Here is a 57671-nt window from a genome sequence, read left to right on the forward strand (position 1 = left end):
ATCCTCCGCTAACGGCTAAAAAAGCATTGAATGGATTGAAGGAGGCTGCAAAGGGGGGGGGGGAGTCGCTCACGACATATTCAATTGGGGCGCAAAGGAGGGCCGACAAGACGAAATGTAATTTATTAGGGCTTAAACCTCGCTCAAATGGCATGGTGAAAAGCTCTTTTATCATAAGGTCCATCTTAGACTTCTCTATGATGTGACGCGTTTTTTTTGAGTAAGCTTGAAAGTATCTCTCCATCGTAACATGTGTTTTTACTTTCCACTTGCCTTCGCCAAAAAACCTTAAAGCCAGTTTTATCAAGACCTAGGTGCTGTATTAAGGCTCTTTTTGTTCTAAATAAGGCTTCTACTTACTTTCCTTTTAATGTCAGCTGTGACAGTCTACACGGCGATTTTGAGCCAGATTGTTTGGTCTTTATGAATAAAGTACACAACGAAATCATGGGTATCTTAGAAGTTGGTCTTCCACCAAGAGTCAAAATGCTTTCTGAAGCGTTGCGCGACTTCTACGATGTAGAACCTCTGTGTACTAGCCAGTTTATTGTGAAATAAGAGAATATTATGATTATCGAATTTGAAGAAAAACTACTTGAAGTAATTGATGCTCGCATTGAAAACGCATCAGACGACGAACTGTTTGCGGGTGGTTACTTACGTGGTCATATTTCTCTTTCAGTGGCTTCATGTGAAGAAGAAGGCATTGAAGATTTAGCAGAAGTGAAAGCGCGCATTGAGAAGAGCCTAGATGATGCTCGCTCTGAACTAACACCTGCAGATCGCACCATTGTGAATGACCTTTGGGTTGAGCTGCAAAACCAAGCTTAATCGCGGGTCATTTATCATTGTCTGCTCAGTCCCTTCCTTTCCATTTTGCTGAGCAGTGAATAGTTTGAGACTCATTCGAAATTTTTGAATGAGTTTGTTCAATCCTTGTGATGGTGCCATTTTCTGACTACGTTATTCTAATCTCACTTAACGAGATTACAGAGAGGGTTACATCATGAAAGTTATCGCATTCGGCGCAAGCACAAGCTCTACCTCTATCAACAAAACACTAGCAACTTACGCAGCTAACTTGATTGAAGGTGCTGACGTAAAAGTTCTCGATATCAATGATTACAACGTTCCTATGTTCAGCGAAGACACTGAAAAAGAGATTGGCCAAGCTGAAGGTGCACAAGCATTTTTGCGTGACCTAGCAGAAGCAGACGCATTCGTTATCTCTTTCGCAGAACACAACGGACATTACCCAGCAGCGTTTAAAAACCTATTTGATTGGGCGACACGCATTGAGCGTTCAGTATTTGGCGAAAAGCCTGCGGTTTACCTAGCGACTTCTCCTGGCCCAGGTGGCGCACAAACAGTACTTGGTGCAGCGACAGGTTCAGCACCATACTTTGGTGGTAACGTAAAAGCGTCGCTTTCAGTACCAAGTTTCTACGATAACTTTGATTTGGAATCTGGTTCAATCAGTAACGAAGAGATCGCTCAACAGATTAAAGAAGCGGTAGCTAATCTGTAAGTACAAGTCAGTTTACGGTTACACAATTAACGAAAAGCCCGAGTGACTTAATGTCGCTCGGGCCTTTTTAGCTGTGAATTTTAGAAATTGAGTCATTTCAGATGTTCAGAATAGCTGAACTAGGAACTACTGGCTCGATTTAGAATGCTTGTCTGCAGTCCATCCTGCCGTTAGTGCTTTGCCTTTACGCAGTCTTCGTACCCACATTCTGCTTGGGTGAATCGCTTCAAGTACATCAACCGGTAGAGGCAACGGGTCACCGCAAAGTTGTGACGCCAAAACTTCAGCCAACAATGGCGCAGAGCTCAAGCCGCGTGAGCCTAACCCGATAAAACAATAGAGGTTCGGGAAGCTTACTAACGTTTGAACATCATCAACAGAGTGACGTTGTGGGTTAAAGTTGTGGAGGTTTTGGTACTGCTCTTTGATTGCTTCAAAATCGCCAACGTTTCCGATAAACGGCAAGTGATCGCGACTTACGCTTCGGATGCCTTGGCGTGCTAAATTGCCGCTGATGTCGACATCTTTTGTCCAGGCTTGATCCGGCAACGAGCCATGTAAACGCTTGCCATTCTGTTGTTGCACTTCGCTATCAAACTCTTGGTCAATATTGGTCTTGTCGTAGTTGGCACCAATACAGTGGTGGCCATTTTTCGGGTTCTGTGGCGTCAGGTAGCCGTCAAAACATAACACGGTTTTTAGCTTGCTGAGATTTTCTGTGGTTGGAATGTGGCTTACTTGGCCTTTAACTGGCGTTAGTGGTACGGGCTGAGTTTGTTCAAACTGAGTGAATTTGTGCCCGTTAGCAATAACCACTTGGTCGTGCTTGGTTTGAATCTCACCTTGAGGTGTCTCAATCGTCAGCAACCATTGTTGTTCAGCATTTAACCACTCCAGTTGAGTGACTTGATGTTGATAGTGTGGGCTTACTTGGTTTGTTTCTTCCAACTTGCCAATCAAACCTTGAGTAAGCTGAAGAGGGCTTAACCAACCACCCAGTGGGAAGTAAACACTCTCTTTATCAACCGGTAAGCCAATCTTTTCGTTCGCTTGTTCAGGCGTTAAGCGCTGAATCAAGTCTGTGTGGAAATTGCCTTCCAACATACGGTTGAGCTTTTTGGTTGAACCTTCATCCCACATCAAGATATTCACGCCACACCAGTTGTGATCGAAGTTTACTGATTGTGCTGCTTGATTAATAAATTGGCGGGCAAACAATAAGCCCGGACCAAATATTCTTGAAACATTCGATGTCGCTTCGCTGAGTAGCGGATAAATGGCACCTTGATTGTTGCCAGAGGCATTTCCCGCGGCTTGTTGGTGTTCACAATAAAGGGTGATGTCTTTACCGCGTCGGCTTAACGTTTTTGCAAGCGCAGCACTGGCAACACCACCACCGATAATGGCGATATCTTGTGAATCACTGTGTTGAGCTAGGCCATACCAAGGTTTAATGTTGGTGTGGGCGTGCTTCTCATCAAGTCGGCCGGCAATCATTTCCCGCTTAGTACCAAAGCCTTTAACTTTTTTCATTGCAAAACCAGCTTCGATTAAACCGCGGCGAACAAAACCGGCAGCGGTAAACGTTGCACAGCTGCAATCTTGTTTTGCCAGTTTGGCCATGCCGTTGAATAGGTTTTGATTCCACATTTCTGGGTTCTTACTTGGCGCAAAGCCATCTAAGAACCAAGCGTCAACCAAACCTTCCTGCGGGGTCGGCACGTTTGGCATACAATCTTTAATGTCACCAAACCATAAATCGAGTGTGATCGCGCCATCGCCCAACACAATGCGGTGACATTCCGGCAGAGCAATCGGATAGTGTTCTTGGAGTTGCGTCGCATACTGGGCTAATTCAGGCCAAGATTGGTGCGCTTTGATCAAATCATCTTTATTTAAAGGATATTTTTCAAAACTGATGAAATGTAACTCTTTGGTCATCGCTTGTGGGTTATCTTTAAGAAAAGCATCAAACCATTGCCAGACTGCGAGAAAGTTTAAACCTGTACCAAAACCGGTTTCAGCAATTACAAAACGGCGTTGTTGATGTTCAACCCAACGCTCTGGAAGGTGGTTTTGTTTTAAAAAGACGTAGCGAGTTTCTTCTAAACCGTTAACATTAGAGAAGTAAACGTCGTCAAATTGGTCTGAAACTGGCGTGCCAGACTCATTCCATTCCAGTTCTGCATTAGTAATTGAAGTCATAAAATCTATCATTTTGTGATTTGAAGCGATATGTTGGTAGGGATTGTACGAATTTCTAGGAAAGCTGACCACTTTTGTTAGGCTTCTTAGTTATCATCTAGCTGAATTTAGAATTATAGGAATGTCACATGAAACGAGTCGTAATCACCGGTATGGGTATTGTTTCAAGTATCGGTAACAACGTCGAAGAAGTTTTAGCATCACTGAAAGAGGGTAAATCAGGTATTACCGCTTCAGAGCAGTTCAAGGAAAATGGCTTGCGCTCTCAAGTTTGGGGTAACCTGAAAATGAACCCTGCTGACCATATCGATCGCAAAAAAATGCGCTTTATGGGTGATGCAGCGGCATTCGCTTATCTTTCAATGGAGCAAGCAATTGCTGACTCTGGTTTAACTGAAGATCAAGTATCTAATGACCGCACAGGTATCGTTGCGGGTTCAGGTGGTGCTTCATCTCTAAACCAAGTTAACGCTGTAGACATCATCCGTGAAAAAGGCGTTAAGCGCGTTGGTCCATACATGGTTCCACGTACAATGGCTTCTACGGTTTCTGCTTGTCTTGCTACACCATTCAAAATCCGTGGCGTGAACTACTCTATGAGTTCTGCATGTGCGACATCTGCACACTGTATTGGCCACGCAATGGAGCTTATCCAACTGGGTAAACAAGACGTTGTATTCGCTGGTGGCGGTGAAGAACTGGATTGGTCTCTGACTATGATGTTCGACGCAATGGGCGCACTTTCTACTAAGTACAACGACACGCCAGAATTGGCTTCTCGTACCTACGATGCAGACCGTGACGGTTTCGTTATCTCTGGTGGCGGCGGCATGCTAGTTATCGAAGAACTTGAGCACGCGGTTGCTCGTGGCGCAAAAATCTACGGCGAGATCGTGGGTTACGGCGCAACTTCAGATGGCTACGACATGGTTGCTCCTTCTGGTGAAGGCGCGGTTCGTTGTATGAAGATGGCAATGCAAAACGTTGATGGCGTTGACTACGTGAACACTCACGGTACTTCAACTCCTGTTGGTGACGTTAAAGAACTTGGCGCAATCCAAGAAGTCTTTGGCGGCAACAGCCCAGCAATCTCAGCAACTAAAGCGATGACAGGTCACGCTCTAGGTGCGGCTGGTGTACACGAAGCAATTTACTCAACACTAATGCTTGATAACGGCTTTATCGCACCAAGCATTAACGTTGCAAACCTAGACGAAGCAGGCGCAGGCCTAGACATCGTAACGGAAGCTCGTGAACAAGAGCTAACAACGGTTATGTCTAACAGCTTTGGTTTCGGTGGTACGAACGCAACGCTAGTAATCAAAAAATACCAAGGCTAATTGAGGCCAAGGTTAAATTAATAAAAGGTTACTCGTTAATGGGTGACGTGAGTGCAGATTCAACACGCACAGGCCACTCAGTAATCATGACCATCAGAACATGGCTTTTAAATCAAGATTTAAAAGTTGAAAGGTTTCCAGAGCTTGATCAGTGCTGACTTTGGTTAGTACTGGTTGAACAGACGCAAGACTCTGTCTCCTGGAGAGCGAGATAGGATCCTTTTGTTCTGGATGTTTGCCCGATTGTTTATTCAATCGGGCATTTTTCGTTTTAGTCTTCTGACTTTTTCTTTTTGATTTTAGGTATTGGCTCTTATTTCTGTTCTTGTTTGTGCAGACTAGGCGATTCAGCCCTTTATTTATAATGTATTCCAATTGCGACTCGACACCGTGTGTGGAATTTTGCACAATCATTTCAATTCACATTTAAGGTCGACAGACCTCAACGAAAGTACCTTCCCAATGAAAATCTTAATCGATGAAAATATGCCTTATGCTGAAGCGCTTTTTAGCCAGCTAGGTGAAGTGACAATGAAGTCCGGTCGAACGCTAACCGCTGACGATCTTGTTGACGTAGATGCTCTGATGATTCGCTCGGTGACTAAGGTCAATGAAGCGCTGATCAGCAAAGCGAACAAGCTTAAGTTTGTTGGAACCGCAACGGCTGGTATGGATCACGTTGACCAAGAATTGATGAAAAAGCGTGGCATTTTCTTCACCGCAGCCCCGGGCTGTAACAAGGTGGGTGTGGCTGAGTACGCGTTCAGCGCGATGATGGTTCTTGCACAGCAGCAAGGCTTCTCTGTTTTCGATAAAACGGTCGGTATTATCGGCTGTGGTCAAGTGGGCAGTTATTTAGCGAAGTGCCTTGAAGGCATTGGCATTAAAGTATTGCTGAACGATCCTCTAAAACAACAAGAGGGTGATACTCGCGAGTTTACGGAATTAGAGACACTGCTTGAGCAGTCAGACGTCATCACTCTGCATACGCCAATCACTAAGACGGGTGAGTTCCCAACGCATCACTTGATTAATGAGCAAGTACTGGAAAATTTACGTGCTGATCAAATTCTGATTAATGCGGCTCGTGGCCCTGTTGTTGATAACGAAGCGTTAAAAGCCCGCTTGCAAAAAGCCGATGGTTTCACTGCCGTTCTTGACGTGTTTGAGTTTGAACCAGAAGTAGATTTTGAGCTGCTTCCACTGCTTGCTTTTGCAACTCCTCACGTCGCGGGCTATGGTTTAGAGGGTAAAGCACGTGGTACCACGATGATCTTCAACAGTTATTGTGAGTTTTTAGGTACTGAACAGCGTGCTTATGCAAGCGATCTCCTTCCGACAGCGCCAGTGCCTCAAATGAAATTAGATAGAGCTTGGGATGAAGCAACACTGCACAATTTGACTCAGTTGATCTATGATGTGCGCAAAGACGACGCCTTATTCCGTCGCAATATCTCTACGCCGGGTTCTTTTGACAAGATGCGTAAAGAATATTGGGACCGTAGAGAGTACAGTGCAGTCGAGTTAACGGGCGACGAATCTTGTAATTTAACGCCGTTATCTAAACTCGGTTTTATGGTAAAGCCAACTTTATAAAAGAGAGAAACAATGAGCCAAGAATTTAATATTGCTATTTTAGGTGCGACTGGTGCGGTTGGTGAAACCATTCTTGAAGTACTTAAAGAGCGTAAATTCCCTGTCGGTGAAATGCACTTACTAGCAAGTGAACGTAGTGAAGGCAAAACTTCCCGTTTTAACGGCAAAACAATACAAGTACAAAATGTAGAAGACTTCGATTGGTCTCAAGTACATATTGCGTTTTTCTCTGCAGGTAGCGAGCTTTCAGAACGTTGGGCTCCAATCGCCGCTGACGAAGGTGTGGTTGTTATCGATAACACATCACGTTTCCGTTACGAATACGATGTTCCTCTGGTTGTGCCAGAAGTGAACCCTGAAGCGATTGCTGAGTTCCGTAACCGCAACATCATCGCGAACCCTAACTGCTCTACTATTCAGATGGTAGTGGCACTTAAGCCAATTCACGATGAAGTGGGTCTTGAGCGTATTAACGTTTCAACTTACCAATCTGTGTCTGGTGCAGGTAAGCCGGGTATCGATGAGCTAGCAGGTCAAACGGCTAAGCTTCTTAACGGCATGCCAGCTGACAAGTCAGCGTTCTCACAGCAGATCGCGTTCAACTGTATTCCTCAAATCGATGAATTTACAGAGAACGGCTACACACGTGAAGAAATGAAGATGGTTTGGGAAACTCAGAAGATCTTTGCTGACTCTTCAATCACGGTGAACCCGACTTGTGTTCGTGTTCCTGTGTTCTATGGTCACGCTGAATCTCTACACATTGAAACTCGCGCGCCAATCGGTGCTGAGCAAGTTATTCAGCTTCTAGAGAACACGGAAGGCGTTGAAGTTTTCCAAGCTCTAGATTTTCCAACTCAGGTTGGTGATGCTGGTGGTAAAGACCACGTAATGGTTGGTCGTATTCGTAACGACATCAGCCATCACAGCGGCGTGAACATGTGGGTAGTCGCTGATAACGTACGTAAAGGCGCAGCAACGAACGCAGTTCAAATCGCAGAATTGCTTATTCGCGATTACTTCTAAGCTTCATTGCTTTGATTATCAAGCCTCACTCTTTAGTGGGGCTTTTTTAATCGATTGAAAATATTGTTAGTCAAATTGTGTGAAATTGCTGCGAATATTGTTGCTGCAACACATTTTTTGTTTTCATCTCTATAGTTTTACGTCATTTATCCGATATATTTAATAGATCATCACTTTTCCGAATTTAAGCACCTAGCTGAGCCTTTTATGTTTCAAATTTTCAAGCCGTGGTTAATACCTTTTGCCTTTATCATTGCGACTCAGATTTCCGTTGTTCGTGCAGATTCCATTCGAGTTGTAGGGCCTGATGGTCAGATACAATCAGCGCCTACGTTTTCAGAACCTCTTCAAAGAGCGCAATCGAATAGCGCTGAACCTTCTCGTTTCTATGGCCCAACTCGTGGCTCAGAAACGCTATGGTCTATCGCGTCAAAGTTACGCCCTGATAGCTCCGTTTCAGTCCAACAAACTCTGTTGGCGATTTATCGTTTAAACCCACAAGCGTTTGAAAACCAGAATATCCATAGCCTGCTGCCTGCCAGCAACTTACGTGTGCCTTCTTTAGAGCAAACTCGTGCAAGCTCAACGCAGCAAGCCATCAATATTATGAACTCGCATCTCGCGAAGCTTGATAAGCCAACAACAAAAACGGTTGCCGCCAAACCAAAAAGCACTCAAGCACCAAGTCGAACTGATGTAACACCTAAGAATGTGCAATCCACAGCCAAGGTTAGCGAACCTAAAGTTGTCGATAAATCGATAATTGGTAATAAAGAGCTCGTTAGTAATAAGCCGATAACGGGCGCCAAGGAAATGAACCACCTTGAGAAGCAGCTAGAGCTTTCTGAAACTGAGCTGTTATCTTTAGAAGAGAAAAACCACCAACTTCGTTTGATGCTATCGAATGTTCAGTCGGAAGTAGATGGATTAAAAACCGAACTCAGTGATGAAGACCGCATACGTAGCGAAGTTGAAAAGTTACTCGCGGAAGAGAAAAGAAAGAATGCTGAAATCGAAAAAATGGCGCCAAGTGCCATGGATCAGCTGTTATCTAATGGTTGGCTAGTTGCCGCACTTGCGATTATTCCCGGCTTGTTACTTGGTCTGATCATTGTGATGCTGTTAGGTCGTCGTTCTAAAAATGATGAGCAGCAACAAACGACTCAAGAACAGCCTATTCAGCCTCAACCGAGCAGTGTCGCGCCAATCACCTTAGGTGATGAAATAGACGACCTTGATAATGAACTGTCTCTCGATGATGAATTGTTTGGTACCGAGGATGACGCGAATAAGTTGTTCGACGACCAAGCACTAGCAGAGGAAGACGATGTCTTTGCAGGCTTAGATGAATCGGATCTTGATTTCAACTTAGACGGTGAAGACGATGACCCATTTGCGAGCATCGGAGAAAACGGCGACTTAGACACGAACTTTGATGATCTTGATTTAGACAGCAGCAATGGCATCAGCGTTAATGGCGAAGATAAAGCTCTTGGCCTTGAAGAGATGGAGCGTGCATTAGACGAAACGGTTGAAAGCGCGCTGGATTCCGATGAAGGCGATTTCGATCTTTCTGATGATAATCCAATGTCTGCCGATGATATTGAAGCGTTACTCGCTCAAGAGTCAGCGACAGAAGACTTAGGTTCGAATGAATTAGACCAATCATTATTGGATGATTTGTTTGCGCTTGATGACGAAGATGACGATAGCTTTGATATTGATGCCTTGATATCTGAAGAACAAAACGATTCGGCTCCAGCTATCGGTACGTCAGTGACGGATGACTTTGACATTGATGCGCTTATCTCAGAACAGCAGAGCGAAGCTGCCCCTGCTGATTTGAGCAACGACGAATTTGATATCGATGCTCTTATCTCGGAACAACAAGCCCCTCAACCTTCGGCTCCTAGCGTAGAAGATGATATTGACGATATCTTTGCTCAAGTTGCGGCGCAAAATGAACAAGGTAATGACCCGTTTAACCTTGATAACGATGGTGAGATTAGCTCAAGCCTGAATAGCGGCTTAGCGTCTGATGATGACATCGAAAATATTTTGGCTCAGTTTGATCAGCCATTAGAAAATGAAGATGAATCCGCTCTATCTGATCAACCTCAGAGCGAGCCAGCTTCAGAAGAACCATCACTTGATATTCCTAATCTTGATCTGCTTGATGAGCAACTTGAAGGGGACGACGTTGATTTAAGCAATTCTACCGATCTGCTTGACGAGATGCTGGACAGTGAATCAGACAAAGAGTCTGAAGATGAGCCGCTTGGTTTCGATGCTCTATCTGAGCTGGAAGAGCTTTCAGGTTTGTCGACGGATGATGAGTTGAATATCAGTGAAGACAGCACGGAAACCTTGGATGAATTGATTGGGGATCCTGATGATGACTTCGAACTTGACGCTGAGAGTACTGACTTACTAGATGACTTCCTTGATAGTGAATTGTCAGATAATACGCTTTCAACGGATGAAACCGAGACACAAAAATCGGAATCTTTAGACCCGTTTGATGACTTACTGACAAGCGGTATTGAAGACGAACTTGAATCTGAAGAACAAGCGTTTGATAAAGAGTTAGACGCTGCCTTAGATTTAGACAAAACCAGCGATGAACTTAATTCTGATGCTGAGCTTACTGAGTTAACGCCTGAACCTTCTGAAGTTGAGCTAGAACAAGCTAATGAAGAGTTGTTAGATTCGGAGCTGACGCAAGACAGTGCTGATGTTAAATCAGAAAAAGATGAAGACTTTAATCGCGATGACTTTATCGATGATCTATTTGGTGTTGCACCTGCAACGGATGCGCTACTTGATGATTCACTAGAAACAACAGACGAAGCGTTGATTGATGAGTTGATGTCTTCTGATAGCGACGCATTAACATCGGTTGAAGAGCCAGCTTCAAGTTCTGAAGGTCTTGTTTTAGAAGATGAATTTGATTCTCCTTCAGAACCGACTCAAGCCTCTGCAGATGAAGCAATTCCATCACCTGAAGTACTTTCACCAGCTGAAGTAATGTCACCTGATGACGTCGATGAACTGGATATTGATTCACTGCTATCTGATAACTCAATGTCTGACGTTGAGATGCCATCAGATGAAGCTCTAGAACCCGCTTCAAGAGTACAACATGAAGTTTCGCCATCATCTTTAAATGATATTTCCGAAGACGATGAAGAGACGGTTGAAGATTGGTTAGCGGAAGCTATCGATGATGTAGAGTCTCCAGCAAACATTGACTCTGATTTTGACTTCGAACCTAAAATTCAAGGTAGCGATCAACTCGACGATGTTGTTGAATCCTTGCCAGAGCCAGAGCCAGAGCCAGAGCCAGAGCCAGAGCCAGAGCCAGAGCCAGAGCCAGCTCGTGCAGCGCATATGCCTGAAATCATTCCAAATGAATTCGGTGTGCCAGAAGACGATGATTGGCTGATTGAAGAAGACACGGCTAAACAAGAAACATTGGCACAAGCTGATGAAGTAGCGGAAGAGCCTGTGGTTCCTGTTGTCGAGTCTCTGTTAGATGCTGAATCGCAAGTTGAAGCTGCACCACAAGCTGAAGTGGCAGAACAAGTTGAAGAGGTAGGGCAAGAAGGCGAAGAAGAATTTTCGTTTGATGACTTTGAGCTTCCTGAGTTTAACGAAGAAGACGCTTTGGCAGACGTTGATGCCGAAGTAACACCAGAACCGGTAGCACCTGCTGTTGAGCCTCTTTTAGATGCTGAATCTCAATTAAACGCTGAGCCGCAAGTTGAAGCTGCCTCGCATGCTGAAGTGGCGGAACAAGTTGAAGAGGTTGAGCAAGAAGACGAAGAAGAATTTTCGTTTGATGACTTTGAGCTTCCTGAGTTTGACGAGGAAGACGCATTAGCTGAGGCTGATACACAAGCTGCGTTAGAGCCAACACCAACGTCTGTAGACGCTCCTGATAGCCTTGAGCCTGAAGTCAGCCCGTTAGCCCCTGAAGCAAGTGCTGTTGCTCCTGAGCTTAAAGCTGAAGAGCCGACAGTGGAATCAGAAGAGTTCTCTTTCGACGATTTCGAACTTCCAGAGTTTGGTGAAGACGATGCGTTAGCGGAAGTGGTTAGTGAACCTGATGAAGCTCAGTTAGAGCAAGACCTATCTGATGGTACTGAGAAGTTCGAATTCGATGATCTTGACCTGCCAGAATACGATGAAGAGAGTGCCAAAGCGGACTCAGTTTTAGACGATATTGAACAAAGCAGTGCAGAACCGGTAGCGGAAGACCAAGGCGTAGAGCTGGATGTGCTTGATCTGCCAGAATACGGTGAAGATGAAGCTATCTCTGATGCGTTTGCTGAGAAGCCAACACCATTAACGTCTTTCAGCCCGCAAGGTGAAGAGCAAGACGCGCTGTATGACTTGTTCTCAAACCCGCAAAGCTTCAGTCATGCTGATGATTTCTCGGATACAGACGCTTTCTCGGACGCAGACGATTTATCAGATGCGAAAGAGCCTGAACTGGCGGCTTTCGGACAATCAGATGAGTTACCGGGTTCGGTTTCAGAATTAGCGCCTACAGAATCAAACTCAGCACCGACAGCAGTGCAAGACGAACCTCTAGAAGGGTTTGATGATTTTGATGAAACAGCGCTGGCTGAGTTACTTTCAGAAGATGTTCAAGACTCTGTCGACAACATGTTCGATAAACCATTGGATGCAACGTCGATTGATAGCGCAGGGCTTGATATTGATGCGATGCTTGAAGTCGGTGGTGAAGATTGGAAAGGTTTTAATTTAGCGCCAGAGCAACAATCGAGCATGCACAATGATGTGCCTGATGATCAACAAGAGATTTGGGCGTCAGCTGAGCAACAAGCTGAACCTAAAATCAAAGAAGAGAATTGGGCTCAGCAAGATAACCTAACGGAACCAGGTAGCAGTCGTGATAAGCAATACATGACGATTGATGAACTGATGGCTCAAGTGGAACAAGAGGGCGAAGACGCGATTAATCCAGATGACGAAGAGCTGAAGCTGGATGTTGGCCTTAACGAGTTCCCAGATGTAATCGGTGACATTGGTAATTATGATGTCGACAGCAATGCAGAAGCCGCGGGCAAGCTTGATTTAGCTAAAATCTATATCGAGATGAGTGACTCACAAGGAGCGATAAAGCTCTTAGAGGAAGCGATAGTCGACGGCAGTGATGATATTCGTCGTGAGGCTAAGAACCTTATCGATACGATTAACGGCCGATAAATTAAACGATACGTAAAGGGTGGCATTGGCTACCCTTTATTTTTTGTAGACCTTTCTTTTAATATTGAAGATTTGACCCCATCCGATTTGGGGTAGAACTGATTTCCGTATATACTTCTCGCCCATTTTCAAAGAGAACAAGAACATGAAAATTGCTTTAGGTATTGAATACAACGGTACCCACTACTTTGGTTGGCAGCGCCAACGAGACGTGAAAAGTGTCCAAGAAGAATTGGAAAAGGCTCTTTCTGTTGTCGCGAATCACCCTGTAGAAGTTATGTGCGCAGGCCGAACGGATGCCGGTGTTCACGGTACGGGACAAGTCGTTCACTTTGAAACTAATGTCGATCGTAAAATGGTGGCATGGACTATGGGCGCTAATGCCAACATGCCGAAAGATATTGCTGTTCGTTGGGCGACAGAAGTGAATGAAGATTTTCATGCTCGCTTTTCTGCTACCGCTCGTCGTTACCGCTACATTATCTTTAACCATGCACTGCGCCCAGGCATTCTTAACTCAGGAGTGAGCCACTATCATGGTCACCTTGATGAGAAAAAAATGCATGAAGCGGGTCAGTACTTGTTAGGCGAGAACGACTTCACTTCATTCAGAGCGACACATTGTCAATCTCGTAGCCCATGGCGAAATATGATTCACTTAAATGTGACTCGTCACGGACACTACATCGTGATTGATATTAAAGCGAATGCGTTTGTTCACCACATGGTGAGGAATATTACTGGCAGCTTAATTGCGGTAGGTAAAGGTGAGCAGAAACCAGAATGGATCCAGTGGCTTTTAGAGGCTAAAGATCGAAAAGTAGCAGGCGCGACCGCAAAAGCGGAAGGTTTGTATCTGGTTGATGTTGATTATCCTGAACATTTTGAGCTACCACGAGAACCCATTGGTCCTCTATTCTTACCGGATAATTTGAACTAAATGTGAGACTTAGGTTCAAAAATTATTACGGTTTCGTGCGTAAAATAGCGTGAGAAAATAGGTACAACCAGTTTTTTATCTACAGTCGCTGTTTTATGTGCTTTAATTCTCACGCATAATTCCCAAATTTATTTCTTTCGCAATCAAGCGGAGGAATCGAAACAAAAAGGTCTTCCATGAGTTGGCTTGAAAAGATTTTAGAAAAAAGCAACATCGTTACATCTCGTAAAGCGTCTATCCCTGAGGGTGTTTGGACTAAATGTACTTCTTGTGAGCAGGTTCTCTACCATGCTGAACTTGAGCGTAACCTAGAAGTATGTCCAAAATGTGATCATCACATGCGCATGAAAGCTCGTCGTCGTCTGGATACATTCCTAGACAAAGGTGAGCGTGTTGAACTAGGTGCTGATCTTGAGCCACAAGACAAACTGAAGTTTAAAGATTCTAAGCGTTACAAAGAACGTATCTCTACTGCTCAGAAAAACAGTGGTGAGACAGATGCATTAGTTGCAATGAAAGGCGAACTGCTTGGTTTACCTATCGTAGCGTGTGCTTTTGAATTCTCATTCATGGGCGGTTCAATGGGTTCTGTTGTTGGTGCTCGTTTTGTGAAAGCGGTAGATGCTGCTATCGAGAACAACTGTGGTTTAGTTTGTTTTTCTGCAAGTGGTGGTGCACGTATGCAAGAGGCGCTTATGTCTCTAATGCAAATGGCAAAAACCAGTGCAGCGCTAGAGCGTTTATCTGCGAAAGGCCTACCGTTTGTTTCAGTCATGACTGATCCAACAATGGGTGGTGTTTCTGCAAGTTTGGCAATGCTTGGCGATATCAACATTGGTGAGCCAAAAGCACTGATCGGTTTCGCTGGACGTCGTGTAATTGAACAAACAGTACGTGAAGACCTTCCTGAAGGTTTCCAACGTAGTGAGTTCCTACTTGACCACGGTGCTATCGACATGATTGTTGACCGTCGTGAGATGCGTCAGCGCGTTGCAAGCCTTGTTGCTAAAATGACCAACCAGCCTTCACCATTAGTAGTTTCTGTGAACGATTCACCGAATGAAGCTACTTATGAAGTACCAGAAGCGCCAGAAAAAGGGTAAAGTACCTTCTAACAAACCTACTTAATCATGGTTATGAGTTAGATGAGTCAACAACCTATTCCTCAAGCCACATCCTCTTTGGAGATGTGGCTTGATTATTTATCAAACATCCACACAAGCGCTATTGACCTTGGGTTAGACCGAGTTCAGGCCGTCGCCTCTAAGGCAAACCTCACCAAACCTGCTAAACACGTGATTACCGTTGCCGGAACTAATGGCAAAGGCTCAACATGTGCCCTAATGGAAGCAATTCTATTGGACGCTGGTTACTCCGTTGGTGTCTACAGTTCTCCTCACTTAATTCGCTATAACGAACGCGTTCGTATTAACGGCCAAGATCTGTCTGATGAAAAGATGGTTCAATCTTTCGACTTCATTGAGAAAGAGCGTGGTGAAATCAGCCTGAGCTTCTTCGAATACGGCACTTTAGCGGCGTTACGTGCGTTTCAAACCGAAGCGGTTGATGTTGTGTTGTTAGAAGTGGGCCTAGGCGGGCGTTTAGACGCGACGAACATTGTTGAGCATGATGTGTCTGTGATCACCAGTTTGGCTGTCGACCACGTTGATTGGCTAGGTGATGACATTAATGTGATTGGTTTTGAGAAAGCGGGTATCTATCGCAGTGGTAAGCCAGCTATCTGTGGTCAACCTAAGCCGCCAGCAACGGTTGCTGCACATGCCGATGACATTAACGCTGAATTTTACCAAGTGGGTATTCAATATACCTACGAAGTGAATGGCGATAGTTGGAATTGGAACAGCGGTGCATTTCGACTGGACGCATTGCCTATTCCTAGCTTACCGCTACCGAACGCGGCAACCGCATTAATGGCGCTAGGGACTTCAGATCTTAGCATTAGCGATGTGAACGTCGTTAACGGTTTGAACAACGCACAGCTTCCAGGGCGTATGCAACAAATTAGCGACCAACCCGTAATAGTGTTAGATGTGGCGCACAACCCACATTCTGCTGAGTATTTTGCACAACAAGTTACTCAAAAGTATGCCGGAAAAAATTTACACGTTGTAGTCGCCATGCTTCATGACAAAGATATTCCCGCGACATTGGAAGTATTAGCACCAGTTGCAACTCATTGGTACCCAGCTTCACTGCAAGGCCCTCGTGCGGCAACCGCTGCCGAGTTATGTGAAAGCTTGCCTGAAGGCCTAGAGCAGCATACAAACCCTGTAACGGCGTTTGAGGCAGCTTTAGCTTCTGTTAAAGGTGATGATGTTGTGTTGGTGGTTGGTTCTTTCCATACTGTTGGTGAAGTCTTGGAGCATTGGCAGAAAAAAGGAAACTAAATGGCAAGTAAATTCCAAAGCCGATTAGTCGGCACCATCATTTTAGTGGCGATTGGCGTTATCGTATTGCCAGATGTACTTGATGGTAAGAAGCTCCACTATAAAGAGGAGTTTGCAAGCATTCCGATTAAGCCTGAGCTTGATAGTAATGTAGAGGTGTTTGAGGTTCTTGAACCTGTGGAAGATCAGATTGCATTACCGGACTCTCCGGTTGAGCAAGTGATTGAAAGTGGTGATTCAGAAACCCAAACTGCGTCGGCTTCAAATAATAAAGAAGCAGATAAAGTGAAAGTGGTGGTTAAACCGGTACCTGAAAAAAATGAATACCAAGACAGTGCTTGGCTCATTCAATTGATGGCTTTGAAGAATGCTGACAATGCAAAAAGCATGGTTAAGGATTTACAAAAGCGCGGTTACCAAGCCCACACGAAGCAAGAAAAAACTTTTACGCGAGTAATTATTGGTCCCGATGTCTCTAAATCCAAACTTGAGCGACAAATTAAGGAATTAGAAAAAATTACGGGTTCAAAAGGCCAATTGCTCAAATTTAAACCGTTAAATCCATAAGAAAACGTTTGCGTCAGCATTTTTTCTGTTAAAATGCGCGCCAACTTAAGATGAAGAATTCATGAATTGGTTAGATTTTGTCATTTTAGGCGTGATCGGCTTCTCTGCCGTGATCAGTTTAGTTCGCGGTTTCGCTAAAGAAGCGTTATCACTTGTTATTTGGTTTGGAGCATTTTTTATTGCTAGCCAGTACTACGCTAAATTAGCCATGTACTTCACCAATATTGAAGATGAGATGTTTCGAAACGGAACTGCGATAGCAGCATTATTTGTTGCAACGTTAGTTGTTGGTGCCTTAGTTAACTATGTCATCGGCCAGCTAGTTCAAAAAACAGGTTTATCCGGTACTGATAGAGTACTAGGTATTGTCTTTGGTGCACTGCGGGGTGTACTAATTGTTTCAGCAATACTTTTCTTTGTTGATACGTTTACTAGTTTTAATAAAAGTGAATGGTGGGATAATTCTCAACTCGTTCCACATTTTAAAATGGTAATTGAGCCTTTTTTTGAACATATCGAAGCGACATCAAGTTTCTTATCTTCTGGCGCGCTTTAGCGCCAGTTAATGTCGAAAATCGAGGATTAGGACATGTGTGGTATTGTTGGAATCGTGGGTTCAACACCTGTAAACCAGTCTATTTATGACGCTTTAACGGTATTGCAGCATCGTGGCCAAGATGCCGCTGGTATTTGTACCATAGAAAGCAATCGTTTCCGTCTGCGTAAGGCGAACGGTTTAGTTAAAGATGTTTTTGAAGCAAAACACATGCAGCGCCTCCAAGGTAACGTTGGTATTGGTCATGTTCGTTATCCTACAGCGGGAAGTTCGAGTGCTTCTGAAGCGCAACCTTTCTACGTAAACTCTCCTTTTGGCATCACGTTGGCGCACAACGGTAACCTAACGAATGCAAGTGAAGTTCGTGAGAAGTTGTTCGAAAAAGACCGCCGTCATGTCAACACAACGTCTGATTCTGAAGTTCTACTGAACGTATTGGCTCATGAGATCGATACGGTTAAAGGTAATGTGACTTCAGAAGATGTGTTCCGCGCAGTTGCAAACGTGCACCGTACTATTCGTGGTGCTTATGCAGTGACAGCGATGATCATCGGCCACGGCATGATCGCATTCCGTGACCCACATGGTATTCGTCCACTGTGTCTTGGTAAGCGTGAAATTAACGGTAAAACAGAGTACATGGTTGCGTCTGAATCAGTAGCGTTAGATGCTGTTGGTTTTGATTTTATGCGCGATGTTGCTCCTGGTGAAGCTATCTACGCAACATTCGATGGTGAGCTTTTCACTAAACAATGCGCAGACAACCCACAACTAAACCCATGTATTTTTGAGTTTGTTTACTTTGCTCGTCCTGATTCATTCATCGATAAAATTTCGGTTTACAGCGCACGCGTTGAGATGGGTGAGATGTTAGGTAAGCGTATTAAAGAAGAGTACGCTGACCTAGACATTGACGTGGTTATTCCAATTCCTGAAACATCAAATGATATCGCGCTACGCATTGCTCAAGCGATTGATAAGCCATATCGTCAAGGTTTCGTGAAAAACCGTTACGTTGGCCGCACGTTTATCATGCCTGGTCAGCAGCAACGTAAGAAGTCGGTTCGCCGTAAACTCAACGCGATTCGTTCTGAGTTTAAAGGTAAGAACGTTCTATTGGTTGATGACTCGATTGTTCGTGGTACAACATCAGAGCAGATCATTGAGATGGCTCGTGATTCTGGTGCAAGCAAAGTGTTCATGGTTTCTGCTGCTCCTGAGGTTCGCTTCCCGAATGTTTACGGCATCGATATGCCAAGCGCGACTGAGCTTATTGCTCATGGCCGTGATAACGAAACGATTTGTAAGCAGATTGGCGCAGACGCTTTGATCTTCCAAACGCTACCAGACTTAATCTCTGCTGTAGGTATGGGTAATCAAGACATCTCTCGTTTTGATACTTCTGTATTCAACGGTGAGTATGTAACAGGCGATATCGACCAAGCGTACTTAGATTTCCTAGATTCTTTACGTAATGACGATTCGAAGGTTGAGCGTGAGATTCAACAAGATCTTGCTAACCTAGAGTTACATAACGAAGGCGCTTAGCGTACTCATAAAACATGAGTAATAAAAACCAGAGCATCGGCTCTGGTTTTTTTGTTTGCGGGGAAGGGGATTGAATCTTAGTGAATGTGGTATGCGATCACAAAATCGATAAACAATCTAACCTTCTCTGGCAGGTGGTCTTTGTGGTTATAAAGCATGTAAATATCACGAGGGTTAGCACTCCAGTCTTCTAAGACTTGCACTAAGCTGCCATCTTCAATGTACTCACGGATCATGACATCAGGCATTAGGGTGATACCTAGGCCCTCTGAACAGGCTTGTCTCACGACATTAAGCGCATTTGCATTGAAACGACCTTTCTCGCTATTAACAACTGTCTCGTCATTCGAATTACTCAGCTGCCACTTAATCAGCGGGTAACCTTTGAGTAAAGAATGATTCGCCAGTTCTTCAGCGTGGCTTGGAGCTGGGTTCTTCGCTAAATAGTCAGGGCTCGCGATCAGAATGTCTTTGACTTCACTGATCTTTCTGGCGATCAAGCTTGAATCACGCTGCGGGCCAACTCTGAAAATGACATCCCACTCTGTTGGGTCGAGCTGATCAGCTTGGTTATTCATCATTAACTCAATATTGATATCAGGGTATTGAGTCATGAATTCGCTGAACATCGGCATCATCATGCGCTTGGTCAGGTTAGAGGGGGCGGTAATGCGAATCTTCCCTGAAGCACCCTTACACACGTCAGTGAGTTCTTCTGCAGTAGAAGACAGACGTTGTAATAACGGTGAGCATTCATTGAAAAAACGTTCGCCAGCCTCTGTTAAAGAGAGTTTACGCGCGTGTCTATTGAGAAGCCTTAGGTTTAAAGAGTCTTCTAGGGCTTGGATGCGTCGTGTAATGGTCGCAACCGGAATCATAGTCTTGCGCGATGTTGCGGTGTAGCTCCCATTTTCAACGACGAGTCGAAAGAGGTTTAAATCATCTAATTTCATAAATCCAGACACATTTGTTTACAATCTCATCTAATTTATACGTAATATTGAGATCAATGTTTGCGTTAAGTCAACTCGTTGCACTATTTACCAGTATTCCAACCCTTGTCACGAATTACCAGTAAAGAGTGCACATTTGTGTATTTAGCATTTTATTACTAAGTTTTATATTAGTTCTTAAAACAGATAACAATAATAATTCGACTTAGTTTTGTGAGGTTAGAGATTATGTACAAAACTCACAGTCAGCCAGTAATGACCTCGGCTCAGGAAGTTCCCAACCAGAAATGCGTTATGTTGGTTGATGATGATCCTATTTTTCGCCGTATAACCAGCGCCTATTTAGACAAGATTGGTTATAACGTGGTTGAGGCTGAAAATGGACTGGACGCTCTGCAAAAGCTTAGAGACTCAGCGCCAGATTTAATTGTGTGTGACTTATCAATGCCGATTTTGGACGGCATAGAGCTGGTAGAAGAGCTCAGCTTGGAGTACCCGTCATTGCCTATGATCGTTGTGTCTGGCACCGATGATATGTCTGATGTCGCAAAAGCACTGCGTTTTGGTATCAAAGACTTTTTAGCGAAACCTCTAGAGGATCACGGTCACTTAGGAAGTGCAATTGCGAATACATTGACAGATTCGTTCGATAACATTTCAGACCAACGAGATTTTTCAAGCCAATGGTTTTGTGTCGATGATGGGGGAGAGATCCCAGAAGACCAAGAGTTGCATTGGCATCTAAACTACCTGCAAGAGAACCCGAGTGCTGCAAGAGACTTATTGCACGCGCTGCTTCCAGAGAAAGACACACGACAAGGCTCATGGCGTTGTAGCTATCGATTGTTACAGTCGACAGAAATGATGCCGCTTGTTTTTGATTACGCGTGGATGATGAACGGACAGTTTGCTTTTTACCTCGTCGACTCGGCTTCTTCCGATAATGGCAGCTCAGCCAGTACCCTGTTGGTGAGAGCGCTATTCCATGATTACATACGCAATAGAAAAGATTTTAACGTTGATCTCAAAGATATTGCTGAGATTCTAGAGAAAGGCATTCAATGCTCCAAATGTGCAACACCGGTTAACGCTTTGTTCGGTGTCGCTGATCTCGCTGAAGGTACTATTTCTATTTTGCCTGCGGGCTTAGACGGGCAGTGGTCAAATGGTGAGTTGAATCAACACATTGCTGCTGGTGAACGTTTGGGAGAAAATTGTAAGAAGAACTTCATTACTCGTGACTTGCCCATTCAACAGGGCTGTCAGCTGACATTAAGCCTACTGGGTTCTGCGAGTTTCAGCTTAGATATCCACCAAGGGTCAACCGATTAACCCTATTTTTCCTCGGTTTTTGTGAATAATTGATTAAGGTATAGTTGCGCAAATGGTGTGGCTATGCCTTTTTTGTTAAATGTCGATTTAGCAAAAAGGGTTTGGTTCGCCAGATACTTACCTTTACTAACAAAAATAAGAAGCAATCATGGCAGATAACAAAGACTTTAAAGACCCGTTTAATGTATTCTATTTTCTCGGTTTTTTAGCCGCATTTTTAATGATTCCATTGCTACCAGCAACACTAACGTTGATTCGTGTATTCAATGGCTACGCAACATTCTAGTTAAGTTATTTTAGTCAACCTATGATAGCTAACTCAAGGAGGCCACAATTAGCGTTCGAGTTCTAAGCCTGAATATTGCTGGTGGCCTTTGTATATTCCTCGCGGTTTTAGGTATTGTTTTACCTGTTCTGCCCACAACACCTTTTCTCCTTCTTGCTAGCGCATGCTTCATGCGAAGTAACCCTAAAGTTCACAAATGGATGCATGAGCATAAAACACTCGGCCCGCTACTGAACAATTGGTATCAACATGGTGCTGTGACCAAACAAGTTAAAACGCGTGGCGTATTCTTTATCTTGTTGAGTTTTGCGTTATCGATCTACTTTGCCCCGATCATTTGGGTCAAGGCCTTCCTAATTTGTGTACTTGTTATTCTTCTCACATGGTTTATGCGACTTCCAACCCATGAGTTGGTTGCTGACAGCAAAGAAAATCACTACCATTAAGCCAGTGTGCCTGCTTCAATAGCGGGCGTTTATTATTTCAGCAATCAGAGTTATGACTCTCGTTGCAATGAATACCAATCGTACCTTTCCTTAATCCAGTGCATTAACGTGTTCGACTCGTTAATGAGAGTTTGGAAAGCGGCCTAATGAAGTGCATAAGATTATGAACACAGAAAAAATCGCTCTGATCAAAGCAAGCATCAAAACCATTCCTGATTACCCAAAAGCGGGTATCTTATTCCGTGACGTGACAAGCTTGATGGAAGATCCAGCCGCGTACAAAGCGACGATCGAACTGTTAGCGGAAACTTATAAGGACATGGGCTTTACTAAGATCGTGGGTACTGAAGCTCGTGGTTTCTTGTTTGGTGCACCTTTAGCTCTAGAGCTAGGTGTTGGCTTTGTTCCTGTTCGTAAGCCGGGCAAGTTACCTCGTGAAGTCGTGGCACAATCTTATGAACTTGAGTACGGCACGGATACGTTAGAAATCCATACGGATGCTATCGTTGAAGGCGACAAAGTCCTTATGGTTGATGACTTATTAGCAACTGGCGGTACGATTGAAGCAACAACTAAGTTGATCCGTCAACTTGGCGGTGTTGTAGAGCACGCTGCATTCGTTATTAACCTTCCAGAAATCGGTGGTGAAAAACGCTTACAAGGTTTAGATCTTGAAGTGTTTAGCATCTGCGAATTCGACGGTCACTAATCCTTTCGGAATTATTCATGAGCTATCTTGCGTTAGCGCGAAAATGGCGACCAACCAAATTCAAAGAAGTGGTTGGTCAAGCCCATGTTTTAACAGCATTAGAGAATGCACTTAGCCAGAACAGGTTGCACCATGCTTACCTGTTCAGCGGGACTCGAGGTGTCGGTAAAACGACCATCGGCCGCTTATTCGCTAAGGGCCTAAACTGTGAAACAGGCATTACCTCAACACCTTGTGGTGAGTGTGCAACCTGTAAAGAGATCGATGAAGGTCGTTTTGTTGATCTTCTCGAAATCGATGCTGCATCTCGAACTAAGGTTGAAGATACCCGCGAGCTTCTGGACAACGTCCAGTACAAGCCTGCACGTGGTCGCTTCAAGGTTTACCTGATCGATGAAGTACACATGCTGTCTAGGCACAGTTTCAACGCGCTTCTAAAAACCTTAGAAGAGCCGCCTGAGTATGTGAAGTTCTTGCTCGCAACGACTGATCCACAAAAGCTTCCGGTTACGATTCTCTCGCGTTGTCTTCAGTTTCATCTCAAGCCGATTAGCGTCGATAATATCCACGAGCAACTCGATCATATTCTTGAACAAGAAAGTGTGACCTCTGAGTCTCGTGCACTTGGTATGATTGCTCATGCTGCTGACGGCAGTATGCGTGACGCACTGAGTCTAACGGATCAAGCTATTGCGTTGGGTAACGGTAATGTTGAAACAGACACTGTGGCTCATATGCTCGGTACTCTGGACACTGATCAAGCGATTCATCTACTTGAAGCTATCAGCAGTAAGCAGCCACAAGTGGCGATGGCTTGCATCCAAGGTCTTGCTGAGAATGGCGTGGAATGGGATGGGTTGTTGAGTCAACTTGCGACCCAATTGCATCGTCTGGCCATGTACCAAGCGCTGCCATCAACCTTAGATAAAGCGCAGCCTGATGCTGAACGTCTAGAACTGCTTAGCAAAGCGTTGAGCCCACAAGATATCCAGCTGTACTATCAGATTGTGTTGAAAGGGCGTCAAGACCTTCCATTATCACCAACCGCTCGTGTTGGCATTGAGATGGTGGTTCTGCGTATGTTGGCATTCAGACCTGCAGAGCAAGTTAGTGCGACGGCTATCTCGACTGAGTCGACTCGCCCAGCGCAAGCAGTTCAAGGTCAAGCTCCAGCTCAAAGTGTTGCTCAGCCTGTGAGCCAGCCAGCGCCAATGGCAGCTTCGAGGCAGCCAGTTCAGGCTCCTGTGGTTTCGCAGCCTCAAGTACAGCAACAAGCGCCTCAACAAGCTCCTGTTCAGCAGCAGCCTGTGCAACAACATCAACAACAGAACCCGGCGCAATATTCAGATTCGCAAGGTTACGCTGATCATTCAGGCAACCAAGGTTATCCAGAGCAGGATTACCCTCACAGTCAGTATGATGCGCCACCTGCTTACGACGAGCGTCCTAGCTACGGTGCAGAGCAAGCGATGAGTCCTGCGACTCAGCAAATACCACCACAGCAGAATCAAGCGACGAATCAGAGCCAGCCTCAACAGGCAAGCACTGAACCGACGCAACAAGAACAACCAGCACGCACTTCATCGCCAATGAGTGGTTTACGTCACCAACTGCGTTCTCAACGCAGAGGCAGTGCAACTCCAGAAAGCAAAGGTTCAACGCCAAAAAAGGCTAAAGCGACACCAGCTAAAACTTCAGTTCTTGACCGAGTTGCTCAGCAACACGGTGGTTCTGAGCGGGTGTCGCCAGCTTCTTTAAAGACCTCTTCGACAGAAAATGTTACCAATGATAATGAACCTTACCGTTGGAAACCGTCTAAACCTGTAGTAAAAGAAGTCAGCAAAGAGCTTACACCTACTCAGATCAAGCGCGCGCTTGAGCACATTAAGACACCAGAAATGGTCGAGAAATTGCTCAAAGAATCTATTGCTCAAGATGACTGGTCCGCCACGATTCAAAAGCTAGAGACCGCGAAGCTTGTTGAACAGTTAGCGTTGAACTCAGTGTTTGATAAAAATGGCACTTCGATTGCCTTAACGTTGAGAGCGAGCCAAGCTCACTTGAATACCGACCGTGCACAAAGCGAGCTATTACAGTCGCTCAATGCTGTGCTTGGAGAAGAGTGTCATTTGAGTGTGGAAATCGGCGATGGTGGGGAAACGCCACTAGAATTAAGAGAAAGGCTGTATCAAAGCAAGTTGAAAGACGCGTTTTCCAGTTTGGAGAACGATGCCAACGTACAGTTTATCGAAAGACGTTTTGCTGCCGAGCTTGATAGAGATAGCGTTCGTCCAATATAACGTTCCTCCAACGCAACGTTCTATCAGGATCGATATCCCTTTCATTTAGTGATGGGCATATCATCCTTGGAAAGCAAATCAGAGAACTGAACTCGTGGGGTTGAATCACAGAGCTTTAACCCCCATTTAAGCCCTTAGTAGCTTAAATGATTTTATATAAACCAATTAGACCAGAGAGTAATAACATGTTTGGTAAAGGCGGTATGGGCAACATGATGAAGCAAGCCCAGCAAATGCAAGAGCGCATGCAAAAGCTTCAAGAAGAAATCGCAAATATGGAAGTTACAGGTGAGTCAGGTGCTGGCCTTGTAAAAGTTACGATTACTGGTAGTCACAGTGTTCGTCGCGTTGATATCGATGAAAGCCTAATGGAAGACGATAAAGAGATGCTTGAAGATCTTATCGCAGCCGCTTTCAACGATGCAGCTCGTCGTGTTGAAGAGACTCAAAAAGAGAAAATGGCTGGCGTAACTGGTGGGATGCAACTTCCACCAGGTATGAAAATGCCTTTCTAAGCGACTTATTTATAAGAGACTTGTCTCTATCAACGGCCTATCTTGAATAGGCCGTTACTTTAAAAGTTAGAACGGTTAAATATGCGTACCAGTCATATGCTGGAACATTTGATGGAGGCCTTACGTTGTCTACCTGGGGTTGGCCCCAAGTCGGCGCAGCGTATGGCCTTTCATTTGTTACAGCGCGATAGAAAAGGCGGCCTGCAGTTGGCTGAAGCTCTTAGCCAAGCAATGACTGAAATTGGTCATTGTAATGAGTGCCGTACTTTTACTGAAGAAGAGACTTGCCACATTTGTACCAATCCTAAACGTCAGGATAACGGTCAAATCTGTGTAGTTGAGAGCCCTGCAGACATTGCAGCCATTGAAGCAACTGGCCAATATTCAGGTCGTTACTTTGTGCTTATGGGGCATCTTTCACCACTTGATGGTATCGGTCCAAGTGATATCGGTCTCGATGTTTTGGATTACCGTTTACGTCGTGGTGATATCACTGAAGTAATTCTAGCGACCAACCCGACAGTTGAAGGGGAAGCAACAGCGCATTACATTGCTGAGCTATGTAATGCCCATGAAGTGAACGCAAGTCGTATCGCCCATGGTGTTCCCGTTGGTGGTGAGCTAGAGCTGGTGGATGGCACCACGCTTTCGCACTCCTTACTCGGTCGTCATAAGATCTAAAAAAGCCGCTCATTGAGCGGCTTTTTATTTGTTCTAAACTCTTATCTATTTAATGCTTAATCCTTCCCACGTATTGCTTTGTATATCACGGCTCCAATCACGGCTCCAATAATCGGTGCAACCCAGAATAGCCATAATTGCGACACAGCCCAATCACCGACAAACACAGCTACGCCAGTACTTCGAGCGGGGTTCACTGAGGTATTGGTTACAGGGATACTGATAAGGTGAATTAGGGTCAAACAAAGACCGATAGCGATAGGTGCAAATCCAGCCGGTGCTTTTGAATCGGTTGCGCCCATAATCACGAACAGGAACACCATGGTCATGACAACTTCACACACGAGTGCAGCGGTAAGTGAATAACCACCAGGAGAGTGTTCACCATAGCCATTTGAAGCAAAGCCTGATGAGACAACGTCAAAACCTGCTTGGCCGGAAGCTATAACAAATAGCACGCCACCCGCGATAATACCGCCAATCACTTGGGCAATAATATAAGGTGCAACATCTTTGCCATCAAAGCGACCACCACTCCATAGACCGATGGTGACAGCAGGGTTGAGGTGACAACCTGATATATGCCCAATAGCAAAGGCCATGGTGAGTACGGTTAAACCAAAAGCGAGGGAAACTCCGAGTAGACCAATTCCCACATCGGGGAAAGCGGCGGCTAAGACTGCACTACCACAACCACCTAACACCAACCAAAATGTACCGAACATTTCTGCGATATACTTATTCATAACTATCCTTATTAATCTTTACCAGTATCAATAAGATAGTTTAAATTTATCAAAGTTGTGAAATCTTGGGCATATATAAAAAGAAAAGTATTCTTAGGTTATTGCTTCGAGCTCAATAAGGTTATCAAGTGCTTCTTGATCTGTTTTTCCACAGATGACAGGACAAGCTTTAAATTGGTGACACACCTTGGGGCGTGAAGACTGACCAAATAGCTTACAGAGGTTTTGCTCATTTAATTGAATGCAACGCACGCCAGCAGGCTTGCCATTTGGCATTCCAGGAATAGCAGATGTAATACTTGGAGCGACACAGCATGCTCCACAACCTAGGCGACATTCCATCAAATTAAACTCACTAAATAACAGGGTGCGCGATAGTAGCAAAAAATGATGAGAGTGACAGCTGTTGATTGAATCAAAGAATGAACAATTATTATCCTTGAACTTTTTATGGGCTAGCGGTATAACACGCACCCCAGTAAAAGAGTAAGAAGTAATCCTATGACGAATCCATTTTGGCAAGAAAAGACACTAGAGCAAATGACCGAGAACGAGTGGGAATCACTGTGTGACGGTTGTGGTAAGTGTTGCCTACATAAACTAATGGATGAAGATAGCGATGAAGTTTACTACACCAACGTGGCGTGCAGTTGGTTAAACGACAAAACATGTTCGTGTAAAGACTACCCGAACCGCTTCACTTCAGGTGAAGAGTGTTTGAAGCTAACTCGTGACAAAATTCATGAATTCCACTGGTTACCAGACACTTGTGCTTACCGTCTTCTATCAGAATCTAAGCCGATTCCTGAGTGGCACCCATTGATTACGGGCTCTAAATCAGAGATGCATGCTGCTGGTGAAAGCGTTCGTAACAAAGTGGTGTACGAAATCGATGTTGTCGATTGGGAAGACCACATCTTGAATCATCCGAATCGCTAGTTATTCTAAAACAGCCGCTCTTGAGCGGCTGTTTTGCTATTCGATGGCACTAAAAACGAAACCCAACAACTAGAACAAAAAAACGCCCCGGAGGGCGCTAAAGTTAAACGAGCAAAAAAGATTCAGGCTAGTTTACTTGTTGTTTAATGTACTCACCCAGTTCTGAGTGGTGCATGATTTTCGAAACTGGCAATACCTTCTCGGCAGGGCCCCAAGCAAACACGTTCACTGGTGTGTGAGTATGTGTACCTGTACCCCAAACGATGTTTTGACCTGTTGCTTGTTCTCGAGCAAGTAGGTTGCCACGATCGTTATATGGGAAGAAAGCATCGAAATCGTTGATAGCAGGCACCTCTTCTGCCGATAGGTATTTGTGCTGAGCCAATCGGTATGGGTTCGGCTTACTGGCTAATACGTTTTTCGCTTGTTCAGCTGTGATCGGGAACTCACTATTCTTGTTGACGATCTCAGCCAGTTTTTCAGGTGTTTGCAGCGCTTTATCTAACTTCTGAAATTTGCTAATCATGCCGTAGTAGCTTTGCTTCTGATTGTATAAACCATCAAGAATATCGAATGCGCCAAAGTTAAAGTTGGGTGCATAGTCGCGATCAGCGAAGGCTTCGCCAGAACGTTTCTGTGGTTTAGGTAGGTTATTAGACGAGTAGCTGAAACCGAAAGAGCCTGTTTCGTGGTCTGCAGTTACAATCACGATCGTATCTTCACGATCTTTCGCCCATTCGTACACAGTTTGGATTGCTTCATCAAACTTAAGCAGTTCATGCAGCATGGTTCCTGCATCATTACTGTGGCCTGCCCAGTCAATTTGGCCGCCTTCGACCATTAGGAAAAAGCCGTCTTCATCTTTGGATAGAACGTTGAGTGCTTTTTGTGTCATCTCTTTTAAGCTTGGCTGAGTTCGTTCGCCATTCTTTTTCTTGTTGCTGTATGCAATGCCGTCGTCCATGCCTGAGTAGGCGAACAAGCCAAGTAGTTTATCGCCCTCAGCGTCGTCTAGCATGTTGCGGTTAAATGCCAGTTGATAGCCGTTTTTCTCTGCTTCAGTAAGAAGGTTACGGTCGTCCTTACGCTTTGATTTTAGGTAAACGTCACCTTGAGTCAGTTTCTCAAGTTGCTTATAGGTTTCACCTTTGTCGTTGGTCGATTTAGGAATCCAATGACGTAGCCCTCCAGATAGCATCACATCAGCGCCAGTTGCAAGCATATCGGATGCGATTTGATTCTCTAAAGATCGGTGAGGTTGGTGAGCGGCAAAAGAAGCTGGAGTCGCGTGAGTTAAGCGCGTGTCTGAAACTAAGCCGGTCGCTTTGCCTGCTTTTTTCGCTTTCTCAAGTACTGTCTCAACATGGTTACCCTGAGAGTCGATACCAATCACTTCTGAACCGCTGTAAATACCCGTTGCAAGCATGGTTGCAGAGCAAGCCGAATCCACCACAATCGCATCTTCTGGGTGAGTCAGGGATGAACCAATAACCCCTTCTTGAGCAAGTTGATAAAGGGCAGTTTTGTTCCCTTTATAGATAGAATTTGGCGCTTGGTTTGCGTAGGTTTCCAATAAGCCAACTTGCTGAGGTCCCATGCCATCGCCAATCATCAGAATGACATTTTTGATTTCTGCTGAAAGTACGTTGAATGAGAGTGTAGAGGTTACCACTGCGGTAATAATTGGTTTCATAAGGTGCTTCATTAGTTATCCCTTTTTATATAAGCGGGATGATTAGAACACCGATTTGTGTCAAAGTCGTTTCATATTTGTTTCATCAATATGAATTTGGGCAATAACTCAAGTTTTCAGAAAAGCATAAAAAAAGGCTCACATTTCTGTGAGCCTTTGTCGTATTAAGGAGAGTCCAAATAAATGGACTGTGTCATGGCTAATGTCAAGCAAGTGGCAGTTCAGCAACCACCTGATTGAACGCGACTCGAGCTTTCTGAGCTTGCTCTGATAACTCTACTTTTTTCGCTTGAGCAGTGCTTAGGTTGTTTTCAGCCTGCTCAAGGGCTTGTTGTAGGTTTTCAGGAAGCTCATGTGTTTCCATTTGTGCACCCTGTTCAAGAACATAAGCGCGGATTTCTTTTTTCACTACGGCAAGGGCTTTGTAAGCTTCACGTTCAAGCTCTGCGGCATCTTGTGCTGCGTCTTTCTCTTTCTCGAACTGTGCCAGTGCCATACCTTCTGCCGACCATGGATCCATGTCCGGCAGCTCTTCGATGTTAATCGTTGGCTCGATGTAACTCTCTTGGTGACGTAAATCGAGGCTTGTTGCACGAACGGCTGAGATCATCAACATCACAGAGATAGCCAGTAGAGGTAAACCACCAACAATCGCAGCTGTTTGAAGCGTACTTAAACCACCAAGGAACATTAGAATCGTCGGTAGGAATGATAGGGTAAATGCCCAGAACAGACGGTTCCAACGCATTGGCTCTTCCGTTACGTTGTTTTGTACTACTGACGCTAGAATGTAAGAAATCGAGTCGAATGTAGTCGCAGTGAAAATAATACACAGCAAGGTAAACACAGCGATAACTAGTGTGCTCATTGGCAGTTGTGCCAGCATTGAGAAGATAGCTTTGGTTGCGCCTTCTTCGTTTAGGATTGCGACGACATCTAACTCACCAGATAACTGGAGGGATAAACCGTAGTTACCTAAGATCATGAAAAATAAGAAACAACCTAATGAGCCGAAGAAGATTGAGCCTGATACCATTTGTTTAATGGTTCTGCCGCGAGAGATACGCGCAACAAATAAGCCCATGCTTGGTGCAAAAACTAGCCACCATGCCCAGTAAAAAATGGTCCAATCTTGTGGGAAATGCGTGTTTTCGAACGTACCGTAGCCGCCGAATGGTTCAGCCCACGTTGCCATCACGAAGAAGTTAGACAATAGGCGACCAATCGAGTCTAAGCCCGTTTCAAGCATGAAAATCGTTGGGCCAGCGATTAATACGAATACCAATAATCCCATGGCACCCCAGAAGTTGATGTTACTGAGGATCTTGATGCCTTTTTCCAAACCAGCATATGATGAGTAAGCGAATATCGCAGTACAAACCAGAAGCACCATAACTTGAGTTAGGTTATTTTTCGGTAAGCCGAATAGGTGGTTAAGACCTTCAGTAATAAGAGGGGCAGCTAAACCTAATGTTGTCGCAGCACCACCTAATAGACCAAAGATGAATAGGATATCGACAACTTTACCGGCAACACCGCGGCTATGGTGTTCACCCAATACTGGCATCAATGCGCTAGAAATTTTTAGTACAGGTTGTTTACGTACATAGAAAAAGTAGGCAATAGGAATGGCAGGGATTAGGTAAATAGACCAAGCGATCGGACCCCAGTGGAACAAACCATAGGTTGCAGCCCAACGAACGGCTTCTTCACTGCCAGGTTCTAGCTGGAAAGGTGGTGATTGATAGTAGTAAGCCCACTCAATACAACCCCAGTACAAGATACTTGCCCCGATACCACCACAGAAGAGCATTGCTGCCCATGATGCGGTTTTGAACTCAGGTTCTTCATCAGCTTCGCCCAGTTTAATTTGTCCCATGTCACTGAACACAACGTAAACCATGAAGGCACAAGCTGCGAGTCCAAGCGCTAGGTACAAGAAACCAAGTTGGTCTGTCATAAATGTTTTAGCTACCGCAATCCAGTCTGCTCCTTGTGTCGGGAACATAATCAGCGGGAAGACGATCGTGAGTAGGAGTGCTATCGCACCAAAAAAGGTTGGCTTATCAATAAGCGCAAAAGAGTTTTTCACGAGTATTATTCCATTAAAATGAGAGCGGAATTATGTCGTGAACTCGTTTTTTAGGACAAATCGGGTCTGTTGTCGTGACGACAAATCGTTTTTTGCAATGAAAGAGGCTCAGTGCAATAGATACTGCAAGCGATGCAGTGAAAGGAATACAGTAAAGGGAGGTAAGGTTAAATCAGAGCGAGAAGAATGCCACCAACCGTTGCCGCTGCGGATAAGTATTGCCCTGCTGAATAAGAGTTATCTTCCTCTTCTTCAATCTTATCTGGGTGATCCATACCAAGCGCACCATGAGCAAATGACTCAACCTTATCCGTTACGGTTTCATTCTCTGCTGCAACTTTCTTCGCTTCTTTATCGATTTCTTTAAGGGCAGATAATAGGGCTTTGCCTTCATCGGAAAGCTTAACGGTATTTTGCTCAACCTTAAGAGGTGCAGGCTTTTCAGCTTCAATGCTTTTAGCTTGTGCATTCATTTGCGAAGGTGAATACAGCTGAGTGTTACTCGTTCCTACTGGCGTCATATCGCTCTCCTTACCTATCCTTAAATATAGTATCGGCAGAGGTGTGAAAAACTTGTGCAATTAATCACCGTGGTGATGATTTTTTATTCGCACATTACATTTTCGTCTGCTTAGTAATTAAGCAATTCCTATGCCGATAACAATATTTATCTTAGGGCGCGATTGAAGAAGCCTTTAGCGTACTAGGTTTCTCGCTTATCAGGCTTCTAGCTTACCAGACTTCAACTTAAATAAAGCTTAAGTCTGGAGAGCGAGTTTAATCGCACTTGAGATCGGACCCACGCTTAGATAGGTGCTTGTATGCCTTCATTCGGTTCTCTTTTTTAACAAAGCGAGTCGGTGGCGAAAGCACTTTAAGCTGATAATCACTGCTATCTGATGAGATTTCTTCAACTGGGCTGATGATGGCAATTTTCAAATCAGGGTTACGACGTAGAATTGATGCTGCAGTGCCTAAACCACCTTCGGTGTGGAATTTACCAGCAACATGGATCACCTGTTGTTCAGGGTTCGATGCTAGGTAATCAACAATCGATTCAGCCATAGTTTCGTCCCACGTTACCTGAGCAGCAAATTGTTTTTCTGTTTGCTCTGGTGTGCCGTGATGCATTGAAGCCATGAACTTTTCTTTGTAAGGGCTATCGCCAGTATCGACTTCGGATGCAACCCAGTTTCGTTGCTCTGAAGATAGCTGATCTAGATAGGATAATCCCTTACGGCCAATACACTGTACAAACGGCTTTGGTGCGTTGGCCGCAATGATATCGACGTCGTTGGTTTTAGCGAACTCAACTAACGCGCGGTAATTACTTTCGTAGTTTGGCCAAGCAGCCGCTTGAGACATCAGAACTTGTTCGCCAATCTCATCATTTAGATATTGGTTTAATGTGTCCTGATGCTCTCGAGTGAATTGTTCCATTGAAAGCGCGATGTTTGATGTGGCGTTGCGGCGCGCTTTTAAGAAGTCGGTTTGAAAGCGATGGATTGCCGAGTGAGTGTGCCATTCGCCAATAAGAACCACATCAGCATCAATCAACTGTTGAGGGAGAGCCTCAAGAGAAAGCGTTTTGCCTTGTGGAGAAGCAAACTGGTAGTCATAGAATGTGGAAACGACTTGCGTCTGCGTGTTAGCCACTTTTTGAGAAGTGTTGTTTGAAGGTTGATTAGCACAAGCCGTGAGCAGGGTAGCCAATCCGATAAGAATAATACGTTGCATGAAATGCCTCCTTGAAGAACACGCATACTAAAGGAGGCAAGGTGAGATTTCAATGCAAACGATAATCAATATCAATTAAATTTGTTTGCGGTACACTCGCAGCATAAAGTCAGCTTCACAGTTGAATTGCTTAGCATCAGTGAGTTGTTGTTTAAACTCTTCACTCGCTTTCCAAGCAAACGGCGTCATCTGTAGCAGGTCGAATGCGTCTGACCCCGATAGTTCCATCATATAGTTTAGTTGCTCTTGGTGCTCAAGCGTAAAACCTTCGATCATTTCTGGGTCTTCATCGTGCAAGCGAACGCCATCATAAATCGCATCACGTAGCTGATACAGGTGTCGGCTGGCTGGTGTCACGGTTATCACCACACCATTGTCTTTGATGGTGCGTTGCAGCTCTTCTGCCTTGCAAGGCGCATAAATGCGCAGAATGCCGTCTAAGCTATTTTCCGCAAAGGGTAGGCGATGGCTCGAAGCGACTGAGAAATCCACTGCAGGGTAGCGTTTAGCCGCGTATTTGATAGCAACCTTAGAGATGTCTAGGCCAAAAGTAGCGCCGTTCTTTTCTTGAAGATTTACCGCAATTTCGTTGGTGTAGTAACCTTCGCCACAACCAATATCTAATAGGCTAGGCGCCTCTTCTGGTAGATAGCGAGAACATAATGTCACCACCGCTTGGCGCATTGGATCATAGTGGTTGCCTTCAAGGAAGCGACGACGTGCCTGCATCATCTCTTTGTTGTCACCTGGATCTTTTGAGCGTTTGTGGTGCGCTGGCATCAAATTAACATAGCCTTCTTTCGCTAGGTCGAACTGATGGTTCTTTTCACACTTAAACGTACGATCGTTTTGAGATAAAGGTTGGTGACACAAAGGGCATTGGTAAGTCATGACGATCTCAGAGGCATAGAGTTGGGCGCAGATTCTATCAAAAAGGTCTGCATCAGGCTAAATAAAAAGGCGAGAATATCCGCTTCTAGAATAGTGAACTTATGGCTTATTACAATAAAAATCAGAGCTTAGGTTTAGGTCACGTTTATCTGCGTTTTTTCTGGGTATCGTCAACGCTTTCCTACTGTTTAATTAGAAGCTGATATGACAAAGAAAATCATCCTAGATACAGATCCGGGCATCGATGATGCAATGGCCATACTATTTGCGGAAGCACATCCTGATATTGAGTTGGTGGGCATCACTACTGTTTATGGTAATGCGACGATAGACAACGGGACTCAAAATGCCCTTTATCTGAAGCAGAAGTTTGGAATGAAGGCGCTTGTGGCTAAGGGAACGGATAAGCCGTTAATAAGAGATCCCGTTGGAGCCACGGTTGTGGTGCATGGCGAGGCTGGATTTGGGGATGTGAAAGCGCCAAGTTCATTAGATGTTACAACGATTGATAAGCCGGCTTACCAGTTCATTATCGATAGTGTTCGAGCAGAACCGGGAGAGATAACTCTTGTGGCGGTTGGCCCTCTTACTAACCTTGCGCTCGCTCTGGAAGCAGATCCTGAAATTGTCGACTTAGTGAAAGAAGTGGTCATTATGGGAGGCGCGTTCGGTGAAAATGACCATAGAGGTAACGTGACACCATTTGCTGAAGCGAATATCCATGATGATCCTCACGCTGCGGATAAGGTGTTTACGGCATTATGGCCTGTCGTGATTATCGGATTAGATGTCACTGAGGAGAGCTTCTTTACTGGTCAATACCTTGATGATTTACGAGATGATGCTGGAGAGGTAGGGCAGTTTATCTGGGATGTTAGTCGTTACTACTTAAAGTTCTATTCTGAAAAGGTAGGAATGGAGGGTTGTCATGTTCACGATCCTTCAGCCATTGCTTATGTTATCCAACCATCTCTATTTACCTGTCGTAGTGGCTCGGTCAGAGTAGTGACTGATGGCCCCGCAGAAGGAATGACAATTCAGAAAGTTGATCAACGTAAATACATGAATGATAAGTGGAGTTCATTCCCTGCACAAAAGGTCGGCGTTCAAGTGGACAACAATGCTCTATTGTCACTCTATAGAGAAACTTTAGTTCACTATTCACAGCAGCAAAGCTAATTGATAGTCATCGTAGTGTTGTAAAAAATAGTTGTAAAAAAGGCCGGATAAACCGGCCTTTGAAGCGTTTTTTTGAGTCGCTTACTGAGCTGAAATCACCGTAATCAGCTGGTGGCTTTCGCCAGGCTGTAGCGTTTTGCCTGCTTCTAGGCTTGGTGCGTGTAGTGTTGATTCTACACACATCATAGTTAGGTAACCGTCGTCTTGCATGTCGCCCATACCTGCAGCGCCTGCCGCCCACGGGTTCCACAATACAGCAGAGTTATGGCCGTGGTTCTCAACCGTTAGTGTGCGATCCAGTTTTTTGTCGGCAACGAAGATTTGCGCTTCTGGCTGTGTGTAAACACGGTCAATAGTGTCAGTCAGTACTAGCTCAGTACCACCTTGGCAGATCTTGCCACCTTGTAGGCTATCTATGTACTCGGCACCCATACCTGTAGTCGTAGTCTTGTGAATATCACCGACATTTAGGTAAGTGTGCAGTGCTCCAGAGAAAGTCCATGGTTGCGAATCAGTGTTCTTCACATCCAAAGTTACTTTTAGTTGGTCGCCAATCTCAACGTTTAATCGAGCATCGAATTGATGAGGCCATACTGCCAGAGTCGCTTCACTAGGTTTTAGACCTAAGCTTACAATCACGCCAGCTTCGCTTTCACGGTGCTCAACCAATTGCCATTCGCTTGAACGTGCAAAACCATGTGCAGGTGCTGCAATGCGACCAAACCAAGGCCAACATACTGGAATACCGCCACGTAGGGCTGTTTTTCCATCGAATTTAGCTTGTTGGCTCATCCAAATTAGGTCTTCTTGACCTTGTGGTTGAAATGACACCACATGACCGCCAAACAACGAAATCGCTGCGTTTGCTTTATCGTGGATAACGCGAACCAGTTTTACACCTTCGTGTTCAACGATAGTGACGTTGTCAGAAAGTACAGTCAGTGCAGGTAGAGTAGATAAATCCATTACATGATCCTTCTAAGGAAATTGAATTCAAATGCTGACAAGAACTAGGGTGCTTGTGATTTTTTGAGGGACAAGCAGAGTCAGTATTGGAATTGAATTTCAGTGTTTTGGTGATCGGGATTGAAGTCGGAAGTCGTTTAAAAGGTAGCAGGTATTAAAAAGGCGACACTAAGGTCGCCTTTTTCAAAGTCTGCTCAAAACAGTCTTCGCTAATGCTTATCTAAAGCGATTTCTAAAAAGAAATTACTTAGAGATGTGAGCGATTAGGTCTAGAACTTTGTTTGAGTAACCGATTTCGTTGTCGTACCAAGATACAACTTTAACGAATTTGTCAGTTAGAGCAACACCAGCTTTAGCATCGAATACTGAAGTTTGAACTTCACCGATGAAATCTTGTGATACTACTTGGTCTTCAGTGTAACCAAGAACGCCAGCCATTTCGCCTTCAGAAGCTTCTTTCATTGCAGCACAAATTTCTTCGTAAGATGCAGCTTCTTTTAGGTTAACAGTTAGGTCAACTACAGATACGTTAGCAGTTGGTACACGGAAAGCCATACCAGTTAGAAGGCCGTTTAGTTCTGGAAGAACAACGCCTACAGCTTTAGCAGCACCAGTTGAAGATGGGATGATGTTTTGAGAAGCACCACGGCCACCGCGCCAGTCTTTAGCAGAAGGGCCATCTACAGTTTTTTGAGTTGCTGTAGTAGCGTGAACTGTAGTCATAAGACCAGACTCAATGCCCCACTTATCGTTAAGTACTTTAGCGATAGGTGCAAGACAGTTAGTAGTACAAGAAGCGTTAGAAACGATGTCTTGACCAGCGTAAGATGCTTGGTTAACGCCCATTACGAACATTGGAGTAGCATCTTTAGAAGGACCAGTAAGAACTACTTTCTTAGCGCCAGCAGTGATGTGCTTACGTGCAGTCTCGTCAGTTAGGAAAAGACCAGTTGCTTCAGCAACTACGTCTACTTCGATAGCATCCCACTTAAGATCTTCTGGGTTACGCTCAGCTGTAACACGTACAGTTTTACCGTTAACGATTAGGTTACCGCCTTCAACTTCAACAGTACCGTTGAAACGGCCGTGAGTTGAGTCGTACTTAAGCATGTATGCCATGTATTCAACGTCGATAAGGTCGTTGATACCAACAACTTCGATGTCATTGCGCTCTTGCGCTGCACGGAATACGAAACGACCGATACGGCCAAAACCATTAATACCTACTTTGATAGTCATTGTAGTTGCTCCACAACTTAATTTCTGATTAAAGATAACTGGTAGTAAAATTACAGAATCCAGTATACATCTGCAATAGATAATCCGACTTAACTTGTTTAATGTCAAAAAAAAGCGACGCTTTTCTTAACAATTGGGTGTAAGTGGTTGAAATTTGACCATTGCGACTGGCTCTGAACCCTTCCAGTTGGGTAAAATACCCCTAAATGATGATTCACTTATGAGTGTATATGTACAATGTTTCCTGGTGAGAAAGTATGTGCTACAAAACGACTCATATGCAAGCCTTTATAGAAAAAAGTAAATATAATAAAAGAGAATGTGGACGGATATTAACGTGATTCACGAGGAAGAAAATATGACAAAGCCTGATGAATACTGGCGTGAACGCCTAACTGATGATGAATATGAGGTGTGTCGACTACGTGGTACAGAGGCCCCTTATAGCGGTAAGTTGTTACATAATCATGATACGGGTATCTATAGCTGTACCTGCTGCGAAACCCCTTTGTTTATATCGGATAACAAATATGATTCAGGGTGCGGTTGGCCTAGCTTTGACGCCCCTGTGAATGATGAAGCAGTACGCTATATAGAAGATCTAAGTCACGGAATGAAGCGTGTAGAGATCCGTTGTGCAGCCTGTGATAGCCATTTAGGTCACGTTTTCCCTGATGGACCTAAGACAACCGGTGAGCGGTTTTGTGTTAACTCAGTGTCGTTAATTTTCAACAAAAATGACAAAACTACGAAATAACTTGTAACTATTGTCTAATCCTTACAAGTTGCTTTCAGGCACTTAAAGGGATGAATAGCTAAGTGAGTAGGGTTAACTCTAGTACAAATAAAAACAGCTACCATGAAAGTAGCTGTTTTTTTGTGCGTTAAGAAATCGAAAACTAATAGTTCGGCACTATGGATGCGGTGTAAACGCCGTCTTCAATGGCTTCGACAATCTTTTCGGCATCATCATTGAATTGCTTGTATTGAGGTTTGTCGAAACGATACAACACATTAAGTTCTGCTTCAGAAGCGATGGGTACATCAAAATCTTTGGCAACCATGGCCCATAAATACGCTTTCTCTAAATGGCCTAGGCTGTGATTAATACTGGCCATGGATTTGAAAATTTCAGTATTAACGGCAGAACCATTGGAAAGCGTTAAAGCATTATTGAGCAACGTTAAGGTTTTTTCATGATCACGAGTCGTGTAGAAGGTGGCTAATGCATATTGCATTTCTGCCGTGTTTAACGCTTCTTTTCCTTCTAACTGCAAGAAACTGCGTCTGGCATTGGTGTCACCGGTTTGTGACCACAAGAAGTAGAGCGTTTCTGGTGTATCCGATTGAGACAGCTCTTTAACGATTCGTTCAGACTCTTCAATACTATGCATTAAAGCCGTGAAGCGACGTTCTTGAAGTTTAGATTGATCGATGGTTTCAATTTGCGCAGCCAACTCTAGACACTTCTTATAAGAGGCGACCAACTCAAATTCTTTGATCTTATTGATTTCGGTTGGTTGTTTTAGAACTTCGAAGCGATGCCAGATGAGATCGGTACGTGCCACACGGCATTGTCCGTCGTTCATATTGAGCTGTTCACATTGTAATGCCGAATTGCTTTGGCATAGCTGATCCGTGTTCTTGTTCCCTTCAAGGCAACCAGCAAGCGCAAGAGGCAATATGCCAATAGCCAACCATTTCATAATCTTCATATTCCTTCACTTGTGATCAATTACACTTATTTTCGGTGAGGTTCTTGACTCAATTCTGTTACAGGTTATTTTCTGGTGAAAATTGTTAAAACTAGGGCTCTATCATGGATGCAGAACAACTTCTTAGCGCAATGACTCCTGAGGTCTACGAGCGTTTAACTTATGCCGTTGAAACGGGCAAATGGCCAGAAGGTACGGCGCTTTCCAAAGAACAACGTGATTCGTGTATGCAAGCTGTCATGTTATACCAATCTAAACATAATGATGAAGCTCAGCATATGACAATTGCGGCTGGTGGTGACATTAGCTTTAAATCAAAGGCTGAACTCAAGAAACAGTTTAAATCAGACCAAGAAGATATTGTTAGGGTTAACCCGAATCATTAGGCTTAAATTACAACAAAGGGGAGGCACTGTGCCACCCCTTTTTAATGTTAAGCTGTTTATTTGTAAGCAATAAATCTAAATAACTTACGTTAAAATACCCGCTAGCTTATAAACTCATCTCGCCACGTAACACTTGTTGCATCTTATTTTTTACTTCTTCGTAGCCTAGGTTTTGGCTGAGCAAGTAATGCAGTTTCGCAAGTGCTGCTTCTGGTGTCATATCGTAACCACTCACCACGCCAGCTTCTGCTAACGCACAACCCGTCGCGTAACCACCCATGTTGACTTTACCCGCCAAACATTGAGTTAGGTTAACCACAATCACACCACGCTCAGAAGCATCTTTTAGGTGCTGAAGTAGTTCTGGGTTCTGTGGCGCATTACCAACACCAAAAGTAAGCAAAATCATCGCGTTAACAGGCTGTAGTAGCGTGTTACGGATCACTTCGTGTGATATGCCAGGGTACATAGTGATCACACCGATGGGTTGCGGTGTAATGTTATGAACCTTGAAAGCACCTTCAGGTTGTTCGTTTACCTTTACGTTATTGCTGATCTGGATATTGATACCGGCTTCTAGCAATGGGGTCAGGTTTGGAGAGGTAAATGCATTGAAGCCATCAGCGTGTGATTTTGTGCTGCGGTTACCACGCATCAACTTGTTGTTGAAGAACAGTGTCACTTCGTTGATAGGGTAGTTTGCTGCAATGTGCAGTGCATTCAGTAGGTTTGCTTGTCCGTCTGAACGTAACTCTGCTAATGGGATCTGAGAGCCCGTAACAATCACAGGTTTGCCGAGGTTTTCTAACATGAAAGACAGAGCTGAGGCGGTGTAAGCCATTGTGTCTGTGCCATGCAGGATAACGAAACCATCGTATTTATCGTAGTTCGCGCGAATATCATCAGCGATAGTCTGCCAATCAAGTGGCGTCATATCTGAAGAGTCCATAAGTGGAGAATATTCGTGAATGGTGTACTCAGGCATCTCTGGGCGATGGAACTCAGGCATGCCAGCTAGCTGCTTATCCATAAAACCAGCGACAGGAACATAGCCGTGATCTGCAGATTTTTGCATGCCAATTGTGCCGCCGGTGTACGCGATATAGATGTGTTTTCTTTCCATGGCGATGATTACTTAGTGTGATGTAGGGAACAGGGGGGCGATTATAGCGAATTATCGTGCAATAAAAAGAGGCACCTCACACAGAGGTGCCTCTCTAACATTGAGCTTTTGGGTTAACCTATTGAACTTGGCAGTTTAAGCAAAAAGCATAACGTCCTTGTGGGTCGTTAAAGTTGCCTAATAGTTGGCTATCTTGAGCTAACTGCTGAGTAACAGGCTGTAAACTGCTTGGTATCATCGATTGAATATCAAGACCTATCGACATCTGTACTTGGTTCATAAATTGCTGAATAAACTGTTCAGTCGCCGTAAGAGGTTCTTCTACCCAGTAGATATTGTAGCTTTCTAGTTCAGCGAGTGAAGCGGCCGCTTCAATTGCGTCATCAAAGTCACCAATCTCATCCACTAAACCTTTCTGCATAGCATCTTGACCCGTCCATACTCGACCTTGAGCAATCTTGTCGACAGCATCGACTTCCATGCCACGGTTTTCTCCAACTAAGCTAATGAATCGGCGGTAGCCATTTTCAATGCCCATTTGGAACGCATCTTTCGCACCATCGCTTAAGCCTGTAGTAATACCAAGGCCAGAGAAAGGTGACGTGCCGACACCGTCTGTGTAAACCCCAATATCGTTCAAACCTTTTTCGAAGGTTGTGATGACACTAAAGATACCGATAGAACCCGTTAGCGTAGTTGGTTGCGCTAGGATTTTGTCTGCACCCATTGAGATCCAGTAACCACCAGAAGCAGCAAGGCTAGACATGGAAACCACAACCGGTTTGCCGGCTTCTTTAAGCGCTTCGACTTCGTTGCGAATCACTTCTGAAGCAAAGGCACTGCCACCCGGGCTATCTACTCGAAGCACAACCGCTTTCACTTTGTCGTCGTTACGAGCTTGGCGAAGTAAGGCTGCAGTGGTATCACCACCAACAGTACCACGAGGTTGTTTGCCATCCATAATGGCGCCGCTAGCAACAATAACGGCCACATCATGTGACTCGCTTGTCATGTCTGGAATCATGGTTGAACGGTATTCGTAGTAACCAAATGCGTTGTAGCTATCTTGGCCGTCACTACCGAACACATCTGCCAGCTCTAATCGAACTTGTTGGCGTGTTGCCAGTTCATCTACTAAGCCAAGTTTCTCGGCCAGTTTTGCAATATCGCCGTCAACCGATTCAAGCTCTTTCAAGAACGTATCCATGCTTGGATTCAGTGTTTTCGCGTCGATTTGACGGTTGTTAGAAACATCATCAACGTATGCGCCCCACAATTGGCCTAACCAACGAGAAGCAGACTCTTTCGCTGCGTCTGACATGTCGTCGCGAATGAAAGGTTCGATTGCAGACTTGTAAGTACCGACGCGAAACACGTGCGTATTTACGTCAAGCTTCTCTAATAGAGTTTTGTAGAATAGCGAGTAAGCACTGTAGCCTTTAAGCAGCACGCCGCCGTCTGGCGATAAGAAGACTTTGTTAGCGTAACTGGCTAGGTAGTACTGGCTTTGGTTATAAAAGTCACCCACCGCATAAATCGGCTTACCTGTTGCTTTGAATTCATTAAGAGCCTTAGCAATGTAACGAAGCTTAGTCAGGTTGGTTTCTGGCAGCTCTTTGAGTGCTAAAACAAGACCAGTAACGTTTTCGTCGTCTTTGGCATAGCGAATCGTTTCAACGATATCAAACAGGACGTTCTCTTTCGGGAGGTCCTTGCCAAGCAGTGAACCTGTCACGGAGTCCATTGGATTAATGTAGCGACTTTGTTCGACAATCGGCCCTGAAAGGTTAAGTACCAATGCCGATTGTTGCGGAACGGTTGGTTGAGTCGTATCTGAGTGAAAGTACACAAAGTAAATAATGGCGATACTGAGCAAAAAGAACAGGTTAACAAGCGCAAGACGCACAAACGTAATGAGCTTCCAAATCCCTTTAAAGATCATACCGATAAATTTGAATATTTTTTTCATTCTGTCTCCACAGTGAGATTACGTCGCTTTAACAAGTCGTAGTACCATTAATCTCAATAATATTAACTGCTTAGTATCCTACGATAATTCCCTAGCTCAAACTACACCAAGAATTGTTAATCGATATATATTCTCATTAAGTGTAGTCAAATTAAGGGTTTCTGAACGATTAATATGTCCTGCATTATGATCGGTGTTACAAAAATGTAAACGGTTGTTTGAACTTTTGGTGATTGAGCTATACTGTGGTCTGACCACAAGGATAAAATAATAGAAGTGATGTCTGCCATGTACCCACATTTACTCGAACCACTCGATCTTGGATTTACTCAGTTACGTAACCGTGTATTGATGGGATCAATGCACACGGGTTTAGAAGAAAATAAAGAAGGCCTACACAAACTTGCCGCATTTTACGAAGAGCGAGCTAGAGGAGGCGTTGGCCTTATTGTAACCGGTGGTTTTTCTCCAAATCTACGTGGCAGATTAACTCCGTTCAGTGCTGAGTTCAGCAAGGTTAAACACGCGAAAGCTCACCAAGTTGTCACAGAGGCCGTGCACAAACATGGCGGTAAAATTGCTCTTCAATTGTTGCATGCTGGCCGCTACGCGATGCACCCTTTTGCTCAAAGTGCTTCGGGCATTAAAGCGCCTATCGCTAAATTCGCACCGAGCGAAATGAGCCCTCGTCAGATTAAGAAAACCATTGATGCCTTTGCAAATAGTGCAGAGCTTGCTCAAGTTGCCGGTTATGACGGTGTCGAGATCATGGGATCTGAAGGTTACTTAATTAACCAATTTATCTGTAAGCGTACCAACATGCGTTACGACGAATGGGGCGGTTCTTATGAAAAACGCATGCGCTTCCCATTAGAGATTGTTAAGTCGATTCGTGAAGCCGTTGGCGATGATTTTATTATTATTTTCAGACTGTCGATGCTTGATTTAGTTGAACAAGGCAGCACGTTTGAAGATGTTGTATTACTTGCTCAAAAGCTTGAAGAAGCGGGCGTGACCATTATCAATACGGGTATCGGTTGGCACGAAGCTCGTGTTCCTACAATTGCGACTCAGGTACCACGTGGTGCTTTCTCCTGGGTGACGGAAAAGGTGAAGCCTTACGTGTCTATCCCAGTGGTGACATGTAACCGCATCAATACGCCAGAAGAAGCAGAACGCATTCTCAGCTCTGGTCAGGCGGATATGGTGTCTATGGCTCGCCCATTCTTGGCTGACCCTGATTTCGTTAATAAGGCCGCTCAAGACCAAGCTCAATTTATTAATACCTGTATCGGTTGTAACCAAGCTTGTCTTGATAACGTATTCAAAGGTAAAAGAGCGAGCTGCTTAGTTAACCCACGAGCGTGTTACGAAACAGAAATTGTTGTTCAACCTGCTCAAGCCACTAAAACTATTGCCGTAGTCGGTGCTGGCCCCGCAGGTCTAGCCTGTGCGACAACGTTAGCGCAGCGTGGACACACAGTTGACTTGATTGAGAAAAATGACCGAATCGGTGGCCAATTTAGACTGGCGATGCAAATTCCCGGGAAAGAAGAATTTAGAGAAACCATTCGTTACTTTGCGAATCAAATTGATGCAGCTGGTGTAAATCTTAAACTCGATACTGAAGCGACGTTTGAGATGCTGCTTAAGTACGATGAAGTCGTGATGGCGGCGGGTGTTAAACCTAGAAAGCTTAACCTCGAAGGTATTGATCAAGAAAAGGTAGTCGATTACCAAACCTTAATTCGTGAAAAGACACCGGTAGGCGAGAAGGTTGCGATTGTTGGTGCTGGTGGTATCGGTATTGATGTGGCAACCATGCTCACTGAGCCGACTTCTCATAGCTTGGACGACTGGCTGCATGAGTGGGGCATTGATAAGAACATGGAACACCCAGGTGGACTTTATCCTTATCCTGATTCGTTCAGTGACAAAACGGTTTGGGTGATGCAGCGAAAAGCCGGTCGTGTGGGTAAAGGCCCGGGTAAAACTACTGGTTGGATTCATAAGCGCACTCTAGAAAAACGTGGTGTTAACTTATTAGGTGGTGTCAGCTACAACAAGATTGATGACCAAGGTCTGCACATTACGATTGATAAGAAAGAGCAGGTACTCGATGCCGATTCCGTTATCGTGTGTGCGGGTCAAGTTTCTGTTCGCCCGTTTGAAGATATGTGGCAAGAGTTTGGTGGCAAACTTCACGTGATCGGTGGTGCTGATTACGCGGGTGAACTTGATGCGGTACGTGCTATTCGCCAAGGTGTTGAGTTAGCGATTAAGCTCTAACAACAAACAGAATACATTTGTTTATAAACTTGAACGAAACCTGTAAATAAGGCTCCTAAGTCATAGATTTAGGAGCCTTTATTGTTTCCAATACCGTTTGAACTATTGTGTCAATTGGACAGCCGTTGAGATTTATTATCGTTTGTATTCTGTGCTACAGTTCAACTATACAAACAATAAAAATTAGTAAGGACTTCAAATGGATGCTTTGGATCTATTGCTCAACAGACGCTCTATCGCAAAACTCTCTGATCCAGCACCTGAAGGTGTCGCGTTAGAAAATATCATCAAAGCAGGTTTACGAGCTCCAGACCATGGCGCACTGACACCATGGCGCTTTGTTATCGCACAAGGTTCAGGGCTACAGAAACTCTCAGACATCTTGGTTCGTGCTGCCGAAGCGGATAAAAGCGAAGAAGCGGTTATCGAGAAAGTAAAAAAAGCGCCGTTTCGAGCTCCAATGGTGATCACTATTATCGCAAAGGTAACTGAGCACGAAAAAGTGCCAGCATTCGAACAACACTTGTCTGCGGGTTGTGCTGCGCAAGCAATGCAAATGGCAGCCGTCGCACAAGGTTTTCAAGGTTTTTGGCGTTCAGGTAAATGGATGTTCCATCCAGAGGTTCACCAAGCATTTGGCCTAGAAGGCGATGACGAAATTGTTGGTTTCCTATACCTAGGTACTCCGGGCTGTACGCCAATGAAAGTGCCAGAGCGTGATTTCTCAAAGTTCGTCGAGTTCTTATAGATCTCGTCAGGAAAATAGCTATACAACGAATTGTTGAATGCTAACTGTATAAACAACCAGTTTTCCTTGATTTATTAGGGCCACATTAGATAATGTGGCCCTAATTGTTTGTAGCATCTGGAAAAACATGTCTCGCCTTATTATTGCTGAAAAACCAAGCCTCGGCCGCGCGATCGCCGCCGCACTACCGAATCCACAGAAGAAAGACCAAGGGTTTATCAAATGTGGTAATGGGGATGTGGTGACTTGGTGTATTGGACACTTATTGGAGCAGGTTGAGCCAGACGCTTATGACGACCGTTATAAGAAGTGGAACTTAGCCGATCTCCCTATTGTGCCAGAGCAATGGCAGCTGAGACCACGCAAGACTTCAAGCAAACAGCTCACGGTGATCCGAAAGCTATTGAAGGACGCGACCCAAATTGTCCATGCGGGTGACCCGGATAGAGAAGGGCAGTTGCTGGTTGATGAAGTGATCGATTACTGCAAGGTATCCAAGGTTAAGAAAGAGTCGATGGACAGGTTGCTTATCAGTGACTTGAACTTGCCAGCGGTAAAGCGTGCGCTCTCTCAAATGCGCAGTAACCGCGATTTTATTCCACTTTCTATTTCTGCATTGGCGCGCTCTAGAGCCGATTGGCTTTATGGCATGAACATGACTCGCGCGTATACCTTGCTTGGTCAAAAGGCGGGCTACCAAGGCGTGTTGTCGGTAGGACGAGTACAAACGCCTGTTCTTGGTTTGGTCGTAAGGCGTGATGAAGAGATCGAAAACTTCATTCCTAAAGATTACTTCACGCTGCATGCTTTGATCCCATATCAAAATAACGGCCAGAGCTTTGATATTCGTGCGCGTTGGAAACCAAGCGAAGCATGTAAGCCATGGCAAGATGAAGAAGGCCGGGTGCTCAATCGAAAATTGGTTGAGAACGTGGCTCAGCGAATTACGAACCAACCTGCAACCGTGACGGAATCAGAGCAGAAGCAAAGCAAACAAGCTGCGCCACTTCCTTACTCGCTGTCAGCTTTGCAGATTGATGCGTCTAAGCGATTTGGCATGAGCGCTCAACAGGTACTCGACACTTGTCAGTCATTGTATGAGAAACACAAACTCATCACTTACCCACGTTCTGACAGCCGATACTTGCCTAAAGATCACTACTCGCAACGAGAGTCAGTCGTCGATGCTATCGCCAATAATACGAAAGAGCTGCAAAGTGGTGCTCAAGGTGCGGATCTTTCCCTTAAATCCAAAGCATGGAATGATAGTAAGGTCGACGCTCACCACGCGATAATCCCAACACCGAAAAAATCATCGGTGAATGGCCTTTCTGCCAATGAGATGAAAATCTATCAGCAAATCGCTCGTCAGTATCTAATGCAATTCTACCCACCTGCCATTTTCGCCGATGCAAAGCTTGTGTTTGATATCGCTGGTGGCGTGTTCATCGCAAAAGGACGTCAGCTTATCAACCCAGGTTGGAAGGTGTTGATGGGTAAAACGGACACCGAAGAGAAAGGCGATGGCACAGATACGGTTCCTCCACTGGATAAAGGAACGGTGCTGACGTGTCGTGAAGGTATTATTGGCGATAAGAAAACCGAGCCACCAAAACACTTTACCGAAGCGACGTTGTTACAAGCGATGACCGGTATTGCGCGCTTTGTGGCGAACAAAGATCTGAAAGCTATTTTGAAAGAGACCGATGGCCTTGGAACTGAGGCAACTCGTGCGGGGATTCTAGATACTTTGTTCAAAAGACAGCTACTAACTCGACAAGGTAAAAGCATTCACAGTAGCCCTGCGGGGAGAGGTTTGATTAATGCCTTGCCTGAGGATTCGACCTTTCCCGACATGACCGCTCACTGGGAGCATCAGTTGCAAGGCATGGCTGAACGAAATCAAGCGTATCAACCCTTCATGCAAGAGTTAGAAAGCAAGATTGATGGCTTGATGGGCAAGGTAAAAACGGGTGAAGTTCCTGAATCCCTGCGCCATCTTCCTAAAGTCGAAAGAGCTGCTTTTAAACGTCGCAAAGGTGGTGGTGCGAAGAAAACTTATGCCAAGAAAGGGACGTATGCTAAGAAAGGCACTAAAAGCTAGGAACTGAGAGCAAACCGCTGTTTATTGGCGATATTAGAGTTAACGCCCAACCTTGCGTCCGCAGCGCTTAAAAAGCTGTTGCCAATAGTCGACATGGCGACGAGTGGATGATCGAAAGGCTTGATGCGCATCTTTGATGGGAAAGTAATAACTGTGTAGTTCAGGCTGTGCGTCAAACATAGCAAGTTGCGGGGCTAGCTGCTGATAGTAGCCATCCAATTGGGCCATGTATGGCTGAACCTTGTCAATATACTGTTGTTCGAACACATTGTTGAGATAGCGAAACTTAGTCGTGTCTCGTTGCTTCCCACAGATGATGTTGGCGTCAAAAGTAGTCAGCTGCTGGGTGATGGTATCAAGCTCGGCCGAAGCACGAGATAGTGAGTAGTACAAATCCCCAAGCGTCGAACTCTTCTCTAATCTTTCTTGAACTGCGGTGGTTTTACCGGAAACGAGAGGTGTGTTTAACGCTAGATTGATATGCTCTAGTGCGCCACCTGTCTGTCGAACTTGATCGCCAATATCAGCACGTAACCACTGGCTACCACGCATTTGCGACTGCATCGCTTCACTGGCATAGATGAGATTCCATTGGTGCAGTGGAAATTGTGCGAGCTTCTGTTGCTCGACTTCTCTGAGTAACTCTACGATCTCTGGGTCTAATTCTTTATTAGATAAACATTGACCAACACCTTCCAGCAGAGCGACTTGATAATCGTAATTTCTGAACTCGTCGGCGACTTTCCCAAGTACAGAGTTTCTTTCTGCAATCAGGTTGAATAATCCACATTGCCGAAGTTGATAACTGTCTATGAGCCCGATAGAGAGTGAAGGAACTTCAATAAACAGCTCTCGCTTTCTCGGTAAGCTCTCAAGCTCCCAGTCTTCCTGTATCTCGTCAGCATTTTGCACGTTGGCTATTTTGGTCTGATAGTCGTCGAAATAGTTCTGTGGGCTGTCATCGAAACATCCAGTGAGCACCATTGTTAGACACAACAGTGTTGAACGTACGAGTAAGCTTGAGATAACGCGACGACCCATGTGACGGCTACCAGTCTATTTCGTTACCATCGAAATTAAAGAAGTGACCACTCACTTCAGTATTCGATGACTCTATTACAGTCACAAGGCCCTGAGCCGAAGTCTCTGTATCAATAAGAGCATTAGGGCCGCCCATTTCCGTCTGTACCCAACCAGGATGTAACGCTAACACTGTAAAGCCATTCGCGGTTAGGTCGTTGCTTAAACTCTTCACTACCGAGTTTAGAGCCGCTTTAGAGGAACGATAGATGTAGCCTCCGCCTGATGTGTTTTCAGACATGCTGCCCACTCTTGATGAAAGGCAAGCGATCTTTTTTATTGAGCTCTTTGTTAGCAGAGGCAGTAAGGATTCAACGAGTTTAAGAGGAGCGATGGTGTTGATTTCGAAAACGCGACGCCACTCTTCTACATCGGTATTGCCTAACCCGTAACCTTTAGGGCCATAGTAGCCAGCGTTGTTGATGAGAATATCAATGGATTCAAGCTTTGAAGGAAGTTCATTGACCGATTGATAGTCCGTGATGTCGAGCTGTATACACGAAAGGTTGTTGTTTTCGTTTGCGAGAGCAAGTAACTCTTGTGCTGTGGAAGCATCGCGATAGGTGGCATACACGGTGTGGCTATCATTGACGTAGTGCCGAGCTAGGCTCAGACCAATACCTCGGTTCGCACCAGTGATAAAAATAACGCTCATAATGATTCCTTGTTAGTTCAATCAGTTAAGTGTGATGGGTTAACGCGAGAAAATCAACGCTCCACCAACTGACCATCAGCATGCTCACGAAAATCATTACTGCTGCGACAGAGCCGCAGATCACACCACAGATGAGTATTACATTTTTCATTGTTGTCTCTGGAATTAATTAAGGGTAATGATAACTATTATCATTAATTAAGGTTGTCGCCAAGTCTGAGACTGTTATGATTTTGAGATTGATACGTAATACGCCCGATCTATGACTCCTTTAATTTACCATCCAATTTATTCTCAGTTGCCTTTACCAGAAGGGCATCGTTATCCAATCCATAAATATCAACTGTTGCACAGTGCAGTGAAGCACCACATGGACAGCGATCCAAAATGGGGTAATGCATTCGAAATGTTCCAGCCAATGCCTGTTTCGGTAGAACAAGTAAAGCAGGTACACGATGGTGAATATGTCGATTTGCTGGTTTCTGGAAATTTGCCTGCAGCAAAAATGAGACGTATCGGGTTTCCGTGGAGCGAACAGCTTATAGAAAGGACACTCTATTCAAGTGGTGGCACCTGCTTGGCGGCAGAAATGGCCATCGAAAGTGGTTTAGCGATTCATCTCAGCGGTGGCTACCATCATGCGCACCGAGATTTTGGCAGTGGCTTCTGTTTGTTGAATGATCTGGTTCTAGCAGCAAAACACGCATTAACCTTTGAGCATATCGATAAAGTGCTGATCGTCGACAGTGATGTTCACCATGGCGATGGTACAGCGACGCTTTGCCAAGAGAGCGATGAGATTATTACTCTGTCGTTCCACTGCGATAAAAACTTCCCCGCACGAAAACCTCTATCTGATTTAGATGTGCCACTAAGCCGTGAAACAGAAGATGAAGAGTTTCTGCGTTGCTTTGAACAAGTCACCAACATGGCGATTGCTCATCATCAACCGGATTTGATTATTTATGATGCGGGTGTCGATATTCATCAAGATGACGAATTGGGGTATTTGAATATTTCTACACAAGGGATATTTGAACGCGATTGCTTGATGCTCAATTTAGCAAAGAGTAAAGCGATTCCAATGGCGTGCGTAGTTGGCGGTGGTTATCGGTCGGAACATAAAGATCTGGTGCCGATTCACATGCAGTTACTCAACGCTGCATTAGCTGTGAATAGCTGAACCGTTGAGCTCCGTGAGCTTCAGATACAAAAAAGCCGCTGATTTCTCAGCGGCTTTTTTTAATGTGGTGGAGGGATAGGGATTTGAACCCTAGAACCGCTATTAACGGTTGCCGGTTTTCAAGACCGGTGCTTTCGACCACTCAGCCATCCCTCCAGTGCCGCGAATAATATAGTGGTGTGATTCGCTTGTAAACCCCCACAAACACTGTTTGCTTTGTTTATGAACGGTTTGGTCGTTTTTTATCTATATTGATGAAAATTTCACGTAACAATAAGTGTGTTGATTGGCATTGGCTCTAGGCAGAAGAGAACTCACTGAGAACGATGAGCAAGAACGGCGAACGAAAGACTCATGTCACGTAGAAATAGAATATCTCAGAAATAGCAGTATTTAAAAAATAGACGAGATACCAGAAACGAAAAAAGCCGCTGATTTCTCAGCGGCTTTCTTTAATGTGGTGGAGGGATAGGGATTTGAACCCTAGAACCGCTATTAACGGTTGCCGGTTTTCAAGACCGGTGCTTTCGACCACTCAGCCATCCCTCCAGTGGCGTGAATAATATAAGGGGGAGAGTGCCTTGTAAACCCTTAATTATCATAATCTTGTTTGGTTGCTTGTTTTCTGGTCATTCGCGGCAATAAAAAAGGGAAGCTGCATGCTTCCCTTTTTTGTTTGGAGACTAATTAGTCATTTTTTGTGTAGAAACGCTGTAGTTCAGTTAGACCTTGCATCAACACAGGTAAGCGAGGGCTTACATTTTTCAGGCGTTGATAATTCTGGTCGTACAATTTGTAGTTTCCAAATTTATCTAGCACCGTCGTTTGTTGATCAGTAACAAGAGCCAATTCACGAGAGTCGCCCGCTAGGATCCATTTTCTCTTACGCTCGTTAAACAGACTACGACCGCTACTGAAATCAGTCGGGTTCGAAGATACACCTAATAACTCTTGCATCAGTGTTACGGATACATCTAAATGACTCGAACGATGCGTATATTCAGAAGCAGACTTACCAGGCCAGCTGATAAACAGCGGAACCTGCAACTGGTAGCGACTGTAGTTGGAGTTTGCACCCCAGCTATTGGTCTTGGTTTCATTAAATTCAGTACCGTGGTTCGACGTGATGATAACCACAGTATTGTCTTTTAGATCGAGATGTTCTAATTCTGCATAAATTGTCGCAAGCTGAGCATCAGCCGCTTGAGCTGACTTTTGATAGTCTGCAGCAAAGCGTTCTGCTGTGCTTAATGTAGAGTCAGACTCTGAACTAGAATCGTAGCCAGCGAAGTTATCCAGCGTGGTCAGTTCTATGAAGTTAAACCAAGGGCGTTTAGCTTGCGGTGATTGAATCCAGTTAGACCAAGCTTGTATCGCGCTTTTGTCATCATAAGTTGCTTGCTCTGGCATAACATCACGGCCTCGGAAGATGATTTCCGAGTAAAGAGCATCGTCAAAGTTATCGCCACTGAAAGCCGCAAACTTATAATTGTGATTATCTAAAACATCCAACAGTACTGCACTTGAACCTTGAGCTTCGATGCTGCTTGCGTAGCTGCTCGGAAGGCCGTAGAACAAACCGAAAATACCAAACATATCGTTACTTGAACTGTAGTGGTTGGTAAAGTTGATCGATTGCTGTGCGTAGGCATAGCTGTTTGGCATCGCTGTGGCATTAAGCGCATCAGAGCGAAGATTGTTCACACTCACCATCAGGATATTAAGATCATCACTGCGGCGGTTGTATTGAATTTTTTCTAGCGGGTAGCTAACTAGGTTTACGTTCTCTTTATTCGCTTCTAAACGCTCTAGGTACTCTTCACGGTCTAATAGGCCGTGTTTTTCCATAAAGCTTTTCGCTGTCATTGGGTAAGACAGTGGGAAGTTCGCTTTCTGGCTAGTAATTGGGTTATAAAAATACGCATCAGCCCACATGTAGGTCAAGTGGCTGCTGATGAAACACAAGAAGAATACGGCAGTAATCGGACGGCCAATGTGTTTATGAGACAGTTTACGCTGTTTACGCCAAACCCATTCAGATAGGCCGAGCTGTAATAAGAAGATAAACGGCATAACAATGAAGAGGTGCTGCAAATCAGAAGTAAATGCAGATTCCTCTCCACTGAATAAAACCTCCCACACGACAGGGGTCAGGTGGAGGTTTATATTTTGATACGTTTGGGTATCAATCAGTAGGACAGTTAAACCTATGGTCGCGAAGATAACGGCAACCAAACGTAATAACTTCCTCGACGGAAGAATAAAAGTGAGCGGGAACAGCACTAATAGATAGAGCGCGAACACTAAAAAGCCAAAATGACCAACCCAAGATGCAGCCAAATAGAATTGACCCAGCAAGGTTTCTGGCCAAGCAGATTGAGTAATATAACGAGTACCTATCAACATCGCCGCAATGATGTTGAAAAATGCAAACCAGTGACCCCAACCAACCAGTCGAGATACACGATCGCTATAAGAGTTTGCGCTGTCTACCATTTATAATTCTTTTTTCCGTCAATCAAATTTAGTGAGACTGTTTGTCTTCAAGAGAAGAAACCAACGCCTCGGCAAATTTTTCAGCAATTCCTTTGCGTTGTGAAGCAGCAACGTTCTGATTTAAGACATTGGTTGCGATATTTCCAGCGATCATCAGTGAAAGTTCTGGTGAAGCTTTGTGCTTTGTTAATACAGCACCTACTTCAGCTAGGATTTTTTCAACTTGTTCATCTGTGTATTTAGATATAATCGGCATAAGGACTCTAATAATGATAGTAAAAGCGGCTTATGATAACCTACTATGCACGACAACTGAAACCTGAACGGTAATATTTTCACTATGAGCCTTCACCTTTCCAACGTAATTTTACACCAGTTAAGCAAGAACGATCAGGAAGAACTGATTGTTAACTACCGTGCTGAATCTCTAGAAAACGATGCTTCGTCTGAAAGCCTCGTGGCTGAGCTTCACCGAGTGTTCAACTCAAAAGCAGGTAAAGGGTTTGGTTCTTTCAAATCCGACAGCGAATTCCAGCAGTCGTTGCATGAATTTCGAGCGGGAGAGCAAAGTTTTTATGATTTCTCTCAAAAAAGTGCGCTACGTCTAAAAGATGAGCTTTCAAAGTATCCTTTTGCTGATGAAGGCACTTTGGTACTTGCTGAATATCAATCATTGGCGACAGATTACCTTTTCATCGGTTTACTGCCTTCGAACCAAAGTTTGAAAGTGACAGAAGGGCTAGATATCAGTGCAACTGATTACCTTGATATCTCTAAGATGGATATTGTGGCGCGTCTTGATCTTTCAACATACGACACAGACAAAGAGTCAAACCGTTACCTTACATATATTAAGGGACGTGTTGGCCGTAAAGTTGCTGATTTCTTCTTAGACTTCCTTCAAGCAGAAGTAGGCTTGGATGCTAAGCAACAAAACCAAGTGCTGATGCAAGCGGTTGAAGATTTCGTTTCTGATTCTAAGTTAGAGAAAGAAGAAGCGATCAGCTATAAAAAGCAGGTTGCAGATTACTGTAACGAGCAGCTAAAAGCGGGCGATGAAGTGCAAGTGCGTGAACTTTCTGGTGAATTACCAGCAAGCACAGATGGTACTAGCTTCTTTGACTATACTAGTGAGCAAGGCTATGAGTTGGAAGATAGCTTTCCAGCCGATCGCGCAACTATGCGTAAACTAACAAAATTTGTTGGTGCGGGTGGTGGTTTGAATGTTAGTTTTGATAGTCTGCTTCTTGGTGAGCGTATTTTTTACGATCCGGAGACAGATACACTAACGATTAAAGGAACGCCGCCGAACTTACGTGACCAATTGACTCGCAATAAGTCATAGTCCGAAGTTAACGGATAATAGCGGCAGCGGGATGTTGTCGCTTATTTTCTGCTTTACACTCTCGAAAACTGAACCGGTGTGAGGCTGACATGCACAAGGAATATTGATGGAACAATCAGTGGCAACGCCCCATCGCTTTAAAAAGCCTGCAACTTTCTTGGTTGTACTTCTGGCTCTATGGTTACTTCCTTCGTTGGCCATCCTTCAGCTCAGCCGTTCTTACAATAATTCCCTAGCTCAAATTGAAGAGCTTGGTATTCGTGTTAACGAGTTAAGGCAGTCGCTTTACTTCTCTGAACCGCTCCGAGTCTCTCGTATTAATGACCTAGCCCTTGATGCGCAGTTGGTGTATTCGATTCGATTGCAGATTGAATCGGACTTTGAGCATGCGTTTTTCCGCCCTGACGTTAATCAACTGCTGTATGTCGCAGACCAATTTTTAGAAAAGTTCGATGAATTCATCCCGATAGAAAGCCAAGTGCAGGCGATAGTCGATAACATCAAGGTATTGCGCGCTGACAAGAAGACCTCTTCTAAGTTAAAGCCTCTGTTAAACGAATTTGGCGTCGTGGTGTTTGAAGCCATGTATTCTGACAATCAAAGTTCCTCGGCGACCTATCGCTCTTTTGACTCTATTCTCAAGCGATCTTATTCGTTAAAAACCAAAGAGCAGGAAGCCATTCAACAGTTACTTGCTGATGCTTCTACGCTGTTAGGTGATTATGCTCAGCTTAATTATTTAGTTGATAAGATTAAGAAAAATTCCGTCAATGAGCAGATCATCAAACTTGAAGCTCAATTCCATAAGAGCCAGTTCAATTTACTACTCGCAGCCTTAGGTTTGAGTTTGGTTGCTATGATCGCGCTGATTTTATGGGGAGTGAGTTTTAGAAAGAATGCATCACAAGCTGAAGGTGATCCGGACCATGAACTAGAGAGCAACTTAGGAAAACGAGCAAACGGTTCGAACGCCACGGCGAACCAAGTAGAAACGACGGATTCAAAGGACACGCTCACTGATGTAAAACAGGCTAACCATGATGTTGCCGCAGTTCCAGAAAGAGCGCCGTCGATTCAGCATCCAGTAATGAATGAACCTCAAGCGATATCAACGAATCATCAAGAACCAGAGGCTCATTTAGCTGAGAAACACATCGCAAGTGTGACGGATTCAAAGCCTGCTATTGATATCGAAGAGATGCTAGAGACTCTGGACGGTGACGCTGAATCTGTGAGCTTGTTGTTAGGCGTGTTTGTGCAAGACCATGCTGATGACTATGCAAAATTCAAATCCTTGCTGACAAAAGATGAGACGTCTGCTGCTCGAATCGTACATAGCTTAAAAGGCGTTGCCGGAAGCATTAAAGCATCGAAATTAGCGATTATTGCCGCCAGTATTGAGATGACAATGAAGCAATCACGAGCGATCAGTGAATACGATCTTGAAGAGTTAGAACAGGCGATCCAGGCTTCGGTCGAATCTGCCATGGCGTATTTAGATCAATCGCACTAATTTTGCGAGAGTTTTGACAATACTCTGACGAAGTGCTCATACAATCCGCGCCATTAGTCTTTGTCAGAGGTGTATATGTTGCGTGTTTCTAGTAAGTGTTTGATGGTGTGGGTACTTAGTATTGTTCTAAGTGGTTGTTCTCTCTTAGAAGTTAAGTTAGATAGCCAAACTACACCACTGACTCGACAAGAGCTCAATGCTCGGATTATGACGCGTGAATACGCTAAGATTTTCTTTACTCGCGTAGAAGATTCGGCTGATTTTATCGCTCAATCTTATCCTGCTGACGATACCCTACATCAATCTTATGTACTGTTTTGGAAGATCCACGCAGAGCAGGGACTTCAACAAGCGGCTTACCAAACTTCTCCAATATCAGCGTTAATTGATTCGTGGGTGTTTACCGCTCAAATGGATCAGTTTTATACGCAAGGCGACGGTGCTGACCTATTCGTAACTGACCATGCAGTAGAAACCGCTCATGAGCTTACTCAAGAAGTAGAAAAACTGGCAAAAGGCGTATTGAGTTCTGGTGACTTTAAGAAGAGCCAAGCGTTCGTCGCGCAGTTTGCCGCTAGCCACCCATTTAAAGATCTCACATTCAGAAGTACGCCAGCTTACCGTGATTGGTTAACTTACTTAGGGAAAGACGAATCACAAATCGTACAAAACTTAGGAACCATGCCTGAGGCGATGAGTGATGCATCAGACCGTTTAAGCGTAATGGCTGATCAGACACCAAAGCTAATGTCGTGGAAGGCAGAGTTGGTTGCTTTGAACAGCTCTTTAACGGGTGAAGACCTGTCTAAGACGCTGGAAAGCCTTCGTCAAACATCATCAAGCATGCAGGACTTTATCGAAAACAATCCAGAGTACATGCAAACGCTAGCTTCTATTATGTCGACAGAAATGCAGCCCTTACTAAACGATCTTAGCGATAAGACAGACCAAAAATTAGCGATGCTGAGCGATGAACGTGTAGCACTAGAAAAGATGGTGACGCGTGAGAGAGAAGCGCTAGTACAGATGATTGAGAAAGAGCGCATCGAGATTGCAGGTATTGTGACTTCTGAAAGAGAGTTGTTCACTCAAGATCTAGACCGTGTTTCTCAAGAAGTGGTTGTGCTTGCGATTGATAAGCTGATGGAGCTAATCAAAAGTGTGATTATCTACTTCATCCTGTTTATCTTGGTGGTGTTCTTTGCACCGTTAGGCATCGGTTATTGGTTGGGTAAACGAACCGCCCATAAATAAGTAAATTACTAATTCAGTAACTAAGTAGATCAAAAAAAGAGCGCTCTAGGGCGCTCTTTTTGTATTTAAATGATTAACGTTTTAACGACTTACGCTTGCTGCTTGCTTAACTCTGTCGCTTCTTCAGCTTCAAACGCAGGCGTTGTCGGTTCACATTT

General features: G+C 44.5%; 52 protein-coding genes, 2 tRNA genes and 1 pseudogene (1 of these 55 running past the window's edge). 31 read left to right on the plus strand and 24 right to left on the minus strand.

All coding sequences use genetic code 11. The features are described 5' to 3' along the window. Positions 1-184 (minus strand): hypothetical protein (locus tag ED652_RS23880; RefSeq protein ID WP_216821909.1); only part of this gene is annotated, 184 nt, incomplete at its 3' end. A gap of 149 nt (positions 185-333) precedes the next feature. Here ED652_RS23880 and ED652_RS09630 point away from each other — a divergent pair. The 3 genes and pseudogenes from ED652_RS09630 to ED652_RS09640 all read left to right on the plus strand — a co-directional run. Beyond that, positions 334-558: pseudogene (locus ED652_RS09630) on the plus strand (elongation factor P hydroxylase); the annotation flags it as partial. A 9-nt stretch (positions 559-567) separates the two neighbouring features. After that, positions 568-831, plus strand: a complete 264-nt coding sequence (locus tag ED652_RS09635; protein WP_004737967.1) for a YfcL family protein — start codon at positions 568-570, stop codon at positions 829-831. A gap of 175 nt (positions 832-1006) precedes the next feature. After that, positions 1007-1528: an NADPH-dependent FMN reductase gene (locus ED652_RS09640; protein ID WP_122054545.1), complete on the plus strand. Its 522-nt coding sequence runs from the start codon at positions 1007-1009 to the stop codon at positions 1526-1528. A gap of 126 nt (positions 1529-1654) precedes the next feature. Here the strand turns inward: ED652_RS09640 and mnmC are convergent, their stop codons facing one another. Continuing rightward, complete coding sequence (mnmC, locus tag ED652_RS09645) at positions 1655-3733, minus strand: bifunctional tRNA (5-methylaminomethyl-2-thiouridine)(34)-methyltransferase MnmD/FAD-dependent 5-carboxymethylaminomethyl-2-thiouridine(34) oxidoreductase MnmC (RefSeq protein ID WP_122054547.1); 2079 nt, start codon at positions 3731-3733, stop codon at positions 1655-1657. A gap of 128 nt (positions 3734-3861) precedes the next feature. Between mnmC and fabB the strand changes: the two genes are divergently transcribed. Next, the gene (gene fabB / locus ED652_RS09650) at positions 3862-5073 is read left to right on the plus strand and encodes a beta-ketoacyl-ACP synthase I (RefSeq protein ID WP_010436883.1); all 1212 of its coding nucleotides are present in this window, start codon (positions 3862-3864) and stop codon (positions 5071-5073) included. A gap of 93 nt (positions 5074-5166) precedes the next feature. Here the strand turns inward: fabB and ED652_RS09655 are convergent, their stop codons facing one another. Next, a complete protein-coding gene (locus tag ED652_RS09655; RefSeq protein ID WP_122054548.1) occupies positions 5167-5487 on the minus strand; it encodes a hypothetical protein in 321 nt (106 codons plus the stop codon). A 48-nt stretch (positions 5488-5535) separates the two neighbouring features. Here ED652_RS09655 and ED652_RS09660 point away from each other — a divergent pair, with 48 nt between their 5' ends. The 9 genes from ED652_RS09660 (at position 5536) to purF (ending at position 18949) form a co-directional block, all read left to right on the plus strand. Continuing rightward, positions 5536-6669, plus strand: coding sequence for a 4-phosphoerythronate dehydrogenase (locus ED652_RS09660; protein ID WP_122054550.1), 1134 nt, complete (start codon positions 5536-5538; stop codon positions 6667-6669). Positions 6670-6681: 12 nt separating this feature from the next. Next, complete coding sequence (locus ED652_RS09665; RefSeq protein WP_122054551.1) at positions 6682-7695, plus strand: aspartate-semialdehyde dehydrogenase; 1014 nt, start codon at positions 6682-6684, stop codon at positions 7693-7695. Between the two features lie 207 nt (positions 7696-7902). Continuing rightward, positions 7903-12930: a FimV/HubP family polar landmark protein gene (locus ED652_RS09670; protein ID WP_122054553.1), complete on the plus strand. Its 5028-nt coding sequence runs from the start codon at positions 7903-7905 to the stop codon at positions 12928-12930. A 145-nt stretch (positions 12931-13075) separates the two neighbouring features. Next, the gene (truA, locus tag ED652_RS09675; protein ID WP_004734161.1) at positions 13076-13870 is read left to right on the plus strand and encodes a tRNA pseudouridine(38-40) synthase TruA; all 795 of its coding nucleotides are present in this window, start codon (positions 13076-13078) and stop codon (positions 13868-13870) included. A gap of 176 nt (positions 13871-14046) precedes the next feature. After that, entirely contained in the window at positions 14047-14973 is a 927-nt protein-coding gene (accD, locus tag ED652_RS09685) for an acetyl-CoA carboxylase, carboxyltransferase subunit beta (protein WP_017106162.1), read from the plus strand. Positions 14974-15015: 42 nt separating this feature from the next. Further along, positions 15016-16278, plus strand: coding sequence for a bifunctional tetrahydrofolate synthase/dihydrofolate synthase (gene folC / locus ED652_RS09690; protein ID WP_122054554.1), 1263 nt, complete (start codon positions 15016-15018; stop codon positions 16276-16278). Then, the gene (locus ED652_RS09695) at positions 16279-16845 is read left to right on the plus strand and encodes an SPOR domain-containing protein (RefSeq protein WP_102276666.1); all 567 of its coding nucleotides are present in this window, start codon (positions 16279-16281) and stop codon (positions 16843-16845) included. It begins immediately after the preceding gene. Positions 16846-16906: 61 nt separating this feature from the next. Further along, positions 16907-17401, plus strand: a complete 495-nt coding sequence (locus tag ED652_RS09700; RefSeq protein ID WP_017080899.1) for a CvpA family protein — start codon at positions 16907-16909, stop codon at positions 17399-17401. A 33-nt stretch (positions 17402-17434) separates the two neighbouring features. After that, positions 17435-18949 carry an amidophosphoribosyltransferase gene (gene purF, locus ED652_RS09705; protein ID WP_017106165.1) on the plus strand — a complete coding sequence of 505 codons (1515 nt, stop codon included), beginning with the start codon at positions 17435-17437 and terminating at the stop codon, positions 18947-18949. Positions 18950-19026: 77 nt separating this feature from the next. Here the strand turns inward: purF and ED652_RS09710 are convergent, their stop codons facing one another. Next, the gene (locus ED652_RS09710; protein ID WP_029223580.1) at positions 19027-19902 is read right to left on the minus strand and encodes a LysR family transcriptional regulator; all 876 of its coding nucleotides are present in this window, start codon (positions 19900-19902) and stop codon (positions 19027-19029) included. A 228-nt stretch (positions 19903-20130) separates the two neighbouring features. On the opposite strand from ED652_RS09710, the gene ED652_RS09715 reads away from it, so the two are divergent. The 7 genes from ED652_RS09715 to recR all read left to right on the plus strand — a co-directional run bounded on the left by ED652_RS09715 (position 20131) and on the right by recR (position 26171). Then, complete coding sequence (locus ED652_RS09715; RefSeq protein ID WP_122054556.1) at positions 20131-21234, plus strand: response regulator; 1104 nt, start codon at positions 20131-20133, stop codon at positions 21232-21234. Between the two features lie 148 nt (positions 21235-21382). Then, entirely contained in the window at positions 21383-21520 is a 138-nt protein-coding gene (locus ED652_RS23750) for a hypothetical protein (RefSeq protein WP_017106167.1), read from the plus strand. 74 nt (positions 21521-21594) lie between these two features. Continuing rightward, positions 21595-21966: a YbaN family protein gene (locus ED652_RS09720; RefSeq protein WP_029225617.1), complete on the plus strand. Its 372-nt coding sequence runs from the start codon at positions 21595-21597 to the stop codon at positions 21964-21966. A 163-nt stretch (positions 21967-22129) separates the two neighbouring features. Continuing rightward, positions 22130-22675, plus strand: a complete 546-nt coding sequence (gene apt / locus ED652_RS09725; RefSeq protein ID WP_017106168.1) for an adenine phosphoribosyltransferase — start codon at positions 22130-22132, stop codon at positions 22673-22675. A 17-nt stretch (positions 22676-22692) separates the two neighbouring features. Continuing rightward, positions 22693-24975, plus strand: a complete 2283-nt coding sequence (dnaX, locus tag ED652_RS09730) for a DNA polymerase III subunit gamma/tau (protein ID WP_122054557.1) — start codon at positions 22693-22695, stop codon at positions 24973-24975. A gap of 185 nt (positions 24976-25160) precedes the next feature. Then, positions 25161-25490, plus strand: a complete 330-nt coding sequence (locus ED652_RS09735; protein WP_009848672.1) for a YbaB/EbfC family nucleoid-associated protein — start codon at positions 25161-25163, stop codon at positions 25488-25490. 81 nt (positions 25491-25571) lie between these two features. Then, positions 25572-26171, plus strand: coding sequence for a recombination mediator RecR (gene recR / locus ED652_RS09740; RefSeq protein ID WP_004734155.1), 600 nt, complete (start codon positions 25572-25574; stop codon positions 26169-26171). A 56-nt stretch (positions 26172-26227) separates the two neighbouring features. On the opposite strand, the gene aqpZ is transcribed toward recR, so the two are convergent. Next, the gene (gene aqpZ / locus ED652_RS09745; protein ID WP_102314862.1) at positions 26228-26917 is read right to left on the minus strand and encodes an aquaporin Z; all 690 of its coding nucleotides are present in this window, start codon (positions 26915-26917) and stop codon (positions 26228-26230) included. A 93-nt stretch (positions 26918-27010) separates the two neighbouring features. After that, positions 27011-27259, minus strand: coding sequence for a YkgJ family cysteine cluster protein (locus tag ED652_RS09750; protein WP_017106172.1), 249 nt, complete (start codon positions 27257-27259; stop codon positions 27011-27013). 159 nt (positions 27260-27418) lie between these two features. Here ED652_RS09750 and ED652_RS09755 point away from each other — a divergent pair, with 159 nt between their 5' ends. Continuing rightward, entirely contained in the window at positions 27419-27856 is a 438-nt protein-coding gene (locus tag ED652_RS09755) for a YcgN family cysteine cluster protein (protein WP_017067609.1), read from the plus strand. A 127-nt stretch (positions 27857-27983) separates the two neighbouring features. Here ED652_RS09755 and ED652_RS09760 read toward each other — a convergent pair whose 3' ends face one another. The 5 genes from ED652_RS09760 to rlmA form a co-directional block, all read right to left on the minus strand. After that, positions 27984-29561, minus strand: coding sequence for an alkaline phosphatase (locus tag ED652_RS09760; RefSeq protein ID WP_122054559.1), 1578 nt, complete (start codon positions 29559-29561; stop codon positions 27984-27986). 193 nt (positions 29562-29754) lie between these two features. Continuing rightward, a complete protein-coding gene (locus ED652_RS09765; RefSeq protein ID WP_076674406.1) occupies positions 29755-31641 on the minus strand; it encodes a BCCT family transporter in 1887 nt (628 codons plus the stop codon). 167 nt (positions 31642-31808) lie between these two features. After that, positions 31809-32162 carry a hypothetical protein gene (locus ED652_RS09770; RefSeq protein ID WP_102306558.1) on the minus strand — a complete coding sequence of 118 codons (354 nt, stop codon included), beginning with the start codon at positions 32160-32162 and terminating at the stop codon, positions 31809-31811. A 256-nt stretch (positions 32163-32418) separates the two neighbouring features. Further along, positions 32419-33378, minus strand: a complete 960-nt coding sequence (locus ED652_RS09775; RefSeq protein WP_122054561.1) for a ChaN family lipoprotein — start codon at positions 33376-33378, stop codon at positions 32419-32421. Positions 33379-33453: 75 nt separating this feature from the next. Beyond that, positions 33454-34269 (minus strand): 23S rRNA (guanine(745)-N(1))-methyltransferase, encoded by an 816-nt coding sequence (gene rlmA, locus ED652_RS09780; RefSeq protein ID WP_122054562.1) that lies wholly within the window; start codon positions 34267-34269, stop codon positions 33454-33456. Between the two features lie 204 nt (positions 34270-34473). On the opposite strand from rlmA, the gene ED652_RS09785 reads away from it, so the two are divergent. Beyond that, positions 34474-35448, plus strand: coding sequence for a nucleoside hydrolase (locus ED652_RS09785; RefSeq protein ID WP_122054564.1), 975 nt, complete (start codon positions 34474-34476; stop codon positions 35446-35448). 81 nt (positions 35449-35529) lie between these two features. On the opposite strand, the gene ED652_RS09790 is transcribed toward ED652_RS09785, so the two are convergent. Beyond that, on the minus strand, positions 35530-36414 hold the full coding sequence (locus tag ED652_RS09790) for a D-hexose-6-phosphate mutarotase (RefSeq protein ID WP_122054566.1): 885 nt from the start codon (positions 36412-36414) through the stop codon (positions 35530-35532). 243 nt (positions 36415-36657) lie between these two features. Beyond that, a complete protein-coding gene (gene gap / locus ED652_RS09795) occupies positions 36658-37653 on the minus strand; it encodes a type I glyceraldehyde-3-phosphate dehydrogenase (protein WP_029223576.1) in 996 nt (331 codons plus the stop codon). Between the two features lie 358 nt (positions 37654-38011). Here gap and msrB point away from each other — a divergent pair, with 358 nt between their 5' ends. Beyond that, the gene (gene msrB / locus ED652_RS09800; protein WP_029225933.1) at positions 38012-38410 is read left to right on the plus strand and encodes a peptide-methionine (R)-S-oxide reductase MsrB; all 399 of its coding nucleotides are present in this window, start codon (positions 38012-38014) and stop codon (positions 38408-38410) included. A gap of 142 nt (positions 38411-38552) precedes the next feature. On the opposite strand, the gene ED652_RS09805 is transcribed toward msrB, so the two are convergent. Next, the gene (locus ED652_RS09805) at positions 38553-39359 is read right to left on the minus strand and encodes a DUF2989 domain-containing protein (protein ID WP_029223574.1); all 807 of its coding nucleotides are present in this window, start codon (positions 39357-39359) and stop codon (positions 38553-38555) included. Between the two features lie 113 nt (positions 39360-39472). Between ED652_RS09805 and ED652_RS09810 the strand changes: the two genes are divergently transcribed. Beyond that, positions 39473-39754 carry a YeaC family protein gene (locus ED652_RS09810; protein WP_017107368.1) on the plus strand — a complete coding sequence of 94 codons (282 nt, stop codon included), beginning with the start codon at positions 39473-39475 and terminating at the stop codon, positions 39752-39754. A gap of 106 nt (positions 39755-39860) precedes the next feature. Here the strand turns inward: ED652_RS09810 and ansA are convergent, their stop codons facing one another. Then, positions 39861-40877 (minus strand): asparaginase, encoded by a 1017-nt coding sequence (ansA, locus tag ED652_RS09815; RefSeq protein ID WP_017111133.1) that lies wholly within the window; start codon positions 40875-40877, stop codon positions 39861-39863. Between the two features lie 118 nt (positions 40878-40995). Continuing rightward, on the minus strand, positions 40996-42846 hold the full coding sequence (sppA, locus tag ED652_RS09820) for a signal peptide peptidase SppA (protein WP_065110981.1): 1851 nt from the start codon (positions 42844-42846) through the stop codon (positions 40996-40998). Positions 42847-43125: 279 nt separating this feature from the next. Between sppA and ED652_RS09825 the strand changes: the two genes are divergently transcribed. The 3 genes from ED652_RS09825 to ED652_RS09835 all read left to right on the plus strand — a co-directional run bounded on the left by ED652_RS09825 (position 43126) and on the right by ED652_RS09835 (position 47987). Then, a complete protein-coding gene (locus ED652_RS09825; protein WP_162929935.1) occupies positions 43126-45135 on the plus strand; it encodes an NADPH-dependent 2,4-dienoyl-CoA reductase in 2010 nt (669 codons plus the stop codon). Between the two features lie 199 nt (positions 45136-45334). Continuing rightward, entirely contained in the window at positions 45335-45883 is a 549-nt protein-coding gene (locus ED652_RS09830) for an NAD(P)H nitroreductase (protein WP_012603510.1), read from the plus strand. A gap of 127 nt (positions 45884-46010) precedes the next feature. Then, positions 46011-47987 carry a DNA topoisomerase III gene (locus ED652_RS09835; RefSeq protein ID WP_122054568.1) on the plus strand — a complete coding sequence of 659 codons (1977 nt, stop codon included), beginning with the start codon at positions 46011-46013 and terminating at the stop codon, positions 47985-47987. Between the two features lie 39 nt (positions 47988-48026). On the opposite strand, the gene ED652_RS09840 is transcribed toward ED652_RS09835, so the two are convergent. The 3 genes from ED652_RS09840 to ED652_RS24100 are packed head-to-tail and all read right to left on the minus strand — an operon-like array spanning position 48027 to position 49873. Then, positions 48027-49028 (minus strand): DUF3080 domain-containing protein, encoded by a 1002-nt coding sequence (locus ED652_RS09840; RefSeq protein WP_122054570.1) that lies wholly within the window; start codon positions 49026-49028, stop codon positions 48027-48029. A gap of 7 nt (positions 49029-49035) precedes the next feature. Continuing rightward, complete coding sequence (locus ED652_RS09845) at positions 49036-49722, minus strand: SDR family oxidoreductase (protein WP_122054571.1); 687 nt, start codon at positions 49720-49722, stop codon at positions 49036-49038. A 25-nt stretch (positions 49723-49747) separates the two neighbouring features. Beyond that, complete coding sequence (locus ED652_RS24100; RefSeq protein WP_261891219.1) at positions 49748-49873, minus strand: hypothetical protein; 126 nt, start codon at positions 49871-49873, stop codon at positions 49748-49750. A 111-nt stretch (positions 49874-49984) separates the two neighbouring features. Between ED652_RS24100 and ED652_RS09850 the strand changes: the two genes are divergently transcribed. Further along, positions 49985-50905, plus strand: coding sequence for a histone deacetylase (locus ED652_RS09850; protein WP_122054573.1), 921 nt, complete (start codon positions 49985-49987; stop codon positions 50903-50905). A gap of 65 nt (positions 50906-50970) precedes the next feature. Here the strand turns inward: ED652_RS09850 and ED652_RS09855 are convergent. The 4 genes from ED652_RS09855 to ED652_RS09870 all read right to left on the minus strand — a co-directional run bounded on the left by ED652_RS09855 (position 50971) and on the right by ED652_RS09870 (position 53657). Beyond that, positions 50971-51061, minus strand: a tRNA-Ser gene (locus ED652_RS09855). Between the two features lie 302 nt (positions 51062-51363). Then, a tRNA-Ser gene (locus ED652_RS09860) sits at positions 51364-51454 on the minus strand. A gap of 138 nt (positions 51455-51592) precedes the next feature. Continuing rightward, on the minus strand, positions 51593-53401 hold the full coding sequence (locus ED652_RS09865; protein WP_122054574.1) for a DUF3413 domain-containing protein: 1809 nt from the start codon (positions 53399-53401) through the stop codon (positions 51593-51595). A 28-nt stretch (positions 53402-53429) separates the two neighbouring features. Beyond that, on the minus strand, positions 53430-53657 hold the full coding sequence (locus ED652_RS09870; protein WP_017107358.1) for a YejL family protein: 228 nt from the start codon (positions 53655-53657) through the stop codon (positions 53430-53432). An 84-nt stretch (positions 53658-53741) separates the two neighbouring features. Between ED652_RS09870 and yejK the strand changes: the two genes are divergently transcribed. The 3 genes from yejK to ED652_RS09885 all read left to right on the plus strand — a co-directional run bounded on the left by yejK (position 53742) and on the right by ED652_RS09885 (position 57513). Beyond that, positions 53742-54746 carry a nucleoid-associated protein YejK gene (gene yejK, locus ED652_RS09875; RefSeq protein WP_017111125.1) on the plus strand — a complete coding sequence of 335 codons (1005 nt, stop codon included), beginning with the start codon at positions 53742-53744 and terminating at the stop codon, positions 54744-54746. Positions 54747-54852: 106 nt separating this feature from the next. Further along, positions 54853-56259, plus strand: coding sequence for an Hpt domain-containing protein (locus tag ED652_RS09880; RefSeq protein WP_122054576.1), 1407 nt, complete (start codon positions 54853-54855; stop codon positions 56257-56259). 75 nt (positions 56260-56334) lie between these two features. Then, positions 56335-57513: a chemotaxis protein gene (locus ED652_RS09885; RefSeq protein ID WP_122054578.1), complete on the plus strand. Its 1179-nt coding sequence runs from the start codon at positions 56335-56337 to the stop codon at positions 57511-57513. Between the two features lie 89 nt (positions 57514-57602). Here ED652_RS09885 and nhaC read toward each other — a convergent pair whose 3' ends face one another. Then, a protein-coding gene (nhaC, locus tag ED652_RS09890) for a Na+/H+ antiporter NhaC (protein ID WP_122054579.1) crosses the window boundary here: on the minus strand, positions 57603-57671 show its final stretch. Its footprint extends 1368 nt past the window's final position; the window shows 69 of its 1437 coding nt (coding positions 1369-1437); its start codon lies off the right edge, out of view; it ends in the stop codon at positions 57603-57605.

This window comes from Vibrio sp. Evd11 (assembly GCF_900382755.1).
Classification (GTDB): domain Bacteria; phylum Pseudomonadota; class Gammaproteobacteria; order Enterobacterales; family Vibrionaceae; genus Vibrio; species Vibrio lentus.

What these genes read in the sequence shown, in the direction of transcription:
- ED652_RS09635 (WP_004737967.1), top strand. Translation starts at nt 568, where the DNA reads ATGATTATCGAATTTGAAGAAAAACTACTTGAAGTAATTGATGCTCGC.
- ED652_RS09640 (WP_122054545.1), top strand. Translation starts at nt 1,007, where the DNA reads ATGAAAGTTATCGCATTCGGCGCAAGCACAAGCTCTACCTCTATCAAC.
- mnmC (WP_122054547.1), bottom strand. Translation starts at nt 3,733, where the DNA reads ATGACTTCAATTACTAATGCAGAACTGGAATGGAATGAGTCTGGCACG.
- fabB (WP_010436883.1), top strand. Translation starts at nt 3,862, where the DNA reads ATGAAACGAGTCGTAATCACCGGTATGGGTATTGTTTCAAGTATCGGT.
- ED652_RS09655 (WP_122054548.1), bottom strand. Translation starts at nt 5,487, where the DNA reads ATGATTGTGCAAAATTCCACACACGGTGTCGAGTCGCAATTGGAATAC.
- ED652_RS09660 (WP_122054550.1), top strand. Translation starts at nt 5,536, where the DNA reads ATGAAAATCTTAATCGATGAAAATATGCCTTATGCTGAAGCGCTTTTT.
- ED652_RS09665 (WP_122054551.1), top strand. Translation starts at nt 6,682, where the DNA reads ATGAGCCAAGAATTTAATATTGCTATTTTAGGTGCGACTGGTGCGGTT.
- ED652_RS09670 (WP_122054553.1), top strand. Translation starts at nt 7,903, where the DNA reads ATGTTTCAAATTTTCAAGCCGTGGTTAATACCTTTTGCCTTTATCATT.
- truA (WP_004734161.1), top strand. Translation starts at nt 13,076, where the DNA reads ATGAAAATTGCTTTAGGTATTGAATACAACGGTACCCACTACTTTGGT.
- accD (WP_017106162.1), top strand. Translation starts at nt 14,047, where the DNA reads ATGAGTTGGCTTGAAAAGATTTTAGAAAAAAGCAACATCGTTACATCT.
- folC (WP_122054554.1), top strand. Translation starts at nt 15,016, where the DNA reads ATGAGTCAACAACCTATTCCTCAAGCCACATCCTCTTTGGAGATGTGG.
- ED652_RS09695 (WP_102276666.1), top strand. Translation starts at nt 16,279, where the DNA reads ATGGCAAGTAAATTCCAAAGCCGATTAGTCGGCACCATCATTTTAGTG.
- ED652_RS09700 (WP_017080899.1), top strand. Translation starts at nt 16,907, where the DNA reads ATGAATTGGTTAGATTTTGTCATTTTAGGCGTGATCGGCTTCTCTGCC.
- purF (WP_017106165.1), top strand. Translation starts at nt 17,435, where the DNA reads ATGTGTGGTATTGTTGGAATCGTGGGTTCAACACCTGTAAACCAGTCT.
- ED652_RS09710 (WP_029223580.1), bottom strand. Translation starts at nt 19,902, where the DNA reads ATGAAATTAGATGATTTAAACCTCTTTCGACTCGTCGTTGAAAATGGG.
- ED652_RS09715 (WP_122054556.1), top strand. Translation starts at nt 20,131, where the DNA reads ATGTACAAAACTCACAGTCAGCCAGTAATGACCTCGGCTCAGGAAGTT.
- ED652_RS23750 (WP_017106167.1), top strand. Translation starts at nt 21,383, where the DNA reads ATGGCAGATAACAAAGACTTTAAAGACCCGTTTAATGTATTCTATTTT.
- apt (WP_017106168.1), top strand. Translation starts at nt 22,130, where the DNA reads ATGAACACAGAAAAAATCGCTCTGATCAAAGCAAGCATCAAAACCATT.
- dnaX (WP_122054557.1), top strand. Translation starts at nt 22,693, where the DNA reads ATGAGCTATCTTGCGTTAGCGCGAAAATGGCGACCAACCAAATTCAAA.
- ED652_RS09735 (WP_009848672.1), top strand. Translation starts at nt 25,161, where the DNA reads ATGTTTGGTAAAGGCGGTATGGGCAACATGATGAAGCAAGCCCAGCAA.
- recR (WP_004734155.1), top strand. Translation starts at nt 25,572, where the DNA reads ATGCGTACCAGTCATATGCTGGAACATTTGATGGAGGCCTTACGTTGT.
- aqpZ (WP_102314862.1), bottom strand. Translation starts at nt 26,917, where the DNA reads ATGAATAAGTATATCGCAGAAATGTTCGGTACATTTTGGTTGGTGTTA.
- ED652_RS09750 (WP_017106172.1), bottom strand. Translation starts at nt 27,259, where the DNA reads ATGGAATGTCGCCTAGGTTGTGGAGCATGCTGTGTCGCTCCAAGTATT.
- ED652_RS09755 (WP_017067609.1), top strand. Translation starts at nt 27,419, where the DNA reads ATGACGAATCCATTTTGGCAAGAAAAGACACTAGAGCAAATGACCGAG.
- ED652_RS09760 (WP_122054559.1), bottom strand. Translation starts at nt 29,561, where the DNA reads ATGAAGCACCTTATGAAACCAATTATTACCGCAGTGGTAACCTCTACA.
- ED652_RS09770 (WP_102306558.1), bottom strand. Translation starts at nt 32,162, where the DNA reads ATGACGCCAGTAGGAACGAGTAACACTCAGCTGTATTCACCTTCGCAA.
- ED652_RS09775 (WP_122054561.1), bottom strand. Translation starts at nt 33,378, where the DNA reads ATGCAACGTATTATTCTTATCGGATTGGCTACCCTGCTCACGGCTTGT.
- rlmA (WP_122054562.1), bottom strand. Translation starts at nt 34,269, where the DNA reads ATGACTTACCAATGCCCTTTGTGTCACCAACCTTTATCTCAAAACGAT.
- ED652_RS09785 (WP_122054564.1), top strand. Translation starts at nt 34,474, where the DNA reads ATGACAAAGAAAATCATCCTAGATACAGATCCGGGCATCGATGATGCA.
- ED652_RS09790 (WP_122054566.1), bottom strand. Translation starts at nt 36,414, where the DNA reads ATGGATTTATCTACTCTACCTGCACTGACTGTACTTTCTGACAACGTC.
- gap (WP_029223576.1), bottom strand. Translation starts at nt 37,653, where the DNA reads ATGACTATCAAAGTAGGTATTAATGGTTTTGGCCGTATCGGTCGTTTC.
- msrB (WP_029225933.1), top strand. Translation starts at nt 38,012, where the DNA reads ATGACAAAGCCTGATGAATACTGGCGTGAACGCCTAACTGATGATGAA.
- ED652_RS09805 (WP_029223574.1), bottom strand. Translation starts at nt 39,359, where the DNA reads ATGAAATGGTTGGCTATTGGCATATTGCCTCTTGCGCTTGCTGGTTGC.
- ED652_RS09810 (WP_017107368.1), top strand. Translation starts at nt 39,473, where the DNA reads ATGGATGCAGAACAACTTCTTAGCGCAATGACTCCTGAGGTCTACGAG.
- ansA (WP_017111133.1), bottom strand. Translation starts at nt 40,877, where the DNA reads ATGGAAAGAAAACACATCTATATCGCGTACACCGGCGGCACAATTGGC.
- sppA (WP_065110981.1), bottom strand. Translation starts at nt 42,846, where the DNA reads ATGAAAAAAATATTCAAATTTATCGGTATGATCTTTAAAGGGATTTGG.
- ED652_RS09825 (WP_162929935.1), top strand. Translation starts at nt 43,126, where the DNA reads ATGTCTGCCATGTACCCACATTTACTCGAACCACTCGATCTTGGATTT.
- ED652_RS09830 (WP_012603510.1), top strand. Translation starts at nt 45,335, where the DNA reads ATGGATGCTTTGGATCTATTGCTCAACAGACGCTCTATCGCAAAACTC.
- ED652_RS09835 (WP_122054568.1), top strand. Translation starts at nt 46,011, where the DNA reads ATGTCTCGCCTTATTATTGCTGAAAAACCAAGCCTCGGCCGCGCGATC.
- ED652_RS09840 (WP_122054570.1), bottom strand. Translation starts at nt 49,028, where the DNA reads ATGGGTCGTCGCGTTATCTCAAGCTTACTCGTACGTTCAACACTGTTG.
- ED652_RS09845 (WP_122054571.1), bottom strand. Translation starts at nt 49,722, where the DNA reads ATGAGCGTTATTTTTATCACTGGTGCGAACCGAGGTATTGGTCTGAGC.
- ED652_RS24100 (WP_261891219.1), bottom strand. Translation starts at nt 49,873, where the DNA reads ATGAAAAATGTAATACTCATCTGTGGTGTGATCTGCGGCTCTGTCGCA.
- ED652_RS09850 (WP_122054573.1), top strand. Translation starts at nt 49,985, where the DNA reads ATGACTCCTTTAATTTACCATCCAATTTATTCTCAGTTGCCTTTACCA.
- ED652_RS09865 (WP_122054574.1), bottom strand. Translation starts at nt 53,401, where the DNA reads ATGGTAGACAGCGCAAACTCTTATAGCGATCGTGTATCTCGACTGGTT.
- ED652_RS09870 (WP_017107358.1), bottom strand. Translation starts at nt 53,657, where the DNA reads ATGCCGATTATATCTAAATACACAGATGAACAAGTTGAAAAAATCCTA.
- yejK (WP_017111125.1), top strand. Translation starts at nt 53,742, where the DNA reads ATGAGCCTTCACCTTTCCAACGTAATTTTACACCAGTTAAGCAAGAAC.
- ED652_RS09880 (WP_122054576.1), top strand. Translation starts at nt 54,853, where the DNA reads ATGGAACAATCAGTGGCAACGCCCCATCGCTTTAAAAAGCCTGCAACT.
- ED652_RS09885 (WP_122054578.1), top strand. Translation starts at nt 56,335, where the DNA reads ATGTTGCGTGTTTCTAGTAAGTGTTTGATGGTGTGGGTACTTAGTATT.